The organism is Thermostichus sp. OS-CIW-20 (assembly GCF_054061455.1).
Map to the genome: position 1 here is coordinate 1 of NZ_JBSSEF010000007.1, position 55,520 is coordinate 55,520.

Genomic DNA, 55,520 nt, shown 5'->3' on the forward strand with positions numbered 1-55,520 from the left:
CGTCAGCATCGCGTAGTGACAACGGAAACGGACAGAATGCTATCGCTTCACCGCTGAGCAGTAATGCTCAGCAGTGTTCAGCGTAAATGTATCAGCTTTCCTAAAGGCAGCTTTGCAGAAGGGGTGTAACTATGGTTCAGAGCAAGGAAGCACATTCTCCGGCAATCCAGGGACTTGGTATGGGCTCCCTGGGCGAATTTCCAGCCACGGCCCCGGCGGCTGCCCCCGTGTTCTACCGTACCTACAGTCGGCGTCGCCCAGATAGCAGCCGCGAGACCTGGAGCGACGTCTGCGATCGCACCCTGGCCGATATTGCCCGCCTAGGGCGCCTTACTCCCCAAGAGCGGGAGCTGGTGGAACGTCTGCAGCGGCAGTTGAAGGCCTTGATCTCCGGTCGGGCCCTGTGGGTGATGGGCACCGACTGGATCCAGAAGCCGGAAAACTACTCCGGTGCCTACAACTGCACCAGCCTCACCGTGGTGGACTGGCGCTCTTTTGGCCTGATGATGGATTTGGCCATGATGGGCTGCGGCACGGGGGCGGTGCTGGAGCCCCAGTTCATCAACCGCTTGCCCCCCATCCTCAACCGCCTGCAGGTGCAGGTGGTGGGATCCATCGGCGCCACGCCGCGGCATTCTCGGCAGGAGCACACCCCCATCCAGCGGCAGGGATCCCGGGTGCACATCCAGGTGGGGGATAGCCGGCGGGGCTGGGTGGAGTCCTACCAGGCGCTGCTGGAGCTGGCGGCGGATCCCAGTTTTGGGGGTCAGGTGGAGGTGACGGTGGATCTCAGCCATGTGCGCCCCGCTGGGGAGCGGCTAAAAGGGTTTGGGGGCGTGGCCAACCCCATCAAGCTGCCCGGCTTGTACCAGCGCTGTGCCGCCATCCTCAACAAAGCCGTGGGCAGGCAACTGAACTCGGTGGAGTGCTGCCTGCTCATTGATGAGGCGGCCGCAACGGTGGTGGCGGGGAATATCCGCCGTAGTGCAGGTATGCGCCAGTTTGCCGCCGACGACGAGCTGGGATCTAGCGCCAAAGACAATCTCTGGCAGCAGGACGAGCAGGGCAACTGGAGAATTGACCCTGAGCGAGATGCCCTGCGCATGGCCAACCACACCCGGGTATTTCACCGCAAGCCAACGCGGGAAGAGTGCATTGCTGCCGTGCGCAAGCAGTTTTACTCCGGCGAGGGGGCTATCCAGTGGGCTGGGGAAGCTGTAGCGCGGGCCAACGCCGACCTAATCAACACCCCCGAGCTGAAGCGGGAGTTCCTCAACGTCTATGCCTCGGAGGGACCCGAGGGAGCTAGGCGCTGGATAGAGGAGCGGCAGGCAGCTAGTAGCTCTCCGTCTGTCCAACCGCCAACGTGGCATAGGGTGCAACGGTATGGGCTGAACCCCTGCGTTACCGCAGACACTTGGATCCACACGGGCGACGGCCCGCGCCAGGTGAAAGACCTTATTGGCAAGCAGCACAGCACCTACGTCAACGGCGAGCTATTCAGCACGACCCCAGAGGGGTTTTTCTACTCCGGCATCAAGCCCGTGCTCAAGCTGGTGACCCAGGAGGGATTTTCTCTTCGGCTGACGGGCAACCATCGTGTTCTCAAAGTCATTGCCCAGACTCCAAAGGCGCAATACACGGAATGGGTGCCGGCAGAAGAGCTCCGCCCGGGCAACCGCATTCTGCTGCACAACCATCGCGACCTAACCCCCTGGGATGGTGAGGGGACCTGGGAGGAAGGCTGGCTCTTGGGGAATTTGCTGGGCGACGGCAGCCTTGCCACAACCCAGTGGAATGACACGGCTGTACTGCGCTATTGGCAGGATACGCAGCAGGAGATGAGCCTCCATGCGGCTCAGTTGTTGCAGGCTGCGGTAGGGTACGAACCTCGCCGGCCAGAGACCTATTATCACCCCAAGCTGAAGTGCCGGGTTATCCATTCCACCGGCTTGGCGAAACTGGCAGCTAAGTTCGGCATGGCTCCAGGACAGAAGCAAATGACTGCGGCACTGGAAGCCACAAGCTTTGATTTCCACCGCGGCTTTTTGTGCGGCCTGTTTGACGCAGACGGCAGTGTGCAGGGCGGTCAAGAGAAGGGAGTTAGTGTGCGGCTTTCCCAAAGCAACCTGGACACCCTCAAAGCTGTGCAGCGCATGCTGGCGCGTCTAGGGATTGTCTCGGTCATCTACGAGAATCGCCGTCCCGCTGGGTATCGTCTGCTGCCTGATAGCAAGCGCCAGCCAGCCCCCTACGCCTGCCAGGTGCAGCACGAGCTGGTCATTAGCGGGGACAACCTGCACCAGTTTCAGGCAGTGGTGGGCTTTCGAGAACCGCGCAAAGCTCAGAAGCTAGGTGAACTGCTCGGCAGCTACCAGCGCCGGCTCAACCGGGAGCGGTTTACGGTTACAGTTGCAGCCCTGGAGCCTGACGGCGTGGAACCGGTCTATGACTGCACCGTGCCCGGCCCAAGCTGCTTTGATGCCAATGGGTTGGTTGTCCACAACTGCGGTGAGATCATCGGATGCGACTTCCACTGCAATCTGGCCGAGATCCACCTCAACCGGCTGGATCCCCACAACCGCCAGGAGCAAGAGGAGGCCTTTACGGCAGGGGCCCTGTCGGCTGCGGCGCTATTGCACCACCGCTTTGTTGAGCCCCGCTTCCAGCGCTCAAGGGAATGGGATCCCATCGTGGGCGTCTCGTTTACTGGTCTATTTGACTTTTGCGTCAAAGCCTTTGGGGTGGACTGGCTGCGCTGGTGGCAAGCAGGAAGGCCCGATACGCCCCTGGGGCGGGAGTTTAAGCAGCAGGAGCGGGAATACCTCAGCTTTTGGAAGGAGGTCGTCCACCGCGTGGTCTGGGACTACTGCGACCGCCACGGGTTGCGCCGTCCCAACCGCTGCACCACCGTTCAGCCCGCCGGCACCAAGTCCCTGCTCACCAACGCCTCCCCCGGCTGGCACCCGCCCAAGGCTCAGCGATACATTCGCCGCATCACCTTTGCCAAAAACGACCCCGTGGCCCTGGCCTGCCTGGACTACGGCTACTCGGTGGTGCCCGCCCAGTCTGATAAGGATGAAAACGGCAACCTGCTCAACGACCCCTTTGATCCCCGCTGCACCGAGTGGCTGGTGGAGCTGCCGGTGGAGGTGGAGTGGGCCAACTTGCCCGGCGCTGAGGAGATTGAGATTGAGCGCTTTTCTGCCCTGGCCCAGTTCGACTTCTACATGCAGGTGCAAAAGTACTACACCACCCACAACACCTCGGCCACCCTCGAGCTGCGGGAGGACGAGATCGAGGCGCTGGGATCCCGCATTTACGAGGCCATCCGCGACGACGAGGGGTACATTAGCGCAGCGCTGTTGGCGCGCTTCGACGCCCCCTTCCCCCGCTTGCCCTTTGAGAAAATTGACAAAGCCACCTATGAACGGCTGATGGCCGAGGTCAAGCAAAGGCGAAAGGTCGATAACTTCTACGAGGCGCTGGCGCGCTACGACCGGGCTGCCGCCGCGGCTCGCCCGAGTGGTACGGAAGCGGTGGGGCCGGCCGGGTGTGATGCCCTGGGCTGTCTGATGCCAGAAAACCAGGCCCGTTGAGCTGGGCTGGGAGTGAGCGCTGCTGCGCATTTGATTTGATTTGAATAGGTGGGCTGGATGCGGATACAGTTGCGGCCCCTGGAGAAAGCTCAAGGGCGGGAGATCTGGCGGCGGCTGAGGGGGCTGGTGCTGGCGCTGGTGGTGCTGCTGGGGATCGCCTGCTCTAGCCCCGAGGGCTCTGTGACCTCCCCTCCCGGACTGATCCCCCCTCCGCCCGAGCCGGGCAGCCAGTCGCTCCCCATGCCGGTGCGCACTCTGGGCAACAGCCGCTTTAGGTTGCTGGGTTTGAGGGTGGGGGTGGCCGGGAGCGAGGTTGAAGTTTTGCTAGATAGCGGCTCGGCAGGTCTGCGCATTCTGTCCTCGGCGGCGGGGCGCTTTGGCCTGGAGCGGACAGGGATCCCTTCCACGGTAACCTTCGCCGATGGCACGCAATTTCTCGGAGTGCTGGCTCGCGCTCCCTTCAGCTTGGGCGGGATCCAGAGCCGGGAGCCGGTCACGATTCAGTTGATCGACCAAATCACCTGTGTGGAGCCCCTGGTGGCTACCTGCTCCGACAACCTGTTTGGGCCAGGGCGCCCCTTTGCCGGGATCCTCGGCACCTCTTTGGACGAGCGCAGCCCCGATCGCAACTTGTTTAGTCCCCTCACCCGCCTGCCGGGCAATTTCCGCTCTGGGTACATTGTTCAGACAGGGGGGTTCGACTCTGTTCAAGGCCTTTTCACCGTCGGCCTGACCGAGGCCAACACCGCCGGCTTCAGTTTCCGGCAACTGCCCCAGGTGGGTAGCTTTCCCGATGGCACGCCCATCTGGCGGGATGAAGCTCTGCAAGTGGCCTACAGCATCGGCAATACTTCTATCCAAAATGTCCTCAGCCCCACCGTATTTGACAGCGGCGCTTCCGACATCTTCCTCAACGTTCGCCTGTTGGGAGCAGCTCCCTTTCCCACCGCTACCCTACCCCCAGGCTCGGAGTGGCGAGCTGTGCTGGGAGGAGCCTTTGACTACCGCATCCGGGTTGGCTTTCCGGTAACGCCCAGCCGGGATCGGATCTTTGTCAACGGCAACCAGAGCGTGCAACTGTTGGGCATGCCCCTGTTTTTCAACGCCGATGTTGCCTTTGATATTGAAAGGGGGCGGATCGGCTTTCGCCTGCGCTGAGGCCGATCCCCTCTTCTGAAGCCTCGAGTTAACTGCGGAGGAAAGTGATGGTTGCCCAAGGGATCCCTGCCCATCGAAGGACACGCCGCTGGCCCTGGGTCTGGGTTCTGCTGCTGTTGTGTTGGCTGGGGTTGGGTGCACCAGCCTGGCCGATTAGCTTGGGGGATCCCTTGCCGGAGTGGGCTAAGTCTATGCAAGTGGGGCGGCAGCGGCTGCGCGGCGTGGAGCACTACCAAGGCCAAGAGCAGATCCGGGCCTACGGCAACCAGGCGGGACGAGTGTTTTGGATTCAAATCGAAAGCAGTGCCGACCTGCCGCCGGACTACCGGGAGTACTTGGGCGAATACCAACAATTTCCAGTAGAAGTTGTAGCCGTGGTGCCGTTGCGGGCTCGACGGCTGCGCTTCCGTCAGGGGAATCGCAGTGCTGAGTGGCAGGTGGTGGGCATGAGCGGCCACTTTGAGGCTGAGGCGCTTAGCCACGACCTGGCTCCGCCCGAGTTGTTTCAGCTCTAACCTAGGGGGATCCCCAAGGCGCGATCGGGAAAATTAGGGCTTATTCTAGAGAGAAGCTTGAACTCAGAGTTTGCCAATGAGACTGCTTCAGCAAGAAGTTCCAGTTATCCTCAATCGCTTTCTTGTTAAGGAGCTAGCTCAGGAAGACCTCACCTTTTATGAGTACGACTGTAGGCCAAACCCACCCCCGGAGCTAGGAGAAGAGCAGAGAGCTATCGCTAGGATTTGCAATCGGCTAGATGTAATAGCTGCTCGTTTGGGAAGTCGCATTATCACGCAGGAAAGAGTTTCGCCCAGCCAGCTCAAAACACCAGAGTGGGAGTTGGAAGAGCGTGGGCTTAGGGTTCTAACCTGTGCCAATGCTCAAGAAAGAAGCGCCCTCGAAAGCTTTGAGCGCAAGAGGATAGGGTTGCGCCTTAAATCTCAGTACAAGAAAACTGAAGTCGAATGGATAGGAGGCGGCCTGCTCTGGTGGGTGACTGCTCAGAAAGGGGTAGAACTTTCCGGAGAAGGCTGGGAAATCCACAGAGGGAAAATGATAGATGTTGCCGTCGAACCAGACGGAAAGCTTTACTTAGAAGTCGATATTCATTACCGCTTCTACACGCCGTGGACTTTGCATGAATGGTTGGAAAGCTATCCGGACGTTCCAATCGAGATTGTGCGAAATACATACTTTGATGCGAACGGCAAACGTTTGACTTGGAAATATCTGGGTATTCTTTCTAACCAATCCCCACGGGAGATTCGGTTACCAGAGCAGAACATCAGTCTGGCGGAGTATCATTTGCAGAAGTACAATGCACTTGTAGAAGAAGTTGAGAGCTCTTGGGTAGTCGAAGTAGCATCAAAGGAAAGACGTTATCCCCATCTCTCCCGAAGGTTATCGCCTGCTTTAACCTTGGAGATGCTAGCCAGTCTAGAAGACAACAGAAGCCCTGGCGGAAAAGTTAGCGCCGCTGTTATCGAGTGCATCAGAAAAAGTTTGAAAGAACGATTCGAAGAGTCCGAAGAGACTGCGAGGACCATTATAAAGGAAGTCTACAAACTTTCCCCTGAGGAAATTAAGCCGCTAAAGACCCAAGGCTACATCCTGCCCAAGCCAAAGCTATTGGGATCGGGTCGCAGACCAGTTGAAAATCCTGCTCGGGTTAGATACCGGGGATGTGCGAAGGTAGGCGAGACCAAGTTTGCATGTCTAAACCTCTATGACGACAAGCGAGAGTACCCTAGCGAAGTGCTCAACTGCTTGCTTGAGGTAGCCCAAAAAAGCGGCGCGGAAATTGAAGTAGGCTTCTATGCCACTCAGCAAGACTTGCCTAAGGGCGATCTCGCCCGAAAAAGGTTCTGGCAAACCTGGGCTGAGCAAGGGATCAAAACCGTTTTGGTCGTTATGCCGTGGTCACCCAATAAGGACAAGCAAAAGATCCGTGTGGAGGCTCTCGAAGCGGGGATAGCAACTCAGTTTATGATCCCTGTGGCTGATCCCTACAAGGCTCTAAACGTCGTCCTCGGGCTTCTGTGCAAGGCAGCATGGCAGCCTGTACTCCTGGAACCCCTCGACCATCCTGAACGCCCTGAGCTGATCATCGGCTTCGATGTGGGAACCAATCGGCGGCTATACTACGGAGCCTCTGCTTTCGCTGTTCTGGCTGATGGGCAGAGCTTAGGTTGGGAGCTACCTGCTGTGCAGAGAGGAGAAACCTTCTCCGGGGACGCAATTTATCAAACTGTGTCCAAACTTGTCAATAGGTTTTATGACAAGCTTAGTCGATATCCAAGCAAGGTTCTCTTGATGAGGGATGGTTTAGTTCAAGGAGGCGAATTTAGTAGAACAATTGAGGAGCTAGAAAAAGAAAAGATTGCTGTGGATATTGTTGGCATACGCAAAAGCGGTACAGGAAGAATGGGGATAGAAGAAGGAAAAGGTAAGTACAAAGATGCCAAAATAGGCACTGTTGTTTTCGACTACTCGCGAAAGTCGTTTACTCTAATAACAAGCCAGCCCATTAGAAAAGGTGGGAACTCCCTCGGCAGTGCAAGACCTCTGCGAGCGATCCACGAGCACGGCAAGACTCCCTTGGAAGTTCTGGCTTTACAAACCTATCACCTCTCTCAACTTCATCCTGCCAGTGGCTTCCAAGCCTGTAGGCTGCCCTGGGTGCTCCATTTTGCTGACAAGAGCGGCAAGGAGTTCCAGCGCCTTGGCGATAACATCTTCAGTATCCTGCAAAACATAGATCGCCAGAAGTTAATTGCCGTCTAGCAAGGAAGGAGGCTCTCCCCTGAGGGCCCTGCTAGGATGGGGAAGGGTTTGGGATGCCGACTATGTTCACCAACAACGAGGTCTGGAAGACCTTTTTGAGCAACCCTGTTGTCTTCTGCGGGGGCTTTCTCAGCGGCCTGCTGCGTTTGGATGTAAGGCAGGATCCGCTGCGCAGTTGGCTAGAGTCGCAGGGCTTGAGGGTGGAGGATCCGCCTGCCTCCACGCAAGGCCCCCAGTCTATTGCCATTGAGTAGGCATGGAGACAGGAGAGAGCCTCCCCATTCAGCAAAGTAGGCCAAGGTGAGCTGATGCCCCCCGGACAATCTGTAAGAAGGTGGCGACGGCAGGGATCCCTCTATGGCTATCTGGGCGGGGTTGTGCTTTTGCTTGCGGGGCTAGTTGGCTTACCCTCAGCAGATTTGGCTTTGGCCCAAGCGGAGCTCATTTCCTCGAGAGGCTCTGACCAGGATCCCCAGCTTTGGCTGGAGCGCTACAACGCTGCTTTGAAGCAACTGCCCCCTTTGCCCAACTTGCAGTACCGCCAGCAGGTGCGGGTTGAGGGATCCCAGACCTTTACAGCCACCCTAGACGTGCTCCGCCGCCGCGACGGCAGTTGGCAGGCTTGGGTAGCCGAAGGGGATCGCGTTCGCCTGTTGGATTCGCGGCAACTGGAAGCGGTGAACCAATCGGACTTACTCAGGCTGTATTCGGTGTACGTGAGCCGGCCCGAAGCGCTCCTGCCCTCGGTGAACTTTCACTTAGAGGCTGATCCCACCCGCTACCGCGTCTTCTCCTCAGAACGGGCGGATCTGGCGGGATCCCCTGTCCAGCATCTGCGTTTAGAGCCTCTCCAAGAGGGCCAGGTGCGGGAGCTGTGGCTGGATCCGGAGTCGGGGCTGCCGCGGCAGGTGCTCTTGTTTTTGTCGGGGGTGTGGGGACAGGCCTATGCCCTGATAGGGTTTGCGGCAGTGCCGGATCCCCAGGCAGGGGTTAGCTACTGGCTGCCGGAGAGCACCCGCATCAATTTGGCCTACGGGTTTTGGACGCTGGAGGGCCTGACCCGCCGCCTGTTCAGGGGATCCCTTTCCATCCGGCACGACTACCAGGACTACCGCATCCTGCCGGAGGGGGTGCAGCTGCGCTTTTTGCCCTCGCAGCCGCCGGTGGATGCGCCGCCGGTGGTGGCCGGCCTGCCGGAGAGCACGCCCCCAGTGGAGCTAGGAGATGTGCAGGTTTTGGGGGTGGATGAGCAGGGAAACCAGCAATTTAGCATTGGCCTAGGCCGACGCAGCGAGGCCAAGACCCCCTTGGAAGACCGCATCGCCGCCTTTAACCTCACCCGACCGGCCAGCCGCAACGCCCTTACCCAGATCGATACCCTAGCCTTCTTGCCTTTGGGGAGCAGCCAGTTGCCTATCTACCTCTTTCAATTCGACACGGGTCGCCCTCTCTATCCCCTGCAAGGGGTGGAGCGCCCGCGGGTGGATCCCAACGGGGTTTTCGATCCCAGGCCGCCCGCCATCAAACTCTTTGGAGACTAGCTCCCCATGCTGACCGATGCCGCCTACGGCGTAATCCCGATCCTGCCCCTCCCGCCCGCCCAGGGATCCCATCTCTACCTGCTCATCCAGCATCAGAAGGGGCACTGGGCCTTTCCCAAAGGCCACAAAGATGAGGGGGAAAGCGACTTGGCGGCAGCCCAGCGGGAGTTGCGGGAAGAAACCGGCCTAACCGACTACCAGCTCCTGACCCTGCCCGGCCAGCCTGGCCCTTTGACGCTGCAAGAGGCCTACACTTTTATAGATCCCGAGGGAAACGCGGTGGCCAAGACCGTCACCTACTACGTGGCTCTGCTGCCACCCCAGTTTCCTCCCCCTGAGCTGCAGGTGCAGCCAGAAGAGGTGGCCGCCTACCGCTGGTGCTCCTACCCCGAGGCGTTGGAGCAGATCAGCTTTGAAGAAAGTCGCCAGCTCCTGCGCCGCTGCCAAGCCCATTTGGAGCAGCTTTGGCAGGCAGGAAAGTTCTAAATTTCGGGCAGCTTGAGTTTCCTTCACCGCTGGCCCGCTTGTCCTTGACCGGGGAGAAGGGGCAACTCCAGGGCCGGGTTCTCCAGGCGGGTCAGCTCCCAGCGATAACGCTTCCGCCGCTGCCAAGTCAGCCGGAAAGGCTGCTCCAGGGCGTTTACCTGATCCCGCGTCAGGTTGGCCAGAGGGCCGCCGGATCCCTCGATAATAAACCAGAGGGTGGCTTGGCCTTGATCCCCAGAGCCGAGCTGCACCTGCATCTCCTGCGGCCGGATGCGCAGGGGCAAGAACTGGCCGAAGATCTCGCGGCTGTAGGCCAGCGCCTGCTCTTTGTCCAGGCCCCAGCCGTCGCGATAAGTGTCGGCCACTAAGGTTTCTACTTGGGCCCAATCTCGCCGTTCTACGGCTTGCAGCAACCTCTCGGTGTGGGCTCGGATTTGCCGCTCCGGCTGAGCGTAGTGCCAAAAGGCGCCCCCTGCGATGCCCAGGACGACGGATCCCACTAGCCCCCAGCGCAGCCAGGGGGGAAGGGGGGCAGAGGAGGAGTGGGAGGAGGAAGACACGGGTTTAAGCAGAGCCAGAAAAGGGCCTTCTCTAGCTTAAAGAATCTGGATGTGAGAAGATCAACTTCCAGCCCTAAGCGGGCTGCCACCCCAGAAGCTGGGGCAAGCTGTCGCAGCCGCCAGATCCCAACGCGAATGCCGACCGGTATGACCAAGCCCACCGATCGCCTGCTGCTGGAGTTTGAGCAGCCTGTTGCCGCCCTCGAACAGCGCATCCAGGAAATTCGCGCCTTGGCCGAAGAAAACGACATCGACGCCTCTGAGCAGATTCGCCAACTAGAGGCCAAAGCCGAAGAGCTGCGCCGCGAGATCTTCAGCCAGCTCACCCCCGTAGAACGGCTGCAGGTGGCCCGCCATCCCCGCCGCCCCACCACCTTGGACTACGTCCAGACCATCTGCGACGACTGGTTTGAGCTGCACGGGGATCGCCACGGCCAAGACGATCCGGCCATCGTCGGCGGCCTGGCCAAACTGGGGGATCAGCCGGTGATGATCCTCGGCCACCAAAAAGGCCGCGACACCAAAGACAACATCCACCGCAACTTCGGCATGCCCAACCCCGCCGGCTACCGCAAAGCCCTGCGGCTGATGGAACATGCCCACCGCTTCGGCCTGCCCCTATTGACCTTTATCGACACGCCGGGGGCCTACCCAGGGGTTAAGGCAGAAGCCGAGGGCCAGGGGGAAGCGATCGCCACCAACCTGCAGACCCTGTTTCGGCTGGAGATCCCCATCATCTGCACCGTCATCGGCGAAGGGGGATCCGGGGGGGCTTTGGCCATTGGCATTGGGGATCGCATCTTGATGTTTGAGCACGCCGTCTATTCGGTGATCTCGCCGGAAGGCTGTGCGGCCATCCTTTGGAAAGATGCCAAGAAAGCGCCGCAAGCAGCGGCAGCCCTGCGCATTACCGCCCAAGACCTGCTGCAGCTAGAGGTCATTGACGAGATCTTGCCGGAGCCGGTTGGCGGCGCCCACCGCGCCCCCCTGGAAGCTGCCCAGACGCTGAAAGAAGCTCTCCTGCGGCATCTCAAGGAGCTATCTGCTCTGAGCGGGCGGGAGCTGCGGGAGGAGCGCTACCAGAAGTTTCGCCGCATGGGGGCCTTTCTGGAGCTGGCTCAAGAGAGCTAGACCGGATCCCTACCAGGTGACCCGATCCCGCAGTTGCTCAATCCGGGCCGGCCCGATGCCCTTGACCCGCTGTAGATCTTCCAAGGAGGAAAAGGGACGGGCCTCGATGATGCGCTGCGCCAGGGCCGGGCCAATGCCGGGCAACTGCTGCAGCTCTGCTGCGGTGGCGGTGTTTAAGTTCACGCGGGAAGCTTGCGGGGTAGCCGGCTGGGAAGGGGATCCCCTGTCAGGAGCGGAGATCACCTCGACTTCCAGCAGCTCCGGCTCTGCTTCAGATGAGGAGAGGGCGACGGGGACAGGGCTGGGGCAGAGGCGGGCTCTCTCTTCCGCCTGTTGCTGCAGGCGGCGGCTGGGGCCAAAGCGGGCCTCGGCAATGAGCCGCTCGAACTCGCGCACAAAGTGATCCACCACCCGCTCATTACGGATGATCAAAAGGTTTTCGTCGTTGATGTGGTTGGCCGCCATTGACCAGTTGTGGGATCCGGTGATCACCGTGGCCTGAGGAGTGCCGGGATCGACGATGGCGAACTTGTGGTGCAGCTTGTCTCCCGGGGCGAGGTTGGGCACGCCCACGGATGAAGCGGGCACTGTCCAAGGCAGGCGGGCCGCGTCCACCCGGCAGTTTTCGTCCGGGAGCAGCAGCCCCCACATCTCCAGGGTGCGGCTGTAGTCGCGAAAGGCAAAGCCGGGATCGAACACGCCGCGGATCAGCACGTTGCGCTCCTGGCGCAGTTGCCTGAGCTGGTTGGCAATGCCTGAGTCCGTAAAGACGAACAGGGCCAGATCCACCTGCTGCTGCGCTTGGGCCAGGGTGGCCGCGATGATGCCGTTGGAAGTGGCCTCGTAGGGCAGGGAGCGGCTGCTGGGAGAAAAATGTACCCCCACGATGGCATCGCCAAGGTAAACCGTCTCCAGGGGACGCTTGAGCTTTTGCACCCCGAAGCGGCTGTCGGGCAACCCTCCCGGCCCATCTCCCCACATGAGGTTGAACTCCTCGGTGTAGAGGCGAGCCAGCTCGGGGCTATCCAGCAGCAGCAGGTGGTTGGCGTTGCCCACACTGCCGGGGGCATCGAAATCCCCGTGGATATCGGAGAGGGTAAAATTGGCCGATCCGGTCAGCACCCGCTGCCCGTCGATAATCACAAACTTGTGGTGCATCAGGCCGCTGCCCTTGGAGCCGTCGGCGGTGTCGTCCAGCCAGGGCACCTGCCCCCCATCGAGCAGGGCATAGACATCCCGCGTGGCGATCTCTTCTGGGGAGAGGCGCCCATCCCGGTTCACATCCACCAAGTTGCGGTACTCCTCGTACTTGCGGCGGCTGCGCTCGTCCAACGCCCGCACTTGGTCAGGGGTGAGCTGGTGCCAGGCCCGCACATAGGTATTTTCGGTAATCACCCGCACCGGGATCCCGGCCTGGCGCCGCTCGGCCAGGGCCTGGGCAATCAGGGGCAGGTTCAACTCTTGCACCGCCACATCCAGCGACTGCTGGGCGGAGCGGATCTGGGAGAGGATCAGCTCCTCCAGGTTGTAGCCGTAGCGATAGACCTGGCGATAGGGATCCCGATAGGTGCTGATACATTCACGCTGAACTCTCCTGAACATAGTTCAGGAAAGAAGCGATCGCATCCTGCCTATCTCTGAGCAGGAAGGCGGTATCCCGCAAAGCCCTGAGGAATACCCCCCGAGCGCTTTCCCCCTTCACTTCCCGGCAACCGTTGCGGTGGACTCAAGGATCAGGGGGAAACTTGGTCTACTATATCCCTCTCAATGACTTTTGCCAAACCGCCTAAAGCTCAGTAAATTCAGCAAAGTTCAGGGTTTTGGGGGTTAGAGGCATGCTCTCGCGGCTTTGGTTGAACGCCACCCGGATGCGGGGGTGCTGCGGCAGAGGGGCCAGGGTGGGCAGCTCTGGCTCTTGGGGATAAGGCCGAGGTCGGGGGCCCACCCAGTAGCCAATGGCCACCAGGAGCAGCAGCAGGGCAGCCCAGGGCAGCCAACGACGCAGTTGCCGCCGCCAAGATGGGATCCCGATCCCGTTCATCCCCTTTCTCCCCTCCAGCAACCACACCCAGAATACCGAACTTTACCGTAGCCACTTCTACGCAAAAGTGACCCCTGCTCTGCTCTAGGGCCACCCGTGCGAGAACGGCTTTTGACCCTAAGACGAATGTTTTGAGTTATTAACTTTTGTTATGAATCGCAAAGCCCTCACCCTTGGACTGACGGCGGCCACCTGCTTGGCCTTGGTCGGTTGTGACAGTTCCAGCAACGATACAGCCATTGCCCTGCCGACGCCCACTCCGACTCTCTCTCCCAGCCCTACGCCGCTGCCCAATATCGTCGCCGTTGCCGCTGCTAACCCTAACTTCAGTACCTTGGTGACGGCCCTGCAGGCAGCGGGCTTGGTGGGGGCTTTGCAGCAAGAAAGCCCCTTCACGGTCTTTGCTCCCACCAATGCTGCCTTTGCCGCTTTGCCCCCTGGCACGGTGGAAGCCTTGCTGCGGCCTGAGAACCGGGCAGAGCTGGTGCGCATTCTCACCTACCACGTGGTTCCCGGCTTGGCCCCCTCCAGCGCCCTCAGATCCGGCCAGCAGGTGACGACTTTGCAGGGATCCCCTGTCACTGTCACCCTTCTTGAGGGCGGACGGATTCGCATCAACAACGCCAACGTGATCACCGCGGATATTCAAGCTGCCAACGGCATCATCCACGTCATCGACACCGTCTTGATCCCACCTCGCTAAGGCTTCAGGCATTATTAAGAAAGAAGATCACGTCCGGCAGTGATTGGGAGGCCCAGCGTGGAACGGCCCAAGTGGGTAGCCATTATGACGGGAGCTTTGGCCATTGCCCTGGGGGTGGGCTATTTGTTGTTGGTGCAGCTATTGGACTACCGGGGGGGCGAGTTTTTGCCAGCGCCGCTGGAGCCGCCGGCGGTTTTGCCAGGGATCCCTGGCCTTTTTGGCCACTTGGGCTGAGGGCGATCTCGATTGGCGTTTTCTGTCTTCAGCTTCTGGTTTTGCCGGTGGGTAGCTGTTCCTAAACAAAGCTTCTTGCAAAAACTGTATGCCCAGCTACAGCTAGCCCTATGCTAGAGAAGGGGCTGCGGAGCCCGCTTGCGCCGGGGTTGCCAGCGGAGAGGGTTCAGCCGTCCTAAATTCGCGAACGCTTCTCTCGCCTTTGCAGATCTCTAGACTAGATAGATCTTCAGGGTTTGCCTGGGGATCAGGATCTGTTCCCGATTGGGCATTTGGGCAAGCTGTGGGTTGGCATGGTGTTGTCGCGCTCCACTTGGCTGTGGTTGTTGACGGGGCTGGGCTTGGCGGCTCTCAGCCAATACCTGCAATGGGTTGAGGGCATCTACAGCTTTGTGGCTCCCTATTCGGTGCCGCTGGCGGATCTGGCGGTGGCCGGCATCCTGGGCGGAACAGTGGCGGCAGGGCTGGTGGCACGCCATTGGTGGCAACAGGTTCGCCGACCGCAACAGGATCCCACCCCAGCGGCCAAGCCGCGGCGGCGGGTTAAGTTGACGCGGGATCAGGTGCAAGCAGATCTGCAGGATGTCGATCGCCTTATCCAGAAGCTGCAGGACGACATTAGCCGTCGCGCCTTGCAGGCCAAGGCGCGGGAGATCGATCGACGGCTGGCCCAGGAAGAATTGCACCTGGTGGTGTTCGGCACCGCTTCTGCCGGCAAAACCTCTCTCATCAACGCTCTGCTGGGGCAGCCTGTGGGGGAAACCGCTCCCACCCTGGGCACCACCCAGCAGGGATCCATTCACACCTATCAACTGGAGGGCTGGAGTGGCCCCATCTCCCTCACCGATACCCCTGGCCTGCTGACCATCGGCGGCGCCGGCGAGGCGGAGGCCCGCGCCCTGGCCCAGAAGGCGGATCTGTTGATTTTGGTGGTGGCCGGGGATCTGCTGGCCTCAGAATATGCCGAGCTGCTCGAGCTGGCCCGGCTGGGGAAATCCACCATCCTGGCCCTTAACAAGACGGATCAGATGTTGCCGGAGGAGGTGGAGATCATCTTGGCCCACCTGCGCCAGCGCACCACCGGCGTCATTCCCCCTGAGCAGGTGGTGGCCATTGCCGCCGACCCGGAGCCCTTGAAGGTTCGCTACTGCTTCCCCGATGGCTCCAGACAAGAAACCTGGGAGCCGCAGCCCCCCGATACAGGCGCCCTGGTCCAGCAGATGGCCCGCCTGCTGCAGCAAAAGGGATCCCATCTGCGCCTGGCCAACGCCCTGTTGCAAACCCAAACCTTGAGCGAGGCCGTCCAACAGGCCCTGCGGGAAGAGCGCTACCACCAGGGTCGCCAGATCGTGGAGCGGATGCAGTGGGCCACCGCTGCTGCCCTGGCCGTGACCCCCCTTCCGGCTTTGGATATGCTGGCGGGGGTGGTCATCCAGGCGCGCATGATCGGGGAGCTGCATCAGGTGTTCGATCGCCGCATCACCCTGCAGCAGGCTCAACAAATGGCCCACAGCCTGGCGCAAATGATCGTGCAGCTTGGGGGACTGGAGCTGGCCACCCAGGCCCTGGGCTCTGCCCTCAAAGCCAGTCCCTGGATGCTCATGGGGATCCCGCTGCAGGCGGCCAGCGGAGCCTATCTGACGCGGGTGGCGGGGCTGAGCTACCTGGAGTGGCTGCAATCGGGGGATCCCTGGCAAGAGGAGCTCCTGCAAGAGCGGCTCAAGCAGCAGCTTCACAGCCGTTATCCGCTGGCCTTTCTCAAGCAATTGGCTCGCCAAGCCCACTCCAGCAGCTAGCCGAACAGCCCAAGCTCAGCTAGGGCCATTTCAAAAGCAAAAAACCCGTCGCTAGCCCAAAGCAACCCCCTCGGCGGCATGGCCATTCGCCGGCAACTGGTTGAGATCCAACTGCCAAAGCTGAAATTGCTGCGGCTTCCCGGCCTTGGGCACTTGCAGCCAGACCAGTCCCCTTTGCCCCACCTGCAACACCTCGGATCCGACGGGCACGGCCACCTGGGCCAAGGGATACCCCCCCTCGCTATACAGCCAGAGGGAAGAGAACTCCTCCCCCTCGCGACACAGGAGCAGCACGCCCCAAGGGGCCTTGGCCATTTGCAGGGGCCACCCCTTCAAAAACCAGCGGCGCAGCCGCAGCGGGTTGACCTGCACCGAGCAAAGGTGGGGGCAGCATCCCTGGCCTCCTCCATCCCCGCCGGCAAAAAGCAGCCGCTCCCCCAAGCTGAGCACTCTCCCCCTGGGATCCAGGGGTAGGCGATAGCGCAGCGGCTGGGAGCCCGTCTGCGGAGGCCAGGCCGCCGGATAGGGCAACACAGTCATTTCCACCCACTGCCGCCCCAATCCCGCCAACAGCACCAGATGCTCCGAGAGAGCCAGCAAGCGGAGCAGGGATCCCGTTGGCACCTGCCAAGGCCAGCGAAAGTAGCAGTGGAACTCCGGAAAAGGTTGAGCTACGGTTGGCCCAGCCGGCAGCCATTGCACTGCCCCAATTTCTTTGGCAGTGGCCCAGACCAACTCCTGCCGCTCCGCCAGCCAGGTGGCTCGCCAATCCTCCGCAAAACTCAGCAAGGTACGGACGCGCGCGGGACTCAGGTGCAAAAGGTTGCTTTTGGAAAAAGCCAAAGCCTCCGGGAAGCTCGGCAAGGGCAGCACTTGCTGCAACGGTTCGGCCAAGGAGAAACAGGCCAGAGGCGGCGCTCCTGAGGCAAGGGTCTGCAGATCCAGCCACTCCAGCCGCTGAGGGGTTACCCGCAGCAGCAGCGGGGATCGGGAGCCGCTCGGATCTTCACAGATGCAGAACTTTTGCTCAGGCAGGGACTCCATCCCGCCCTCGCCAACAAAACCCGGATCCGGCAGATCCCAGACCTGCAGGCCGGGAGGTGACCGCCTGGACAGGCGAGGGCCGACCCAACAACCGGCTGGCTCCTGCCACTCCCGGGCAAAGGTTGCCAGGGCCGAACGCATCTGGGCCGCGGTGCGAAACCGCCGCAGGGGCAACTTGCGCAACGTGATCTCCAGCAGTTCCTGCAGCGGGGCCGGGATCCCTTCCGGACAGACAAACGGCTGGTTGAGGTGGGCGTGCATCAACTGGCTGGGGGAGCCGGAAAAGGGTCGCCGGCCCGTCAACAGCTCCAGGAGGATGATCCCCACCGCGTAGAGGTCAGAAGCGGGGCTGAACTGGCCGTAGAACCGCTCTGGCGCCATGTAGGCGGGGGAGCCGGTGGCAGAGATCTCGCCGGGAGCAGGCTGGGGGTGACGAGCGATGCCAAAGTCCGTCAGCTTCAGTTGCCAACCCTGGGGCGTGGGCTTGAGCAAGATATTCTCTGGCTTGACATCGCAGTGGATTACCCCCTGTCGATGGGCATGATCCAAGCCGGCCAAGATCTGATCCACAAAGCCCAAAACCTGCTTGACCGGCAGCCACAGCCCCCGCTCCACCTGGTCGATCAGCTCCCGCAGCGTGCCCCCTTCGCAGTACTCCAACACCAAATAGCGCCCCTCACGGGCATGTTCGAGGGCGTAGCAGCGGGTGATGTTGGGGTGGTTCAATGTCAGCAGGTAGCGCAGCTCCCGCAGCAGGTTGGGGGTGGGAAAGCGCTCTGCCGGCAGCTCCTTGAGGGCCACCAGATCCCCCCCGTGGCGAGGCCGGGCACAGAACACGCGCCCATACTGCCCTTGGCCGGCCAAACCCAAAATTTGGTAGCTGTCGTGAATCGACTTGGTGGTACGGGTGCGTCGGGACACGGCCCCAGGGGAATCCATACCGGCACTTTGTATCGTTATATCCCCTGCCCGCTCTCTTCTTGTCCTAATCTCGGCACGGGAACGCTGGACACCTAGGCACCTTTGCCGACAGGGCTGCTCCCCCTGCACCCCCCAACAGAGAGCTTAGGAGCCGGTTAACTGCTTGAGCAGCTCCGCCGCGTGAGCCTCCACCTTGACCTTGGTGATGATGGCCTCGATCTTCCCCTCCGGATCGATGACAAAGGTGGTGCGGTGAATGCCGTTATAGACTTTGCCCATGAACTTTTTCGGGCCATAGACGCCGTAGGCGCTGGCCACCTTGGCCCCCTCGTCCACCAGCAGCGGAAAGGGAAGCTGCAGTTTTTGGGCAAACTTTTGGTGGGAACGGGCGTCGTCGGCGCTCACCCCCAAGACGTGGATCCCGTGCGCCTGATACTCGGCGTAGGCATCGCGAAAGCCACAGGCTTCTCGGGTGCAGCCGGGAGTGTTGTCCCGCGGGTAGAAGTAGAGCACCACCCGCCGGCTCCGGAGCTGGCTCAGGCTGACCAAATTGCCCTCGGCATCGGGCAGGGTAAACTCCGGCGCCGGATCCCCAACAGCAAGAGCCATAGACGGGATCCCTCCTCAGGTGGATTTTTTGGGGGAGAGGATCATCGTGATGTTTCGCCCTTCCTTTTGGGGGGGCTGCTGCATTTCCGCCACGCCTTCTAGGTCTTTGAACAAGCGCTGCAGCAACTCTTCCCCCAACTCGGCGTGCTGGGCCTCGCGACCGCGAAACATCACCGTGGCTTTTACCTTGTCTCCATCCCCCAAAAACTGCTGAGCGCTGCGCAGGCGGACGTGGTAGTCGTGCTCGCCGATGTTGTAGCGAAACTTCACTTCCTTGATCTCGGCGGTGTGTTGTTTTTTGCGGGCCTCCCGTTCTTTTTTCTCCTTCTCAAACTTGAACTTGCCGTAGTCCATGATGCGGCAGACGGGAGGATCCGCCTTGTCGCTGACCAAGACCAAGTCCAGATCTTTTTCTTCGGCCAGGCGCAGGGCTTCGCGCGGGCTCATGATCCCCAACTGGGTGCCATCGGTGTCGATGAGGCGAATTTTGGGGAAGCGGATGCGCTCGTTGATGGCCGGCAGCTCTGCGCGCTGCTTGCGGGGCAAGCGGTCAAGTGGACGTTCTACGGACAAGTTTTCCTCTCTGTGAACAACAACCTAGATGGTAGTACTCAGAGAATAGCAGCCTCTTTTGCGCCGTTGCTGGCCGACGGACTTGCACCCCCAAGTGGTCTATCGGCCAGGAGGGCAAGGCATGCTGCACCTATACTAGCCGGCATTTTTTGTTTTCTTCTAGGGGTTCGCCGACCCACTGGAAGGAAGAAGGATGCTGGATTGGGGCAGCAACCGCGGTAGGATAACCAAAGTGGCGCTCCTGCCGGTGAGAGGGCAGGGGGGGGCTTGTTTTCCGGTTAGCAGGGAGGGCAAAAGTGGTGCAGCTCGGTTTAACGGAACGGGAACTGAAAGAGTTGGCCCAAAAGTCGGTGCAACTGATCCTGAGCCCGCGAGAAGGAGATAGCGAGGCGCTGGCTCAGTACAAAGCCTCGGCCGAATTCCGGGCAGGAGTTCATCTGGCCTGCGCGGCCATGGTGCTCGTCTTGGCGGAAAACAACGAGCGGATTAGCCAGCAGTTGGCTGCTCTCCAGGAAAAGGGATCCCTACCTCTACAGGAACCTTCCCAAAAACCTGCCAGCTAGAGCTGTGCCATGGTTCCAGAGACAGACCCACTGCAAGTGCGCAGCGAGCGGGACGCGATGGGGGAGCGGCAACTGCCGCAGTCGGTGTACTACGGCATCCAAACCGCCCGCGCCCTGGAGAATTTTCCCATCAGCGGCCTCAAGCCGCTGCCGGAGTACGTGGAGGCCTGCGTGCTCATCAAAAAAGCGGCGGCGGAGGTCAACGGCGAGCTGGGCTGCATTCCCCCCGACGTGGCCAAGGCCATTGTCCAAGCGGCAGACGAGATCCTCCAGGGATCCCTGCGGGATCAGTTTGTGGTGGATGTGTACCAGGCCGGGGCGGGCACCTCCCACCACATGAACGTCAATGAGGTGTTGGCCAACCGCGCCCTGGAGATCCTGGGAGAGCCCAAGGGGCGCTACGAGCGGGTCAGCCCCAACGACCATGTCAACTACGGCCAATCCACCAACGACGTCATCCCCACCGCCATTCGCCTGGCGGCCCTGCTGCGGGTGCGGCGGGATCTTTTGGGCACGCTGGACAACCTGGTGGCGGCGCTGGAGCAGAAAGCACAGGAGTTCCACGGCATTCTCAAGGCGGGCCGCACCCATTTGCAGGATGCTGTCCCCATAAGGCTGGGAGATAGCTTCGGCGCCTATGCGGCCATCTTTGCCCAGCACCGCCGCTGGATCGAGGAGGCCAGCCAGGCTCTGGGCAGCTTGGGGCTGGGGGGCAGCGCCGTCGGCACCGGCCTCAATACCCATCCCCAGTACCGGCAAAAGGTGGTGCAACGGCTGGCAGAGTACACCCAGTTGCCCCTTACCCCGGCCCCCCATCCCATGGCGGCGATGCAGAGCATGGCCCCCTTTGTGCACCTGTCGGGATCCCTGCGCAACCTGGCCCAAGATGCCATCAAAATGGCCAACGACCTACGCCTGATGGATTCCGGCCCCAAGACTGGCCTCAAAGAGATCCAACTGCCGCCGGTACAGCCCGGCTCCTCCATCATGCCCGGCAAGTACAACCCGGTGATGGCCGAGATGCTGAACATGGTCTGCTTTCAGGTGATCGGCCTGGACACCGCCATTCTCCTCGCCGCCCAGGCAGGCCAATTTGAGCTCAACGCGATGATGCCGCTGATTGCCTATAACCTCCTGCATAGCTTGCAGATCCTCAACAACAGCCTGCGCGTCTTTACCGAGCGCTGCGTCCGCGGCATCACCGCCCAGGCGGATCGCTGCCGCAGCTATGCTGAGGGGACGCTGGCTTTGGTGACTGCCCTCAATCCCTACATTGGCTACCTGCAGGCGGCAGAGGTGGCTAAGATCTCCCTGGAAACCGGCAAGCCCATCCGCCAGATCGTGTTGGAGCGCAACTTGATGAGCCCGGAACAGGTGGCCAAGGCGTTGAATCTGGAGGCGATGAGCCAGATGCGCTCTTAGCCCCTCCGCGAAAAGGGCAATTAGCCCTCTCGCCTGCCCCTTCCCCCTAGACTAAGTAAGACTCTCCTTTGCCAAGGCAGGCCATGACCGGAGAACGACTGAGCTTGCGGACGAAGCTGGCCTATGGGGTGGGGGATCTGGGCACGGGCATGACGGCCAATATCCTCATCTTTTTCCTGCTGCCCTTTCTCACCAATACCGTCGGCATGGCGGCAGGCTTGGCCGGCAGCATCTACGCCATCACCCGCTTTTGGGATGCCGTCAACGATCCCATCATCGGCATCCTCAGCGACCGCACCCGCAGCCGTTGGGGCCGTCGCCGCCCCTGGCTGCTGTTTTCGGCCATCCCCTTTGGCCTGACTTTTGCAGCTCAGTGGTGGATCCCTTTTCCCGGTCAGATGGGCCCCCTTTTCGCCTACTACCTGGCGGTGTCCCTGCTGTTCAACACCTTTTATTCTGCCGCCAACATCCCCTACGCCTCCCTGACGGCGGAGCTAACCCAGGATTACGACGAGCGCACCCGGCTCAACCAATTTCGCTTTGCCTTCTCGGTGGGGGGTAGCATGGTTGCCGTGGTTACCTTTCCGCTGCTGTTTAACCTGCTGCCGGATCGGGCTGCCGGCCATCTGCTGGCGGGGGCTTGTTTTGGGGCCATCTCGGCTGTGCCCCTGCTGCTCTGCTTTTGGGGAGTACGAGAACGTTTTCAATCCCAACGGGATCCGCTGCCTCTGCTGCAGCAACTGCGGGTGGCCTTCAGCAATCGCCCCTACCTGTTTGTCAGCGGCATCTACCTGTGTTCTTGGCTGGCCTTTCAGTTCACAGCCACGATCATCCCCTATTTCATCGTCTTCTGGATGGGCCTGCCCGAGGTGTGGATTTCTCTGGTGGTGTTGGCGGTTCAGAGTGTTGCCGTGCTGACCCTGTTTGCCTGGACATGCCTGAGCGCTCGGCTGGGCAAGCGCGCCATGTACCTGATCGGGGCGGGGTTTTGGCTCATCTCGCAGGCGGGCCTATTTTTCCTGCAGGCCGGCCAGGAGCGGCTCATGATTGCACTAGCCCTGTTGGCAGGGATCGGGGTTTCCGCCACAGTGTATCTTGGCCCTTGGTCAATGCTGCCGGATGTCATCGACCTGGACGAGCTGCACACTGGGGAGCGGCGGGAAGGGATCTTCTATGCCTTCATGGTGTTCTTGCAAAAGGTGGGCCTGGCGCTAGGGCTGTTTTTCGTGGGACAAGCTCTGGATTGGGCCGGCTTTATCCCTTCGGTGGCCGGAGAGGCCCCACCCCTCCAGCCAGAATTGGCCTTGCTGGCCATCCGCCTCGCCATCGGCCCCCTGCCGGCAGTGGCTTTAATCGGTGGGATCCTGCTGGTGTGGCTGTACCCCATCACCCGGCAGCGCCACCGGCAGATCCTAAGGGAATTGGAGGCAAGACGAGCGGGAGCTGCTCCTGAGGGATCCCCTTAGACAGGGGGCCGCTTCCCGTCTGTCAGTTGAGGATGATGCGCAAGCCACTGCCGGAGGGCTGCACCGGCTCGGAGTTGGGCAGAATCCGCAGGCCGCTGCCGGAAGGCTGGATCACAGGGTTGTCAGTATTGACGAAGAAGGTGTTGGAGCGGCCATCCCGCTCGTAGACCACCACGTCGTTGGGGTTGAACTGGGAGCGGCAGATGATGGGAGAGTTGTCGGCAGCGGTGGCGGCGCTGCAGCGGTAGCCAGGGGCAGAGACCACTTGGCCCTCTGCATCGAGGGAAAAAGGAACTCCCCCAGGCGGGATCGGAGCCAAGAGCGGCTGGTCGGGGTTGAGGATGACCGAGCCACCGGTGCTGGGTTCGACCAGGATCCCGCGCCCGTCGATGACGATCCGCTGGGCTTGTGCAGGGACGACCGCCCCCAAGAGCAGAGCCAGGCTCAGGCTGAGTTGGAGGGGAATAGACAGCTTCATCGGATATCTCCTTTGGCCCAGGGCCATCCCACTTTTTGGGATCCATCGGCCATCCCCGATGGGATCCTGACTTGATCTTGGCCCAGGCAGAGGGAGCACCCCAGGGCGGAAGCCGTCACCTCGGTTGCCAGGATGGGCACTTTGGCCTCGGCTCGACTACCCCAGCCCCAAGCGGCCCAGCGCCAGCCCCACCACCAGCATGCCCAACACCAGAAAAGGCTGAGCGCTGGCCTGGTATTTGACGTCGTTGTTGAGGGGATCCCGCAGCAGGTACATGTCTTGGAAGGTGATCTGCGGGATAATCAGCAGCACCAAAATTGCGGCGTAGAGCTTTAGGCCAGCTCCCAGCAAAAACGAGGCCATGCCGAACTGAAACAGGTCGATCATCAGCGCCGCGATCCAGGCCGCCCCCATCGCCCCAAACATCACCGGCAAGGAGGCGAGGCCAAATTGTCTATCCCCCTCCATGCTTTTGAAATCGTTGACCACGGCGATCCCCAGGCCGGCCAAGCTGTAGATCAGGGTCAGAATGCAGATTGTCCAGTTCAGCTCGCCAAAGAGGGCATGTCCCGTCCACCAGGGCAGGGCGATGTAGCTGGCCCCCAGGGCGTAGTTCCCCAGCCAGCCGTTGCGCTTTAGTTTCAGGGGCGGCGCCGAGTAGATGTAGGCAATTAGGGCTCCCGCCAGGGCAATGCAGGTGATCACCGGAAAGTCGTGGCCGGTGTACCAATCCAGGGCATAGGCCAACGCCAGCCCCAGGATCAGCAGCACCCAGATTTGGATGACCACCCGCCGCAGGGAGATGGCCCCGGAAGGGATGGGGCGATAGGGCTCGTTGATGGCGTCGATGTCGCGGTCGTAGTATTCGTTCAGGGTCTGGGTGTAGCCCGTCATCAAGGGGCCGGCCAGGATCATGCCCACCAAGATGAGGGCCACGTTTTCCCAAGTCCAGGTGAAGTGGCCGGAGGAGGCCGCTCCCGGAATCAGGCCCCACACCAGCGGGATCCAGGTCACGGGCTTCATCAGTTGCAGGTGGACTTGCCAAACGGAGCGAGACTCCACCTCTGCCCCTTTCATGCCCAAGAGTTGGCGGACACGCCGGGCGGCGGATCCCTTGTCGGCTTCAGGAGCCGGGGCGGTTTCTGCGCCAGGACCCACAGCAGGGGCCATTTCGTCTGCCGTCGGCGCCCAAGATGGCTCTTGAGAGGTGCTTTCGCTCATGGTGGGGTGCGCAATCAAACTTCAACAACGGGGATACCCACCCCCATTCTGAGGCATCTTCCCACATTCCTCAAAACTTTCCTCTACACAATCTGCGCTGCCACGAATAGGGAGTGGTGCTGGGCCGGGATCCGCTCTTTCTCGGCTGCCGGGATCACCAGGGGGGGCTGTCGGGTATAGTTGACGGGATCCCGGAACCAAGGTCGGCTGTAAGTGTTGTAGAGGAGGGGCCGGGGAGCAGCAGAACGATTGGCCCGGCCCAGGTGAATCAAGCGGTAGTCGAACAGCAGGCAGGATCCCTTGGCCAGCGGCGGATCGACAAAGGGCATCTGCCGGGCCAGCTCGGTGTAGTGGGCCTCGAAAACAGCGTGGCTGCCAGGCCAGAGGCGGGTCATGCCGTTCTCTTCGTTGACCTCCACCAGCGGGATAAGCAAATTCAGGGCATAGCAGGGGACGATGGCATCTAGAATTGCGTCGCCGAAGAGGTGGGAGAGATCCCGGTGAACCTGTTGGTCGGCGGATCCCGGCAGAGAAACTACCACCCCCAGCCCGCTCAGGATCAGGCTTGATCCCAAGATTCGCTGCAAGATAGGCAGGATTAAGGGATGGGCATAGAGCAGGGGATCGTTAAAGGGCCCCTCCAGGCGCACCGTCACCATCACTCGTCGATTGCCCACCAACAGGGCGTCGGGGTGGTTTTCGTGGGTGCAGTAGCGGCTGTAGGTGGTCAGAAAGCTACTGTGTAGCTTGTCGATGAGCGCCGTGGGGAAGATCTCCGGCAGCACCAGGTAGCCCTCGGTGGAAAACAGGTGAAACGCCTGCTCTACGGTCTCTGGATCCGGCTGCCGGCGCTCCCGCTCGGCATGGCTAAAGTGCACCTGGGCTAACACGAGCCTTTACTCCTTCTGCAAGCTGGCCACTGCCATGAGCATGCCCCGCGCTTTGTTCAGGCATTCTTGGTACTCCCGCTCCGGATCCGAGTCGGCCACGATGCCCGCCCCGGCTTGGATGCTCACCTGGTCCCCCTGAACCAGCAGGGTGCGGATGGTGATGGCGGTGTTCAGTTGGCCGGCAAAGTCGTAGTAGCCATAGGCGCCGGCGTAGGGGCCGCGGCGACACCCTTCCAGCTCGTGGATAATCTGCATGGCGCGGATCTTGGGAGCGCCAGTAACCGTGCCGGCAGGAAAGGTGGCCCGCAGCAGATCCCAGGCGCTGTAGCGGGGATCCAACTGCCCCACCACATTGCTGACGATGTGCATCACGTGGCTGTAGCGCTCGATCTGCATCAGGTCGTCCACCTGCACGGATCCCAGGCGGCAGACCCGACCCAGGTCGTTGCGGGCCAAGTCCACCAGCATCACATGCTCTGCCCGCTCCTTGGGATCCGCCAACAGCTCCTGCTCCAACTGGCGGTCTTGGGCGGGGGTGGCGCCGCGGGGGCGGGTGCCGGCGATGGGACGCACGGTGGCGATGCGCTCTTCCCCTATCCGAGTGAGCTTGACCATCACTTCTGGGCTGGAGCCGACAAGGCAGAGATCGCCAAACTGGAAAAACGCCATGTAGGGGGAGGGGTTAATCAGCCGCAGGGAGCGGTAGAGCCGGAAAGGATCTCCAGCAAAAGGGGTGGTGAAGCGCTGCGAGAGCACCACCTGAAAGATCTCGCCAGCCCGGATGTAGGCTTTGGCCTGCTCCACCGCCTGGCAGTAGGCGGCGCGGCTGAGGGTGCTGGGGGGAATGGCATCGGGCAGTTGCGGCTTCCAGTCGAGGCTGAGGTGGGCAAGAGAAAGGGGGGCGCTGAGCTGTTGCACCAACTGTTCCACCCGCCGGCAGGCTTGGGCGTAGGCCTGCTCCGCCGGCTGCTGGCGTGTGTCGGCAAAGGCCACCACCCAGATCTTGCGCTTGACCTGGTCGAAGATCAGGATGCTGTCCACCTGCATGAGGATAGCGTCGGGGGGATCCCCCGGCTGCAGGGGGTGAATGGGCACCTTGGGCTCGATCCAGCGAATCAGCTCATAGCCCCAGTAGCCAAAGAGCCCGCCGATGCTGCTGGGCAACTCCGGCAGGTGCACCGGCTCATAGGGCTGCAGGCAGCGGGCCAAAACGGCAAAGGGATCCCCTTGGTGCTGCTCTCGATGCCCATCGCGGTGGATCTGCAAGGCCTGATCCCCGCGCACCTGCAAAACCCACAAAGGGTCGCAGCCGAGGAAGCTGTAGCGGGCCACCTGTTCCCCTCCCTCCACCGATTCCAGCAGAAAGTTGTAGGGCCGCCCGGCACAGACCCGGTACCAGGCAGAGACAGGCGTTTCCAAGTCCGCCACCCATTCTTGGTAGACCGGGATGAAATTGCCCTGTTGGCTGAGGGCGAGGAACTCCTTCAGAGAAGGGGAGATCATGGCCTGCACCTTCGCTTGCCCCTCTGACTTTACCTTAAGGGGGGAGCTGATACATTTACGCTGAACACTGCTGAACATCACTGTTCAACTATGCAGCGATAGCATTCTGCTTGTTTCCATTCGCGTTAGCGGGACGGAGTCCAAACAGAATGGCGGTATCCCGCAAAGCTTTGAGTAGAATACCCAAAGCGCAGTTTCCGTGTCGTCTTACTACCAATTTTCTGCTTTGCTTTGGCTACCATGTTGGCAGACTCGAAAGTAAACAGAAAGATCAACTGGTAGTAATCCGTACTGAACATATTATACATTATTTTCAGTATAGTTGAGCTTATTATTGACTAGAGTCATGCTCCAACAGCACCGCCACCGATTAAGCTGAGGGGGGCCTTTCTCTGAGCAACCTTGCCATGCACACCCCATCGCAGATCCTTCGCGAGCGCCTGCGCTTTCAAGGCCACAAGTACACCTTTGTCAGCCAGCGCTTGCGCTTTCCCAACGGCACCGAAGGGGAGCGGGAGTACCTCCTCCACCCCGGCGGCGTGGTGGCCGTGCCGGTCACTGCCGAAGGCAAGTTCGTCTGCATTCGCCAATATCGCTTTGCCGTCGCCGCCTACCTCTACGAGTTTCCCGCCGGTACCGTCGAGCCAGGGGAACATCCTGATGAAACCATTCGCCGCGAGCTGGAAGAAGAAACCGGCCTGCGCGCCCACCGCTGGGATCCCCTCGGCCAATTTTATCTGTGCCCCGGCTATTCCAGCGAGATCATGTACGCCTACCTGGCGCGGGATCTGGAAGTGCTGGATGCTCCACCGGCCAAGGATGAAGATGAAGACATTGCGGTGGTGGAGCTTTCGCCTGCCGAACTGACAGAAATGGCCCGTTTTGGCCTGGATTTCGACAGCAAATCCATCACCTGCTTTTGGCGGGCCCAGTTGTTTTTGGCAGCGGAAAATGCGGCCTTTGCGAGCAGGAACAAGCCCTAGGCATGGCCATCCTGCGCCTTGCCCAGCCCCCCTCTCCCCCTGGGAGAAGGGAGCGGGGGATCCCTGCCGCCAACAGGCTTAACCTCTACAGCAAAGTGGCGGCATAGTGGGCAGCCCCTATCAAGCCCACCTGGGCGTTCACCACCACCTGCACTGACAGTTGCTCCAGCAGAGTGCGCATCCGTCCCTTATCCAAAAAGGAGGGCAAAAACTCTCCCTCCCGCAACAGGCGCAGGAGCTTGGGCGCGATCCCGCCGGCGATGAACAGGCCCCCACGGGGCAGCAGGTGCAGGGCAAAATTGCCGACAGCGGCCCCATACAAGCTGGTAAACAGCCGCAAACACTCCACCGCCAAGGGATCCCGTCCCTCCAGGGCGGCATTGGCAATTTGGGCGGCTGGGTCGACGGGGCTGGCTCCCCTTTCCCAGGCGGCAATTTGGGCCAGCAACTGCTCCTCTCCCTGGCCCCAGCGGCTATCCCGCAGAAATTGATAGATGGCCACGATCCCCTGCCCCGAGACCACCCGCTCGGTGGAGACGCGCCCATGTCGTTGTTGCAGATACCGCAGCAGCTCCCATTCCAAAGGGGTCCGTGGAGAAAAATCCACATGCCCCCCCTCGCTGGCATGAACCTGGTAGCCGCCTTCTCCCCAGGTGAGGTAGGCCTGCCCCAGCCCTGTGCCCGCCCCGATGACGCCGATGGGCGCCTGGGGCTGCCGCTCTCCTGTCTGCAGCGTTTCCAGATCCTGATCTCGCAGGGCCAGCACCCCATAGCCTACGGCGCTGAAGTCGTTGATCAACGCTAGGCGGGGGATCCCCAGCTCCGCCGCCAACTGGCTTGAGTGCAGGCTCCAGGGCAGGTTGGTGATTTTGGCCCTCTGTCCCCCGGCTCCTGGACTGCTTTTTTCTTCCACTACGGGGCCGGCCACAGCAAAGCAGGCGGCAACCGGTTGGGGATCTCGCCCCAGCTCCTGCCGTGCCTGGGCCAGAAACTCCAGCACCACCGGGGTGAGGTTGGGATAGCTCTGGCTGGCGTAGCGGCAGTGGTAGAGGCTGTGATCGGGATCTTGGGCATTGAAGAGGCTGAGGCTGGTCTTGGTGCCCCCGATATCTCCCGCCAACAGCAACTCCATAGTGTTTTCCGGGCAGCGCGTTATTCTCACCCTGACATTTTCGGCAGTACCCTGGCAACGCCGGCCCCTCTCGGCCGGGGCGGGAAAGGGCAGGGAAGATGCTATGTTAACTGATGTAAAAGTTTCTAAGATTGCGTTTTGTTTCCTACCTCTTGTTCGCCGCCTCTCCAAGAAGAGCCTTCCCTGGCCTCCCAGGGCCCAGTCGGACGGGAGATTCCCCGTTCTTCTCTGCGAAGGCGGTTTCCCTCTCACCACGCCATCGGGGGAGCGGCGGCTGTGCTGGTGTGCCTACCCGTTTTTGTGGCAGCGCCCCTGGTGCGCTATAGCCCTTGGCTGAGCTTGGCGATGACTCTAGGCTGGCTGGGCCTTAGCTGGCGGCTCTACTCGCGGCCCCGCACCCGCATCTGGGGGGATCTGCTCTACGGCTTCACGCTGACTTGGCTGGCAGGATCCCTGTATTGGGGATGGCTGCGCTTTGAGCCTCTTTGGCACATGCCTGTGGAAGCCTTGGGGATCCCGATTGTCTGGTGGGGGACACGGCGACGGTTTGCCCGCATCGGTACCTGGTTTTATCTCGGCTCCCTGTGGGGTACGGCGGTTACAGATCTCTACATTCACTCGGTGGGGCTGCTGCCTGAGTGGCGGCAGGCGATGCAGTTTGACCGGTTGGAGCAGGCGGTTGTCCCTTTTAGGGCGGCCCTCGACAAAATGGCTACCCCCTGGGGCCTGGGTTGGGGCATCGGCTTGGGCCTTCTGTTGCTGGGTGTTGGATTGTGGAGAGTGCAGGGATCCCGTCGCTTGCACCATTGGGCCTTTGCGGGAGCAGTGCTGAATACCCTGTTGGTGGATGGGCTCTTTCTTGGGGGGGCGGCCTTGCTTCGCTGAGCCAACCACCTCTGCGGTGCTGACCCAGAAAATGGCGGCGCAAGGGACAACATTGAGGTCTGCAGAGGAGACTGCCTACCGTTGTTTGGAGTTTCTACGTAGCGCTTTGTTGTGGCCAGGTAGCCGCGAAGGATCTCTTCCTCCCCAGGGAAGGTAGCTGACTTCTCCGGTGGGAGCAGTCCTCCAGCCTAGGAAAGAGTTCTCTGGCTTACCCCTGGGCGAAAGCCAGCTATAGGGGCGGGGAGAGCGTCAAGGTCAGTCGGGTGTCGGTACGCCTGTTCGGCAGGAGGCAGCTCCGGCAGCGGTGCCGGCTGGGGGAAAAAGTCGATGACCTCCCAGCTCTTGGCATCGGGAGAGGGATGGGCCAGTAGCCACCGTTCGGGCAGGGTTTTGGGCTGCGCTCCCCCAGGGGAAGGGGAACTTTGCGCCTTCTGGTGGGCCAGGGTGAGCTGGAAGGGATCCCCCTTGCGGCGGTAGGGGCGGCGGGATCCCGGTGGCTTGACAATTACGGTATAGGTGCCGCTGAGGTGGTGGCCTTCCAGTTTCTCTCCTGAGGCCAACAGCAGGGGTTCACGGCGATCCTGACGAATTTGGACATCCTGCACTTCCAAACGGCCTGCTAAGCGGTCGCTGCCCACCAGCGAGGCAACCGGCTCAGCCGGGTGGGAGATCTGGTAGGCCAGAGCCTGCTGCACAACCGACTTGGGAGGTCGGGGGCCACAGCCCCCCAGTAACCCCAACAGCCCAATGGCCAGGAGGCTCATCAGGCAACGCAGGCTATTGCGCAGGGCCTGCCCCCTATGGCGCCGGCTTCTCTCCGGTTTTGCCATGGCCTCCTCCCTAAGCAATCTCTGTTGGCATCGTGGCCAAGCCCCTCAGACGACTGCCACGGTGGGGTGCTGCTTCAAGTACTCGGTATTGACTCCCGACTCGCGGGTGAGAGCTACCAGGCCGGTGCGGGCAATCTCCCGAATGCCGAAGCTGGTTAACATCTTGATGATGGCCACCATTTTGCCCGGATCCCCTGTCACTTCCAAAGTTAAAGACTCTTCCGCCACATCCACAATCCGGGCACGGAACATCTGCGCCACGTCCATGATGGCCGAGCGAGTTTCGATGCTGGCGTTGACCTTGACGAGCATCAGCTCCCGTTCTACACAGGGGACATGGGTAATGTCGGTTACTTTCAGCACGTCGATCAGCTTGTAGAGCTGCTTGGTCATCTGCTCCACATCGTGCTCATCCCCCTGCACCACCATGGTGATGCGGGAGATGCCAGGCCGCTCGGTGGGGCCAACGGTGAGGCTGTCGATGTTGAAGCCCCGGCGGGCAAACATGCCGGCGATGCGGGTTAAGACCCCGGGCTGATCCTGCACAAGAGCGCTGAGGGTGTGTTTCACGGCAGCCACAGAAGGAGGTGGGAAAAATCCAACTGCAGATCAGGGGAATTGAGATGGCGATAAGCAAATTTTACGCCAGTTTCGCGGCAATGTTCTGAGGGGATCCCTTCGACCTCGCTAGCCAAAGGCTCCGGGATCTCCGTCCAAATCCTGGAGCTGCCGCAAAGATCGATGCGCCTGTTCCTGCAAAACTAGGTTGTGGTGTTGGCGGCTGACCTGCAAAGCGGCTTGCCAACTGGAAATAGCCGTTGCCCTATCTCCCATATTTCCGTAAGCCAGCCCCCGACCGTACAAGCCGTACTCGTCGGTGGGATCCCCGAGGTTGCCGTCGGCTTCCAAGCGAAAGGCCTGGTCGTAATCGTCGAGGGCAGCTTTGATCTCCCCCAGCTCGTAGAGAAGATTGCCCCTGATGTAGAGAACGTGGGGTTGGCAGGGTTCTGCCTCGAGGCTGCGGCTGAGGTCGGCAATGGCCTCGTCATAGCAATCGGCCCAAGCATAGGCAACGCCCCGCCCATAGTGGTGGGCCGGACAGGGATCCCAGCGGATGGCCTGGGACCAATCGGCCACAGCCGCCTCCCATTCTCCCAGGTAGCCGTACACCGTAGCGCGGCAGGCATAGGCAGGCGCCGAGGTGGGATCCCGACAAATGGCCTCGTCCAGGTGAGCTAGAGCTGAAGGCAGGGATCCCTGTTGCCTGAGCAGGTTGGCCAAGCGGAGGTGGTGGGGGGCGCTGGGATGCCGGCGTACTACCTCGGCAAGCTCGGCTATTGCCCCCTGCAAATCCCCCTGCAACTGAAGAAGGAGGCCGCGGTAGAGATAGGACTCTGGCCGGCGCGGGGCCAACCGGGTGGCTTGGTCGAAGTCCGCCAGCGCCTGGGGAAGTTGGCCGAGTTCGAGGTAAACCTGGCCGCGCAGAAGGTGGGCGTTGGTCAGACAGGGATCCTGCTGCAGCGCCAGGTTGAGCTGCTCGACAGCCCCTATCAGATCCCGGTTCAGCCACCGTTCGCGACCCCGGTTGTAAGCCAAGATGGCGGGGCGGGTGAAGGCTGAAATGGCTGCCGCACTGGCCAGACCCATCACTGCCGAGAGGCGATCCTGCCGCCAACTGGCCAAGCCCCCCAACAGCAGGGCAGCCGCGAGCAACAGGCGCAAACCGGCCGAGTCGTGGGCTTTGAGCATGGCATCAACCCGGAGCTGGTTTCTCTGATTCTGCCTGATTGGGCAGCGAGAAACACCCATCCGCACGAATTTGGGGAGTCTCTCTTGTTCAGGCTGGATCCGCATAGGAAGGGGATCCCTGCTGTTCCCCTTCCTTCTCCCTTTTGGGTGGAACGGACATTCTAGGCCCAGAGCATCAGCCGCAGCTCATAGGGATCGTGCATGTCAGGATGAAAGGGCAGCAGGCGGATGGCCAGCCCCTGCAAGCCGCTGGCCTCGTAGCGAATCTGGCCGGAGAAGATGGCCCGATCCTCCACCGTCTCCACGTAGCGCAGGGGGGTTGCTTGGCCGTTCCGGATCTGGCCGTTGTCGTCCACCGGCCCCTGGTAGGCCTGGACGATGACATCCTGGGGTTGCAGGGATCCCAGCCGCACCTCAACGGTCACCGTGAGGGGATCGCGGGCCATCACCACTTGGTCGTTTTGCGCCGAGGGGAGGCCGGCGGCGGAAGCTTTCTTGGGGGGTTCGACCTGGACATTGACAACCCGAATGTTGTACCAGTTCTCCTGCAGATGGCTGCGCCAGCGGGTAAACTGGCGAGCCGACTCGAAGTTATCGCGGCGCATGCGGTCGAAGTAGTTGCTGAGGGGAATGTAGGCCCGCTCGGCATACTCCAGTACCATGCGCTGGGTGCTAAAGCGGGGGCAGTTGAGCTGAATGGCCTGCTTCATGCGCCGAATCCAGGCGTGGGGCAGGCCATCGCTACCGCGCTGGTAAAACAGAGGGGCAACCTCCTGTTCCAGCAGGTCGTAGAGGGCGTTGGACTCCACCTCGTCTTGGTAGGCGCGATCCTCGTATTCCTCGCCGCGGCCAATGGGCCAGCCGGTCTGGTAGTAATCGGCCTCATCCCACCAGCCATCCAAAATGCTCAGGTTCTGTCCGCCGTTGGCCGCCGCCTTCATGCCACTGGTGCCGCTGGCCTCGCGGGGGCGCAGGGGGGTGTTTAGCCACACATCCACCCCGGCTACCAGCAGGCTGGTGATGTACATGTCGTAGTCTTCGATAAACACCAGCCGCTGGCGAAACTCCGGCTGGCGCGACACTTGCACAATTTGCCGGATCAGCTCCTTGCCGGGGTTGTCGCGGGGGTGGGCTTTGCCGGCAAAGATAAACTGCATCGGGTAGCGGGGATGGTTGAGCAAGGCTTTGAGCCGTTCCAGGTTGTGAAACAAGAGGGTGGCCCGCTTGTAGGTGGCAAAGCGGCGGGCAAACCCAATGGTAAGCACCTCCGGGTTGAGGGCCTCAGAGGCCCGTTGGATCTCAGCCGCTGAGGCAGCCCGTTTCTGGAGCTGTTCCATCAAGCGCTCGCGGGTAAAGTTAATCAGGCGGGAGCGGCTGCGCTCGTGGGCCCGCCACAATTCCCCATCCGGAATCCGATCCACTTTCTGCCACAGGGGATCCGAAGGAGGAGCCTCTGCCCAATCCGGCCCCAGGTAGCGGTCGTAGAGGGCTTGGTTCTCTTCCCCCACCCAGGTGCGGGCATGCACCCCGTTGGTGATGGAGGTAATCGGCACTTCCTCCAGCGGGATCTCGGGCCAGAGGCGGCTGAACATCTTGCGGGAAACCGCCCCATGCAGCTTGCTCACACCGTTCACAAAAGAGGCCATGTTGATGGCCAGCACTGCCATGCTGAAGGGGGATTGAAAGTCGCCGGTGTTTTCGCGGCCCAGGGCCAAAAAGCGCTCCCGGCTCAGGCCCATCTGGCTGTAGTAGAAGCCGAGGTAGTAGTCGATTTTGTCGGGCGGGAACAGGTCGATCCCGGCAGGTACCGGCGTGTGGGTGGTAAACATCTGGCTGGACTTGGCCACCTGCCAGGCTTCTTCAAAGCTCAACCCCTGCTCCACCATCAACAGGCGGATGCGCTCCACCGCCAAAAAAGCCGAGTGCCCCTCGTTCATGTGGTAGACGGTGGGATGGATGCCGAGGGCGCGCAAAGCCCGCACGCCGCCGATCCCCAACATGATCTCCTGGTGGATGCGCACATCCTGGTCGCCGCCGTACAGCTCATCGGTGATGTCCTGGTCGTACTGGCTGTTGGGCTCGATGTTGGTGTCCAGCAGGTAGAGGGGCACCCGCCCCACCATCGCCTTCCAAATGCGGGCAAACACCTTGCGTTTGGGGTAGTCCACCTCGATGCGAATCTCGCGGCCCTCCGCATCTCTTTGCAGCTCCAGGGGCATATTGAAAAAATCGTTAACGGGATAGCGCTCCTGCTGCCAGCCGTCGGGGTTGAGGTACTGGCGAAAATACCCCTTCTGGTAGAGCAGGCCCACCCCCACCAGCGGCAGGCCCAGGTCGCTGGCCGCCTTGAGGTGATCCCCGGCCAAGACCCCCAGGCCTCCTGAGTAGAGGGGCAAACAATCTGCCAGACCAAACTCGGCTGAAAAATAGGCGTAGCACTCCCCTTCCACCGCTTGGGCCGAGCGATACTTGCGATACCAGGTGTCTTCCTGCAGGTAGCTCTGGAGCTGTTGGCTGGCCCGCTCCAGGTGGGCCAAAAAACCAGGATCCTCCGCCAGCTCGTCCAGCCGCTCCTGCCGAATCTGCCCCAACAAAGCCACCGGATTGTGGCCACAGGCATCCCACAGATCTGGATCCATGCGCCGAAACAGGCTGCGGGTTTCCACGTTCCAACTAAAATGCAGGTTATAGGCCAACAAGCGCAGACTTTCCAGAGCAGCCGGCAGGTAGGGAGTGACCTTGAACGTGCGTAACGGCTTCATAAGTATCCGGGACGAGCGTGAGTTGCCACTGTCAGGCTACCCCGGCCTTCACCGGGTCGCACGGCTTTTTATAGCTTTTTCCGACTTCGGGGAGGCGCGCCAATAGGCGCAAGAGACCTCTGCAGGGGATCGGGGAAAGCCGATGGGGAATCCAACAGTTGCGACAATTCAAGCCGGGCTTTGTCGAGGATGGATCTGACTGCGCCCCTGGCCGATACCATTGCTGCCATTGCCACGGCAGTGGTGCCCGAACAGGGCAGCATTGGCATTGTACGCCTCTCCGGTTCGCGGGCTTTGGCCATTGCCCAGGCTATCTTTACTCCCGCCCGCCGCAACGCAGTCTGGGAAAGCCATCGCCTCCTCTACGGCTGGATCCACGACGAGAAGGGCCGGCGGTTGGACGAGGCCCTGGCCGTCTGGATGCAGGCTCCCCGCTCCTACACCCGCGAGGACGTAGTGGAGCTGCACTGCCACGGCGGCATCATGGTGGTTCAGGCCACGCTGCAGCAGTGCCTGCGCCAGGGGGCACGGCTGGCGCAGCCGGGGGAGTTCAGCCTGCGCGCTTTCTTGAACGGCCGCATCGACCTCACCCAGGCCGAAAGCGTGGCCGATCTGGTGGCGGCCCGCTCCCCGCAGGCGGCCCAAATGGCCCTGGCGGGGCTGCAGGGCAAGTTGGGGCAGTCCATCCGCGCCCTGCGCCAGGAGCTGCTGGGTTTATTGGCCGAGATCGAAGCCCGCCTCGACTTTGAAGAGGATCTGCCCCCCCTGGACGTCCCCGCTTGGCAGGCCCGGCTGCAAGCCATCCAGGCCCAGATGCAGGCCCTGCTGGCCACCGCCGAGCGGGGGCAATTGCTGCGCACCGGGGTCAAGGTGGCCATCGTCGGGCGGCCCAATGTGGGCAAGTCCAGCCTGCTCAACGCCTGGTCAGGCCAGGATCGCGCCATCGTCACCGACCTGCCCGGCACCACCCGCGACGTGGTGGAATCCCAGTTGGTGGTCAGAGGGATGCCTGTCCAGCTTTTGGATACCGCCGGCATTCGCGCCACCGACGATCCGGTGGAACGGCTAGGGGTGGAGCGCTCCCAACGGCTGGCTCAAGCTGCCGATGTGCTGGTGCTGGTCATCGACGCCCAGGCCGGCTGGACGGATGCCGACGCCGCCATCTACGCGTCCATCCGCCACCGCCCCCTCATCCTGGTGATCAACAAAACCGACCTCGCCCCCGCCGACAAGATCCGCCTCCCGCCCGAGATCGCCTACCGCGTCCCCGCCGTCGCCGCCCAAGGCCAAGGGATCCCGGAGCTGGAAGAGGCCTTGGAGCAGCTTGTGACTCAGGGGCGGCCCCAGCCCAACCTGGAGGTGAGCCTCAACCAACGCCAGGCCGCCGCCCTCCGCCAGGCCCAAGCCAGCCTGGAACAAGTCGTTCAGGCTATGCAGGCGCAGCTCCCCCTCGATTTTTGGACCATCGACCTGCGCGGCGCCCTGCACGCCCTTGGCCAAATCACCGGCGAGGAGATCTCCGAAGCGGTGCTGGATCAGATCTTCAGCCGCTTCTGCATCGGCAAGTAAGCGCTTGCTAACTCATACTCATTCCGAGTTTGTGTTAGTATGGACTCAGTCGGGAATCAGCAGGCCCCAGAGCCGAGGCGGATCCCAGATAATGGAAACACAACTTAGGAGGTTGGCTATGGTTACCGCCGCAAAAACCCGTCTCTACCCCACCCAGATCGACTTGCCGGCGGAGGCCCGCGCGCAACTGGTGGAGCTGCTCAACCAGTCCTTGGCGGACACGCTGGATTTGAAAACTCAGGTGAAGCAGGCCCACTGGAACGTCAAAGGCATGAACTTCATCGCCCTGCACGAGATGTTCGACACCTTTGCCGGCACTCTGGAGAACTACGTGGACATGCTGGCGGAGCGGGTTACAGCTTTGGGGGGCATTGCCCGCGGCACGGCCCGCATCGTCGCCCAAACCTCAGCCTTGCCGGAGTACGACCTGACGGCTGAAGACGGCCGGGCTCACCTGCAGGCTTTGGCGGCCCGCTACGGCCAGTATGCCGCTTCGGTGCGCCGCAACATCGACCGCAGTACCGAACTGGGGGACGCCGATACCGCCGACCTGTTTACCGAGATCTCGCGCCAGATCGACAAAGATCTTTGGTTGATCGAGGCTCACCTGCAGGCGTAACGCTGGCAAGGCAAATCTGAAGAGGCAAGCGGGATAGGCAAAATGGGCGTCAACGCTCCCCTCCTGTACCTGGTGGCTTTGGCCGGTATCCTCAGCGTGGTGGGCTACTTCGTCCTGCGCGAGGTGCTGCGGATACGGGCCCAGGAAAGAGTCATCCGGCAGCTCCAGCCCCGCCTGAGCAAAGGCAAGGGATCCCCGCAGGAGCACTACGAGTTGGGCAGCGTCTATCTGCAAAAGCGCCTCTACGACCAGGCCATCGTCCAGCTTAAAAAAGCTCTAGAGGTGGCTGGGGAGAACATTCCCCCCGTCTGCAACGCCCTCGGCTTTGCCTACTTCAGCCAGGGGCAATACGACTTGGCCATCCGCTACTACAAAGACGCGGTGGCAGCGGATCCCGGCTATGTAACCGCTTGGAACAATCTGGCCCATGCCTACGAGAAGAAAAATCTCTACGGCCCTGGCCTCGAGGCCTACGAGACGGTGCTGCAACTGGATCCGAAGAATGCCATTGCCAAGCGCCGCGCCGAGTCCCTGCGCAAACGTTTGCGGCCCAGCCCCCGCGGCTGACCGTGTTTTATCTGGGTAGATGTCTGCGCAGATATGTATAAATACTTATGGCAGCTCGCCTATCGATTGGCGGTAGCTGCTCAATCCCGACTATTGGAGTTGCTTCTTTTCCCCTCACAAGAAAGGTGAAATCTTGAGAGGGAATGGAGGATTCGGTATCGTATTGCCTGGGCTGGTATTATGTCTTAAAAAACGAGAGGCCATTTCATGGATGCACAATCGGTGGCACCTGTGGTTCTGGTAATCCTGGATGGCTGGGGTTATCGCGAAGCCCCTGAGGGCAATGCGGTGCTGGCCGCCCGAACCCCTGTCGTGGACAGCCTATGGGCTACCTACCCCCATACCCTGCTGCAAGCTTCGGGGCGAGCCGTGGGCCTGCCGTCAGGGCAAATGGGCAACTCAGAAGTGGGCCACCTGACCCTGGGGGCGGGGCGGGTGGTGCCGCAGGAGTTGGTGCGTATCAGCGACGCCATCGAGACGGGATCCCTTTTTCACGAGCCCCTCTTGGTGGAGGTTTGTCATCGGCTCAAGGAGCAGGGGGGCCGTTTTCATTTCATTGGCCTCTGCTCTGAGGGGGGGGTTCACTCCCACATCGACCATCTCTACGGCTTGCTGAAGCTGGCAGCCCAGGCGGGGATCCCTGCCTATGTCCACGCCATCACCGATGGCCGCGATACCTTGCCCCGCGATGGAGCCAGGGTTCTGGCCGCTCTGGAAAAAGAGCTGCAATGGCTGGGCAGCGGCGTCATCGCCACCCTGAGCGGCCGCTACTACGCCATGGATCGGGATCGCCGTTGGGAGCGCACCCAGAAGGCCTACGAGATCCTGACGGAAGACGGCCCTGGCTGTGGCCGCAGCGCCGCCGAGGTGATGGAAGACTTTTACGCCCAGGATATTACCGACGAGTTTATTCCCCCCACTCGCTTGGCTCCGGGGGCGGTGCAGTCGGGAGATGCGGTCATCTTCTTCAATTTCCGCCCGGATCGCGCCCGCCAGCTTACCCAAGCTTTTGTCTGTCCCGACTTTTCCGGTTTTCAGCGCCGTCTGATTCCGGATCTCACCTTCATCACCATGACCCAGTACGATCCGACCTTGCCGGTGCAGGTGCTTTTTAAGCCGCAGAACCTGGATCACCTGCTGGGCCAAGTGGTGAGCGAGGCCGGCCTCAAGCAATTGCGCATTGCCGAGACGGAAAAGTACGCCCACGTCACCTACTTTTTTAACGGCGGCATTGAGCAGCCCTTTCCCGGCGAAGATCGCATCTTGGTGCAAAGCCCGCTGGTGGCCACCTACGACCAAATGCCGGAGATGTCAGCGGTGGAGGTGACCGACAAAGCCATCGAAGCTATCGCCCGCCGCGAATACAGCCTGGTGGTGCTCAACTACGCCAACCCCGACATGGTGGGCCACACCGGCAACTTCAAGGCCACGGTGCGGGCGCTGGAGACGGTGGATCGCTGCCTGAGCCGTCTGCTGGCGGCGGTGGTGGACGTGGGGGGAACCACCTTAATCGTGGCGGATCACGGCAATGCGGAGCTGATGTGGGACGAGCAGGGCAACCCTTGGACGGCCCACACCACCAACCCCGTGCCCTGCATCCTGGTGGAGGGGGAAAGGCGCAAGATCCCTGGTCGCGGTGGCGATGTCAAGCTGCGCTCTGGCGGCACCCTGGCCGATGTCGGCCCCACCCTGCTCGAGATCCTAGGCCTGCCTCAGCCCCCCGAGATGACAGGGCAATCTCTTCTGCAGCCGGCAGAATACACCATCCTGCAGCGGCAGCCGGCGCCTGTGGGGCGCTAAAACCCGCCCTCCCTTACTCGGCTACTGGGATCCCTTCTTGGATTAGCCAAGCCCTCACCTCCTCCCAGCTGCGGTAGAGAGCTAAAACCTGGGAGTGCTCAGGGTGATAAGGGGCACTAAGGCGCTCTAACTGTAAGAAGCGAGCCTGAGGAGGGATCACCGGCACCTCTGGATCGGGGGGAGTGGGCCGGCGCAGGGAGCTGCTATAGCCGCGGTAGATGAGCACCAAATCCGTTTCCCCCTCGCTTTCCACCTCTACCCGCAGCACCTCCTGGGGGTGGGCTTGGCTGTAGCGCTCTAGAGCCAGCGGCCAGGGCAGGGCGCTCATGCTGCCAACTCCCTTTTCTCGGTAGGGGGCCGCAGCCGCCAAACGAAATAGACGCTGTAGAGTAGGTAAACTACCAAGCCCCAGGCCCCTAGGCTCCCGAGCAGCTCGGGGGGTACATTGGGATGGAAGATCTCCCGAAAGCCCAGCGGCGGCTCAAACCAGGCTCGACACTGCAGCGACAAAGAAGCCTGGAAGGCGCAGGGCACAAAGGCTCCTGAAAAGAAGAACCCGACCCCCATATAGCCAGTCAGGATCCACCGCCAGAGCAAGAAAGCCCGCGCTGCCCAGCTTCTCGACTGCTCGAGGGCGGTGCTCCAATCCCGCCAGAACCACAGACCCATTGGGATCAACAGCCGCGCCATCGCCCCGCTCAAGAAACTGATGGGCAGACCGCCGATCATCAAATACACCGTCACCGCCAATAGGCTGGATACCCGCCAGTAGACGATCAAGAGCTGAATCAGAGGACGCAACCCCACCGCAAAGGCCCAAATTAGGAGAGCCAACGGCAGCACCACCGTCAGCGCTACAGCCAAGCTGTAGTCCACCCAGATCGCCTTGACCAGCCAACTCACTGGGATCATCCTCGCCCTTTCTTCTCACTGCCCCATAGTATATAGAGCAACAGAATCGGCGGGATCCACCTCAAAACAACAGGAGGTAACAGAAGATTGCAGCTTCTCAGCCACCCCAGGCAAAACTTTACATCCGCGGTCTTTCAGAAAGTTTTCCATTTTTGCCGTTGCCGATCCACGAAGGTGGTAAATTCTTAGAGGAACATCTCCGTCTGTCGAAGGGCTAGTCGTCTTTCGAGGCGATAGTTGCAAGGTTCCATCCCGCCCTGGCCTCGCCCAACTCGTTAAGTATTGTTACTTAGTCGTGTTATTTTGGGTTAAGGCCAGATCCTCAGAGGTGGTGACCTCATTCCCATGGCACGTTCTTCCCGACTCCTCTCCCACAGTCCTGCCCGTTGGAAGGCGACCCCGTGGAAGCCTAAGCCTTTGCCGCCCCTGGAGGAGGCGGCGCCTCCGCCACAGCAGGAGGCGGGTCTGGGCTGCCAGAGTGCGTTGCAGCCGTCGCTTGCCCCGGGCAAAGCGGATTTGCGGGAGAAGGCGACAACGGCTGGCAGGAGCTATGAAGCACTGCAGCTATGGTTGGTGCTGGTCACCTTGGGGGTGAGCCTGGCCATTGCGGTGGGGGTGGCTTTGGTTTACTCGCCGGCGGTGGCTGCCAATTATTTGCTGGGGGCAATCGTCGGCGTAGTCTATCTGCGCATGCTGGGCCGCGGCGTCGCGGAACTGGGCAAAAGTCGCAGCCGACTGGGGGTAACGCGTTTGGCTTTGTTTGTCGGGCTAATCGTCCTGGCCACCCAGGTGAAGTCTTTGCAGATTTTGCCCATTTTCTTGGGGTTCATGACCTACAAGGTCACCCTGCTGATTTATCTTGTTCAGACCTTGACCCGTTTATCTTCTTCTGCGTGATGCTCATGAACCTGTTCTTCTCCGCTCCTCCTCTGGTAGCAGAACTTGAGGTTGGTCATCACCTTTACTGGCACCTGGGCAAATTTACGGTTCACGGGCAAGTTTTGATTGCCAGTTGGATTGCCATCGCCCTGATCTTGACCGTGGTGCTGTTGGGGACTCGTCAACTGCAGCGGGAGCCCGCTGGTCTGCAAAACTTTATCGAGTACACCCTGGAGTTTGTCCAAAGCATTGCCCGTGCCCAGATTGGTGAGAAAAACTTCCGGCCCTGGGTGCCCTACGTTGGCACCTTGTTCCTGTTTATTTTTGTCTCCAACTGGATGGGCAATCTCTTCCCCTGGAAGTTGATTCCCCTGCCGGAAGGAGAGCTGGCCTCTCCCACCAACGACATCAACACCACCGCCGGCTTGGCGCTGCTCACCAGCGTCATGTATTTCGTGGCCGGTATCAGCAAGCGAGGGCTGTCTTACTTTAAGAAGTACATCGAGCCCACGCCAGTTCTGTTGCCCATCAACGTCCTGGAAGACTTCACCAAGCCCCTCTCCCTGAGTTTCCGTCTGTTCGGCAACATCTTGGCAGAAGAGCTGGTGATTGCGGTGTTGGTGTTGCTGGTGCCGTTGTTGATCCCGGTGCCGGTGATGATCCTATTTCTGTTTACGGGGGCCATTCAGGCTTTGATCTTCTCCACCCTCTCGGCCGCTTACATTGGAGAGGCGCTGGAAGGTCATGGGGGTGGGGATCACCACGATTGACCTGCGGAGGGAAGGTGGGGACTTCTACCCAGTTCAACGCCCCCTCTCCTTCAAAGGTCGTCGCAAGGGATCCCTTCTCTGGTAAGGTTTGTTGGGGCCGAGGGCTTGAGCCTGGAGGCCGCCGACAAAGAGGCGATCGGCTCGACTACTCCGGTCAGATCACCTCAAGCTCAAGACGCTGTTGCGTTCGTGTCAACATCTGTTTTGTAACGACAAGGAGCATCTTGCTATGGATCCGTTAACCTCTGCTGCTTCTGTGTTGTCTGCCGCTCTGGCAATTGGCCTGGGATCCCTGGGCCCGGGTCTGGGCCAGGGGAATGCTGCTGCCGCTGCCATGGAGGGGCTGGCCCGTCAGCCGGAAGCAGAAGACAAAATCCGCGGCAACCTGTTGGTTAGCCTGGCCTTCATGGAAGCCCTGACCATCTATGGCCTGGTGGTGGCGCTGGTGCTCTTGTTCGCCAACCCCTTCGCCTGATGTCTCTGGGGGCGGCCCGGATCAATAGCTCTGTTGCGCCGGTTCGCCCCCTGCCTTGTTCGATGTTGGATCCCGTTTCTGTTGGTGCGGCCCCATGATCTGTTCAACCCTGTTGGCCGTTGAAGCTGCCGAGAAAAATGGCCTCTTCGATCTCGACGCCACCTTGCCCATCATTGCCGTCCAATTTCTGTTGCTGGTGGCCGTGCTCAACTCCCTCTTCTACGAGCCGGTTACTCGGGTTATCGACAGCCGCAACGACTACATCCGCACCACCCAGGCGGAGGCCCAGGAGCGGCTGGACAAGGCGATGGCCCTGACCCGCCAGTACGAGGCTGAGATCGGCCAGGCCCGCCTCCAGGCGCAGCAGGTGATCGCCGAGGCGGAAGCGGCTGCGGCCCGTATCCGTTCGGAGAAGCTGGCGGCGGCCCAGGCGGAGATCCAAGCTAAGCTGGAGGCGGCGCGGCGGCAAATCGAGCAGGAAAAGCAGACGGCGCTCGAACAACTGCAGCAGCAAGTGGATGCCATTGCCGCCCAGATCACCGAGAAGCTGTTGGGCAGCGCCCGTTAAGTGGCCAGTTGAACATTCCTTTGGAGTAGCGCGTGATGCTGGTGTGGAGCCTTGTGCCCGCTTGGCTTTTGGCCGTTGCCGAGCCGGTGACGGAAGCCACTGAGGGTTCTGCAGAAAAGGGGATCCTGGATGCGATTCTGGAAAGCAACTTAATCAACATCGCCATCATCCTCAGCCTGCTGTACATTTTGGGCCGCCGGGTGGTGGGGGAAGCTCTGGCCAAACGGCGAGAAGGCATCCTCGAGGAGCTGCGCCAGGCGGAGCAGCGCAAGCAGGAGGCGATCGAGAGGCTGGCGGAGGAGCAGCAAAAGCTGGCGCAGGCTCAGCAGGAGGCGGAGCGCATTCGCAAACAGGCGGAGGCCAATGCGGAAGCCCGCCAGCAGGAGCTGTTGCAGCAGGCGGAGCGGGAGATCGAGCGGCTGCGCGCCAACGCCGAAAGGGATCTCTCTGCCGAACAAGAGCAAATTCTCCAGGAGCTGCGCCGCCAGATCGTGCGCCAAGCCCTGAGCAAGGTGGAGCAGGAGCTGCCGCAACACCTCAACGAGCAGGTGCACCAGCGCCTGATTGAACGGGGGATCCAGATGATTGCCCGCTAGGAGGAAAGGGGAAGTTATGATCAGCAGCACCATGGCCGCCAGAGTGGTGGATCCCTACGCCGAAGCCCTTGTTTCGCTGGCCTCTGCGCAGGGATTATTGGATACCTTTGAGGCCGATATCCGTTTCATTGCCGCGGTTGTGCAGGCCACGCCGGAGCTGGGCCAATTCCTCGCCAGTCCCCTGGTCAAGGCGGAAGCCAAGAAAAACCTGTTGCAGCAGGTGTTTGCCGACCAGATCCACCCGCTGCTGCTGAACGCGCTCAAGCTGTTGAGCGACCGTCGCCGTATTATGTTCCTCGGGGCCGTCTGCCAGCGGTTCTTGGAGCTGCAGCGGAAGCTCAAAAATATCGTCCTGGCCGAGGTGACCACAGCGGTACCTTTGACCGAGGCGCAACAGCAGTCGATCCGCGAGCGGGTGAGGGACTTCACACAAGCCAGCGGCGTGGAGCTCCAGACCAGCCAAGATCCCACGTTGCTGGGTGGAGTGATCATTAAGATTGGATCCCAGGTGATCGACCTTAGCCTGCGCGGCCAGTTGCGCCGGCTGGCGCTGCAGTTAGCCTAGATTGGCCGAGCGTTTTTCCTTAATTTTGGATCCCTTCCCATTCCCTCGAGAGGACTGCCATGCCTACAATTCGCCCAGACGAGATCAGCACCATCATCAAGCAACAGATCGAACAGTACAACCAGGAGATGCAGATCTCCAATGTCGGCACCGTCCTGCAGGTGGGGGACGGCATTGCCCGCATCTACGGCTTGGAGAAGGTGATGGCCAGCGAGCTACTGGAGTTCGAGGATGGCACGGTGGGCATTGCCCTCAACCTGGAGGAAGACAACGTCGGCGCGGTGCTGATCGGCTCCGGGCGCAACATCCAAGAAGGATCTATCGTCAAAGCCACGGGCAGAATTGCCAGCATCCCGGTGGGAGAAGCCCTGCTGGGCCGCGTGGTGGATCCCCTCTGCAATCCCATCGATGGCAAAGGGCCGATTCACTGCACCGAGACGCGCCTCATTGAGTCGCCGGCCCCTGGCATCGTCGATCGCCGCTCCGTCTACGAGCCCCTGCAGACTGGCATCACCGCCATCGATGCCCTGATCCCCATCGGGCGGGGCCAGCGGGAGCTGATCATCGGCGACCGCCAAACCGGCAAGACCACCCTTGCTGTCGACACCATCCTCAACCAAAAAGGACAGGATGTCATTTGCATCTATGTGGCCATCGGCCAGAAGCAGAGCAATATCGCCCAGGTGGTGAACATCCTGAGCGAGCGAGGGGCGATGGACTACAGCATTGTGGTGGCTGCCGGCGCCGACAGCCCGGCCCCGCTGCAGTGGCTGGCCCCCTATTGCGGCGCCACCATCGCCGAGTACTTCATGTACCAGGGCAAGCATACCCTGGTGGTCTACGACGATCTGTCCAAGCAGGCGGTGGCCTACCGGCAGATGTCGCTGCTGTTGCGGCGCCCACCTGGACGGGAAGCCTACCCAGGAGATGTGTTCTATCTGCACTCGCGCCTGCTGGAGCGGGCCGCCAAGCTGAACAGCCGGCTGGGCGAGGGATCCATGACGGCGCTGCCGATTGTGGAAACCCAGGCCAACGACGTGTCGGCCTATATTCCCACCAACGTTATCTCCATTACCGATGGGCAGATCTTCCTGGAGTCGGATCTGTTCAACGCCGGCATTCGCCCGGCCATCAACGTCGGCATCTCTGTCAGCCGCGTCGGCTCGGCAGCCCAGACCAAGGCGATGAAGAAAGTGGCCGGCTCGATCAAGGTGGAACTGGCGCAATATCGCGACCTGGAAGCCTTTGCCCAATTTGCCTCCGACCTGGACGAAGCTACCCAGAAGCAACTGGCCCGCGGCCAACGGCTGCAGGAGATCCTCAAGCAGCCGCAGTACTCGCCCCTGTCTTTGGATCAGCAGGTGGCCATCATCTACGCCGGGACGCGGGGGTATTTGGACGACATTCCGGTGGAGAAAGTCTCCAGCTTTAAGCAGGGCCTGCTGTCCTACTTGGGCACCGCCCATCCCAAGTATGGCGAGATCGTCCTCTCCACCAAGCAGCTTACCGACGAGGCGGAAGAGATCTTGAAAACCGCCATCGCGGAGTTCAAGCAAAGCTTCCTGGCCAAGGCGGCCTAGTTGCCGGGGATCCCCATCCAGTGACCACAGCAGAGAGGATCGGTTATGGCAAACCTAAAGCGGATTCGCGACCGCATCAAGGCGGTGAAGAACACCCGCAAGATTACAGAGGCCATGCGCCTGGTGGCCGCGGCGCGGGTGCGACGGGCTCAGGAGCAGGTGATGGCCACCCGTCCCTTTGCCGATCGCCTGGCCCAGGTTTTCTACCGCCTGCAGACGCGGTTGCGGCTGGAGGATGTCGACCTGCCCCTGCTGAAGCAGCGGCCCATTGAGACCGTGGGCCTATTGGTGGTGGCCGGGGATCGGGGCCTGTGCGGCGCTTACAATGCCAACGTTATCAAGCGCACCGAGGAGCGGGTGCGCGAGCTGCAGGAGACGGGGCAGCAGGTGCGGCTTTACCTGGTGGGCCGCAAGGCGGTGCAGTATTTTCAGCGCCGCTCTGCCCCCATCGCCAAGACCTACGTGAATCTGTCCCAGATCCCCACTGCCGCTGAAGCTGCTCAAATTGGGGATGAGCTGCTCTCCGCTTTCCTCTCCGAGAAGGTGGATAAGGTGGAGCTCATCTACACTCGCTTTGTCTCGCTGATTAGCTCGCGGCCAGTGGTGCAGTCGCTGCTTCCTCTGGATCCCACGCGCCTGGCTGCCCGCGACGACGAGATTTTTAACCTTCTGGTGCGCGGGGGAGAGTTCACCGTCGAGCGCAGCAAGATCGTGGCTGCTGTTTCCGCTCCGCCGCCGGACATGATCTTCGAGCAGGATCCGGTGCAGATTTTGGACGCGCTGCTGCCGCTGTACTTGAATAACCAGTTGTTGCGGGCTTTGCAGGAAGCAGCGGCCAGCGAGTTGGCGGCCCGCATGACGGCCATGAGCAACGCCAGCGACAACGCCACCGAGCTTATCCGCACACTGGGCCTTGCCTACAACAAAGCTCGGCAGGCGGCCATCACTCAGGAGATCCTGGAGGTAGTTGCCGGGGCTGAGGCCCTGTAAACTTCCCTCCAGTGACCCACTCCTGCACTCAAGCTGACGCATAGAGGGCAGCCTTCTCTAGCCCAGAAAAGCCAAGCGCCTCGCGCCGCGACCCTCACCCCCAACCCCTCTCCCTCTAGGAGAGGGGAGTAGGGAGACGTTTCATTTCATTTGAGGAGCCTAGATTGCGTCGCTGGGCTATCTGGGCGTTGAGCAGGATCACCGGCAAAATCCCCACCAGGACAATCGCCAAGGCAGGAGCGCCGGCCTCGGCCAGCCGTTCGTCGGCAGCCATGCGGTAGGTGTGGACGGCCAAGGTATCGAAGTTGAAGGGGCGTAGCACCATCGTTGCCGGCAGCTCCTTCATTACATCCACAAACACCAGCAGCATCGCCGCCAGGATCCCGCCTCCCATCAGGGGCAGGTGCACCCGTAGCAAGGTGCCCAGGGATCCCTGCCCCAAGCTGCGGGCTGCTTCATCCAGGCTGGGAGGAATGCGCGCTAGCGTCGCCTCGACCGTGGCCAGGGCAACGGCCAAAAAGCGCACCAGGTAGCCAAACACCAACGCCACAATGGTGCCGCTGATCACCAAGCCGGGCGGCTGTTGCAGTACCACCTGCCGCAAGTCGCTCAGCAGTTGATCCAGCCGCCCTAGGGGAATCAGAACCCCCACCGCGATCACCACCCCGGGCAGCGCGTAGCCCAGAGAAGACAGCCGCACCGCCAGCCGCAAGCCCCGGACAGATCTCGCCTGCTCGAACCCTTGCAGCCGCAAACCGTACAGCACCACCACCGCCACCAAGACGGCAATCACCGCCGTGATCGTCGAGAGGAGAAAACTGTTCTGGGCGTAGCTCCAAAAGCGGCGGCCCAACTCTCCCTGGCGCAGAGTCATGTTGAGCAGGATCAGGGCCGGCACGACAAAGCCCAGCCCAATCGGGATCCCACAGGCCAGCCACGCCCCCACCGCCCGCATCCCCTGCAGACGGTAGCGGGTGAGGGACGGCTTGAACCCTTGGCGATAGTAGCGCGCCCGCCGGCGGGAAAATTGCTCCAGGGCCATCAGCAGCAGCACCAACAGCAGCAGCAGCGCCGAGAGCTGGGCGGCAGCCACCGGATTGCCCAAGGCCGTCCAGGTGCGGTAGATGCCGGTGGTAAAGGTATCGACCCCAAAGTAGCTGACCGTCCCAAAGTCGTTCAAGGTCTCCATCAAAGCCAGCAGACAGCCGGCCACGATCCCCGGCCGCGCCAGCGGCAAGGCCACTCGGAAAAAGCTGGCCCACGGCCCATAGCCCAAGGAGCGGCTCACCTCCAAACAGGCCACCGACTGTTCCTGGAAGGCCAGCCGCGCCGAGAGATACACATAGGGGTAAAGAGTGAGGACGAGCAGCAGGATCGCCCCCCACAAGGAGCGAATGTTAGGGAACCAGTAGCCGCCGATGCCCCAGCCGGTGACCCGCCGCAGCCAGATCTGGAAGCCGCCGGTTACTTGCAAAAAGTCCGTGTAGGCGTAGGCCAACACATAAGTAGGAGCTGCCAGGGGCAACACCAGCATCCACTCCAGCCAGGCCCGCCCCCAAAACTCGCACATCGTCACCAGCCAGGCGGTGCCGCTGCCGACCAGGATAACGCCCACTGCCACACCCACCATCATCACCAGGGTATTGCGCACATATAGCCCCAAGACCGTGTCGGCCAGGTGCTGCCAAACCTGCCGCTCATCGGCAAAGAGGCTGAGCAGCACCGTCAGGACGGGAAGGAGGATGAGGCCGCTGAGGGTTAAAGTCAGGAGTGCCCATCCGCTGAGAGGGGGGAAGCCAACTTTTTGCAGAGATTTGCTCAACAACTTTAGCCCAGTTCCTGTGTGCATCTCAATTTTTCAGGGACACCTGCTCCGGCAAGCTCTGAGAAAAAAGGGAAATCCGTAGGGAATTTCCCCCTTTTGACAGCTAGGTTCTCTTTCAAAACAAACCCTTTGGCAACTTAACAAAATAGACAATGTTCTCGTCTAGCTTGTTGTCTAGGTAGGGCATCTTTTTCTCCTGAACCACGCCTTTTTCCGAGACAATGCCGAAGTCGTCATCGTTCACTATCGCCAGAGTATTTGCGTCGAGAATGACCAATCCCTCTGGCTTATCGTGGAGATAATTGGGGATCGACGTGATGTCAAAGACTTCTTCTTTGGCAACAGGCTTGATCCCTGCTGCGGCCTTTTCCTCTTGGGTCAACTGCTCCAGCGTTTTGCCGTCGACCAACCGGCCGTTTGGGCCAGGATCAAAGACATCGGTAGCGCCAGAGATGTCAATTTTGTAGATTTTCTTGGTTACGTCTTTGTCGGCTCCCGGAGTTTTGCCGTCCCGCTCGAGGACTAGGAAAGTCGTGTCTGTGATGGCGGCAATTTCGCTAACGGCCGTGCCTGTTCCCTCCAGAGGGTAGAGGTATTCCCTAAACTTGCCCGTGGTCAGGTCATAGAAGAGTATTCTGCAAACGGTCGCAGTCTTTTGAACGTCTTTGTTTGGGTTCAAAAGCGGCGACTGCATGATGCCAACCAGATAGTTCTGATTGGGCGTCAGCGTCAGCCCCTCCATGCCGCGATTGGGGCGCCGATGTTTGTAGACTTCTGGCAGCTTTTTGCCACCGACTCCGCTCCCAAAAGGATTTAGCCACTCGATGGCCTTGCCGTTGGCGTCGAAGTGGATCAAGTGAGGTCCATATTCGTCGGCAACCCAAAAACTGCCATCTTTGGCCACCGCAATGCCTTCTGGATCGATGCCCTTGAGATCCGGCGCTATCTGTTTGCCACTGAGATCGTAAGCTTTTTCTCCTGTTCCCCCCAAATCAGATGGATTGGGGATCCCCGTGAGATTTTTGCCGGTTTCGTCTTGCAGCAGGATGACTTTGTCTAACTTGAAGCCCTCGCCCTCCAGGGATAATCTGGCAACTTGAGGGGTAAAGTCGGGCTTAGGAAAGATCTTGTCGTTGGATTCAGCTCCGTCGATATTGGGGCCGCGATCGGTGAGAGCATAGAAGTACTGGCCATCAAAGGCAAGGCCAGAGCCAAACCCGCCATTATAGATTTTGACGCCGTTTTCCGTGGTTAAAAGCAGATCCCGCTTGGGAACGGGAGCCTTTTCGGGGAGGCTTTCAATGGCCTCTGCCGGGCTACTGCTGTAGGAAGAAGTTAAAAAAGGGAGGAGCAAAAACAAGACTGCAGTGCGCAGTTGCTTCATTGGCTGAGCCTCCAGAAACCTTGAAAAAGTATAGACAAAAGGCCCGAGCGGCCTCGAACGGAGGCAACGCCGTCCTAGAGTATCAACGTTTGGCCAAAAACTGTCAAGCTGCTTAACGTTTGCGGCTCTACCAACGGGAGGCTGCGCTCAGGGCCTGTCCTGGAGGCCTGATCTACTTCCAACCGGCCCGATCCATTACCTTTAGGGCATCAGGGGTGACGCGGCCAATGCTGGCGGCGTTGATCGTATCTTCCTTAAAGGTGCCAAAGCTGGCCACCACCGAGTCGATCTCGGCCCCTGACAGCACTGGATACTCGTTGTTGCCCTGGGCAAAAATGGCCTGCGCCTCTGGGCCGGAGAGGAACTCCAGAAACTGGACGGCCGCCTCTTTGTTGGGAGCAGTTTTCAAAATTCCGGCGCCGCTGATGTTGACGTGCGTGCCGCGATCTTCTTGGTTGGGGAAGAAGACGCCCACCTTTTCCGCTACGGCCCGATCTTCAGGATTGTCGGATTTGATCAAGCGCGCCAGGTAGTAGGTGTTGGCTAAGGCTACATCCCCCACGCCAGCAGCTACGGCTTTGATCTGATCGATGTCTCCCCCTTCCGGCGGGCGGGCAAAGTTGGCCACTAGGCCGCGGGCCCACTTTTCGGTTTCCGGGATCCCATGCGCCAAGATGATCGAGGCCGTCAGAGATTGGCTGTACACATTGCTGGAGGAGCGGGTGAGCACCTTGCCCCGCCACTTGGGGTTGGCCAGATCTTCGTAGGTGGAGAGCTCCTTGGGATCCACCTTGTCTTTGTTGTACATGATCACCCGCGCCCGCTTGGTGAGGCCAAACCAGTACCCCTCTGGATCCCGCAGAGACTCGGGAATATTTTTGGAGAGCGTCTCCGACTGGATGGGTTGAAACCAGCCCTCGTTCTGAGCGCGCCACAACCGGGCAGCATCCACCGTCATGAAGATGTCGGCGGGGCTGTTGGATCCCTCGCTGCGGATGCGCTCGATGATCTCATCGGCTTTGCCCTGCACCCAATTCACCGTAATGCCCGTTTTCTGCTTGAAGAGGTCGTACAATTTTTCGTCTGTGCCGTAGTGCCGCGAGGTGTAGAGGTTCACCTCCCGGTTGGCGCCGCGGGCCGGACGCCCCAACGAGCCTGCCGCCAAGGCTACAGAGCCCAGAGCGGCCCAGCTGACAAATTGCCGTCGCGATAAGCGCATACCCAACTCCTAAACTCAAAAACATTTCAAGAAAGGCTGCTGCATTGACCCAGTCAGCAATGCCTTTACCCGAGAAAGCACTTGAAAGTCCCTCCCCTGAAAGCAGGGGAGTTTTCCCAAATGCCGGCTTTTTGATCTTTGTCTAGGCCAAGCTTATTGAGATTTTTATTCAAGAACTTTGCTCTGGGGCAATGATAGAGGATCCTAAGTACCGAGTCAAGCTGTTGGGAGTTGTTCTCATCTTTGAACCGTTTGGCCTCAGATCCGCCAACTCTCGCTGGAAACAAGAGCCAAGGTCGCTCCTCATGCGGCTGGCCGGGCAAGGGGATCCCTTACTGGAATATTTTGGGTAGGTTGGGGTTTTAGAGCTGCCTTGGGTATAAAGGGAGCAGGGTGGATGGTGGAGTATGGTGGGCTCCCCTTCTCAAGGGCCGGATGAGCAACTGCAAGACAATGGCCGGGATCCAGGTGCTTTCCTCCTAGTCTGTGGCTACAACGACTTGGCAGCGTTGACGCTGCAGATTCTGGAAGACTTTGGACAGCGCGCGGTGGTGGTGGCTCCTGGCCCGCGGCCTTCTTTGTTAAAGGAACCGTGGCAATACGTAGAGGGGGATCCCCATCAGCCGGAGGTGCTGCGCCGGGCTGGGATCGAGCGGATCAAGGTGGCGCTGCTGCTGGAGGACAACGACCAGGCCAACTTCGAGCTGGCCCTCTTGATTCGAGATCTCAACCCGCAGGCGCGCATTGTCTCTCGTCTGTTTAACACCGGCCTTGCCCGCTACCTGGACTCGATTTTGCCGCAGCATTTTTCCCTATCGGTTGCCGGCTTAGCGGCTCCGGCCTTTGCCCTCAAGGCTGTCTCGGACGAATTTGTCGGCTACTTCGAGCTGCCCCAGTTGGAGGCTCAGCCGGCCACGCTGCCGCCGGAGCTGGCCGATCCGCTTTATTTGGGCGCCCCCCAAGAGACCACCCTCTGGAACGTGGTGGAGCTGACCATCGGCTACAACTCCCGTCTGCTGCACATGCCCCTCGCGGAACTGGAGGAAACCTTTGGGGCGCGGGTGCTGTTCCACTACCCGGTGGACGGGCTGTCCGACTTTTCCGAGTCTCGGGTTTTCGACGATTTCGACCACGAGGCAGAGCTGCTGGAGGGGGATCGCATTTTGGTGATCTGCGACCCCAGATCCTATCTGCAACTGTTGGAGCGCAACGGGCGGCGCGGCTCTTCGCGGGCCCAACGCTGGGCCAGCGGACAGGCGCAAGACAGGCGACAACAACGGCGAGGCAAGTCGTTCGGGCGGGGCCTCCTATCTTGGCTGCGCAGAAGCCTGCAGGGACTGCTGCAGGTCAAGCCCATCGTGCATACCCTCACCTTCACCTTGGGGGCGATGTTGGTGCTGGGGGTCATTAATTTCAGAATTATCGGCAAATCTGTGGTTGACGGGCTGCTGCTGACCATCGTGGTGTTGACAGGGGGGTATGGCGACATCGAGGCTTTTCAGCAGGCGGAGACGCCGCTGGGGGTGAAGGTGGTGGCGGTGGTCATGACCTTGGTGGGAGCTGCCCTGGTGGGGTTGATCTACGGGTTGGTGACCGACAAGTTGGTGAGCAGCCGCTTTGGCTTGGGCCGAGCCGCCCGTATGCCCAAAGCGGATCATGTGGTGATTGCCGGTTTGGGGCGGCTAAGCTACTTGGTGCTGCAGTTGTTGCGGCAGATGGGCTATGAGGTGGTGGTGGTGGAGCCCGACAGCGACAACCCTCTGGTGGAAGCGGCGGAACGGGAGGGGGCGGTGGTGATTCGGGGCAACTACGCTCTGGCCAGCACGCTGCAACAGGCTCGCATCCAAAGCAGCCGCTGCCTGATCTGCACGACGCCTGACGATCTCACCAACCTCGAGACCGCCCTGACCGCCCACAGCCTGCAACCGGGGATCCGCACCATCTTGCGGGTTACCGATCCCCAGGTGGCGGCGCGGATGCAGCGGCATCTGCAGACGCTGGGAACCAGCTACAGCACCACCGCCCTGGGGGCGCGCGCTTTTGCCACGGCAGCGCTGGTGGGATCCGTTTACGGCACCTTAACTTGGGAGGGGGAAACGCTGCTGGTGACGCTGCTGGAGGTCTCGCCTTCCAGCCCTTACCTGGGGCTGTCCCTGCGGCAACTGGCCCAGGATTACGACCTGGCAATTTTGCTGCATCACTCCCGACCGGGCCGGCCCTGTGTTTTCCCCAAGATCTGGCAGAAAGAGGGCGAGACGGTGTTGAAGCGGGGGGATTGCCTGTATGTGATGGGGACGGTGGGATCCCTGATTCGCCTGGCCCAGGGACGCCCTCTGCCGCCGGAGCTGTATCAAGTGCGCCTTTTGGAATGTCGCAACCCCTACTTTGAAGACGAGATCCTCTCCACCTTGGCGTTTTATGCGCGGCTGCCCAAGACGGCCCTGAAGCCGCTGTTGCGCTGTCTGCCGGCGGTGGTGAGCCCCCCTCTCCCCCGCGACAAGGCGATTAAGTTGGCCCGCCAACTGCGCAAAATGAGCACCGAGGTGCAGGTGTTTGCCCAGGTGCAGTCCGGCGAGCGGCGGATCCTTGAAGTCCTCTAGGGCTTTTCGGCCACAAGACGCACAAAGCGATTTTGCCCGTAGAGCTCCTGGGCCACGACTCTTAAACCAACCTTCTCCAACAGCCAGGCCAAGTCCTCGGCGCTGAAGCGGTTGTGCTCGTAGAAGTGGGTAAATTGATCCACCAAGGTATCTAGGGGGGTGTCCGGCTGAAACAGTTGGGCCTCGGTGGCGGCATCGAAGTAGAGGCTGAGGGGGGCGCGCACCCAGTCCACTAGCAAAAATCGTCCCCCTGGCTTGAGTAGACGCCGCACCGCTTGCAACAGGCGCACCGGCTGCACCATCTCGTGGATCACCACCACCGCCTGGGCCGCGTCAACGCTGCTATCGGGCAGGGGCAAATGGGGATCGTGGAGGTCCGCTTGCAGCAGTTGGATGCCGGGGATGTCTTTGAGGTCGGCTTTAGCCCGCTCCAACATGTAGGGCATCAGATCTACGCCGATCAACTGTCCGCCGGGGTAGCGCTGGGCCCACTGCCGGAGGACATACCCCGGCCCCGTTCCCAGATCCAGCAGGCAGGGCGCAGCAGGCAAGCAAGGCTCAACGTGCTGCTGCCAAAACCGCCAAAAGGCCTCGTTGAAGCGCCCAGGAGCCGTGGCCAGCATGCGCTCGCAAAAGCTGGGGCCACGGTGGTGCTGGTAAAGAAGCTGAAAGGTATCGAGGCCGGTTTGGGGCATGGCTGAGCATTCTCAACGAATCCTGGGAACCAGGTCAGCAGCGCAGGAAGGGCATCGAAGCAAATCAAAAAGGAATGTCGGCCTAGCGAGCGGAAGAAGCGGTGGAGAAGTTGGCGATGCCCGTCTCTAGGTCGTCAAAACAGGTCAAGACCTTTTCCATGGAGGTGAGGCTGAGGACAAGGGAGACACTTTCGGGAACGCAACAGAGGCTGAGGTTGCCGCCGGCAGCCCGGCACTTGCGCAAGGCCGAGATCAGCACTCCCAGGCCGGAGCTATCCATAAAGGTAACCGCCGACATGTCGATCAACAGGTTGTGGTAGCCAAAATCCAAAACCTGCTGCAGCAACTGCCGGACTTCAGAAGCGGCTTTGGCGTCAAAGCGACCCTCTAAGGGCACGATTGCCAGCTTTTGCCCCTGGGGGGTTTCGGCAGTACGGATGCGCAGCTTAAAATCCATCGTTTCCAGTCAAGACCTCATGCCCCACCTTAGCACCATCGGTTGCTGCTATTACCCCCTCGGCAGGAAATCCCTCTTATGCAGAAAGAGAGGGTATCCCTCTTTGCCATGGCAATTTCCAACTGGTTGAGATTGTCTGCGGGGCCCAGCGTTGAGGCAGCTACCCTCCCTTCCTCTTCAGACGGGGAGCAATCCCTCACCCCCTACCCCTCTCCCTTTGGGAGAGGGGAGCTAGCCGCTCCGCCTGCAGGCAGAGGGATCCAACCTTGGCTCCCCATCTCAGATCCTGGCCGGATCGAGCGCATAAGTCGGCTCGAGGGCGGGAAGGGACATACGCAGGCGAGGACGGTGCATGGCCAGCAACTGGGCCAGGCGCCTGCGCAGCTCGG

At 60.9% G+C, this 55,520-nt stretch carries 52 protein-coding genes (1 of these 52 running past the window's edge); 29 read left to right on the forward strand and 23 right to left on the reverse strand.

Annotated elements, in window-relative coordinates:
* Positions 1-179: 179 nt before the first annotated feature.
* From nrdJ to ACVWXC_RS04545, 7 genes are all read left to right on the forward strand, one after another.
* Positions 180-3,599 (forward strand): ribonucleoside-triphosphate reductase, adenosylcobalamin-dependent, encoded by a 3,420-nt coding sequence (nrdJ, locus tag ACVWXC_RS04515; RefSeq protein ID WP_457391420.1) that lies wholly within the window; start codon positions 180-182, stop codon positions 3,597-3,599.
* A gap of 57 nt (positions 3,600-3,656) precedes the next feature.
* Positions 3,657-4,757, forward strand: coding sequence for a hypothetical protein (locus ACVWXC_RS04520; protein ID WP_457391418.1), 1,101 nt, complete (start codon positions 3,657-3,659; stop codon positions 4,755-4,757).
* Between the two features lie 47 nt (positions 4,758-4,804).
* Positions 4,805-5,272, forward strand: coding sequence for a hypothetical protein (locus ACVWXC_RS04525; protein WP_457391416.1), 468 nt, complete (start codon positions 4,805-4,807; stop codon positions 5,270-5,272).
* Between the two features lie 256 nt (positions 5,273-5,528).
* On the forward strand, positions 5,529-7,538 hold the full coding sequence (locus tag ACVWXC_RS04530; protein ID WP_457391414.1) for an argonaute PAZ domain-containing protein: 2,010 nt from the start codon (positions 5,529-5,531) through the stop codon (positions 7,536-7,538).
* 62 nt (positions 7,539-7,600) lie between these two features.
* Complete coding sequence (locus ACVWXC_RS04535) at positions 7,601-7,792, forward strand: hypothetical protein (RefSeq protein WP_457391412.1); 192 nt, start codon at positions 7,601-7,603, stop codon at positions 7,790-7,792.
* Positions 7,793-7,846: 54 nt separating this feature from the next.
* Entirely contained in the window at positions 7,847-9,079 is a 1,233-nt protein-coding gene (locus ACVWXC_RS04540) for a hypothetical protein (protein WP_457391410.1), read from the forward strand.
* 6 nt (positions 9,080-9,085) lie between these two features.
* The gene (locus ACVWXC_RS04545) at positions 9,086-9,565 is read left to right on the forward strand and encodes a bis(5'-nucleosyl)-tetraphosphatase (protein ID WP_414346716.1); all 480 of its coding nucleotides are present in this window, start codon (positions 9,086-9,088) and stop codon (positions 9,563-9,565) included.
* A gap of 23 nt (positions 9,566-9,588) precedes the next feature.
* Here ACVWXC_RS04545 and ACVWXC_RS04550 read toward each other — a convergent pair whose 3' ends face one another.
* Positions 9,589-10,125, reverse strand: coding sequence for a hypothetical protein (locus tag ACVWXC_RS04550; protein WP_457391408.1), 537 nt, complete (start codon positions 10,123-10,125; stop codon positions 9,589-9,591).
* Between the two features lie 147 nt (positions 10,126-10,272).
* On the opposite strand from ACVWXC_RS04550, the gene ACVWXC_RS04555 reads away from it, so the two are divergent.
* Complete coding sequence (locus tag ACVWXC_RS04555) at positions 10,273-11,256, forward strand: acetyl-CoA carboxylase carboxyltransferase subunit alpha (RefSeq protein WP_414346712.1); 984 nt, start codon at positions 10,273-10,275, stop codon at positions 11,254-11,256.
* Positions 11,257-11,265: 9 nt separating this feature from the next.
* Here ACVWXC_RS04555 and ACVWXC_RS04560 read toward each other — a convergent pair whose 3' ends face one another.
* Both ACVWXC_RS04560 and ACVWXC_RS04565 read right to left on the reverse strand, forming a co-directional pair.
* Entirely contained in the window at positions 11,266-12,858 is a 1,593-nt protein-coding gene (locus ACVWXC_RS04560; protein WP_457391406.1) for a phospholipase D-like domain-containing protein, read from the reverse strand.
* Positions 12,859-13,042: 184 nt separating this feature from the next.
* Positions 13,043-13,297 (reverse strand): hypothetical protein, encoded by a 255-nt coding sequence (locus ACVWXC_RS04565; RefSeq protein WP_457391404.1) that lies wholly within the window; start codon positions 13,295-13,297, stop codon positions 13,043-13,045.
* 151 nt (positions 13,298-13,448) lie between these two features.
* Between ACVWXC_RS04565 and ACVWXC_RS04570 the strand changes: the two genes are divergently transcribed.
* The 3 genes from ACVWXC_RS04570 (at position 13,449) to ACVWXC_RS04580 (ending at position 16,030) form a co-directional block, all read left to right on the forward strand.
* A complete protein-coding gene (locus ACVWXC_RS04570) occupies positions 13,449-14,000 on the forward strand; it encodes a fasciclin domain-containing protein (RefSeq protein WP_457391402.1) in 552 nt (183 codons plus the stop codon).
* Positions 14,001-14,057: 57 nt separating this feature from the next.
* Positions 14,058-14,234 (forward strand): hypothetical protein, encoded by a 177-nt coding sequence (locus ACVWXC_RS04575; RefSeq protein WP_011430963.1) that lies wholly within the window; start codon positions 14,058-14,060, stop codon positions 14,232-14,234.
* Between the two features lie 236 nt (positions 14,235-14,470).
* Positions 14,471-16,030 carry a YcjF family protein gene (locus tag ACVWXC_RS04580; protein ID WP_457391400.1) on the forward strand — a complete coding sequence of 520 codons (1,560 nt, stop codon included), beginning with the start codon at positions 14,471-14,473 and terminating at the stop codon, positions 16,028-16,030.
* Positions 16,031-16,081: 51 nt separating this feature from the next.
* Here ACVWXC_RS04580 and ACVWXC_RS04585 read toward each other — a convergent pair whose 3' ends face one another.
* From ACVWXC_RS04585 to infC, 3 genes are all read right to left on the reverse strand, one after another.
* Positions 16,082-18,013, reverse strand: coding sequence for a serine/threonine-protein kinase (locus ACVWXC_RS04585; protein ID WP_414401724.1), 1,932 nt, complete (start codon positions 18,011-18,013; stop codon positions 16,082-16,084).
* A 126-nt stretch (positions 18,014-18,139) separates the two neighbouring features.
* Complete coding sequence (bcp, locus tag ACVWXC_RS04590) at positions 18,140-18,604, reverse strand: thioredoxin-dependent thiol peroxidase (protein ID WP_457391398.1); 465 nt, start codon at positions 18,602-18,604, stop codon at positions 18,140-18,142.
* A 15-nt stretch (positions 18,605-18,619) separates the two neighbouring features.
* Positions 18,620-19,150 (reverse strand): translation initiation factor IF-3, encoded by a 531-nt coding sequence (infC, locus tag ACVWXC_RS04595; protein ID WP_041438488.1) that lies wholly within the window; start codon positions 19,148-19,150, stop codon positions 18,620-18,622.
* Between the two features lie 323 nt (positions 19,151-19,473).
* On the opposite strand from infC, the gene ACVWXC_RS04600 reads away from it, so the two are divergent.
* The 3 genes from ACVWXC_RS04600 to ACVWXC_RS04610 all read left to right on the forward strand — a co-directional run bounded on the left by ACVWXC_RS04600 (position 19,474) and on the right by ACVWXC_RS04610 (position 22,628).
* Entirely contained in the window at positions 19,474-19,740 is a 267-nt protein-coding gene (locus ACVWXC_RS04600; RefSeq protein ID WP_011430957.1) for a hypothetical protein, read from the forward strand.
* Between the two features lie 9 nt (positions 19,741-19,749).
* Positions 19,750-21,162, forward strand: coding sequence for an aspartate ammonia-lyase (locus ACVWXC_RS04605; RefSeq protein ID WP_041438484.1), 1,413 nt, complete (start codon positions 19,750-19,752; stop codon positions 21,160-21,162).
* An 83-nt stretch (positions 21,163-21,245) separates the two neighbouring features.
* Entirely contained in the window at positions 21,246-22,628 is a 1,383-nt protein-coding gene (locus ACVWXC_RS04610; RefSeq protein WP_011430955.1) for an MFS transporter, read from the forward strand.
* Between the two features lie 22 nt (positions 22,629-22,650).
* On the opposite strand, the gene ACVWXC_RS04615 is transcribed toward ACVWXC_RS04610, so the two are convergent.
* The 4 genes from ACVWXC_RS04615 to trpE all read right to left on the reverse strand — a co-directional run bounded on the left by ACVWXC_RS04615 (position 22,651) and on the right by trpE (position 26,720).
* Complete coding sequence (locus ACVWXC_RS04615; protein ID WP_011430954.1) at positions 22,651-23,106, reverse strand: hypothetical protein; 456 nt, start codon at positions 23,104-23,106, stop codon at positions 22,651-22,653.
* A 156-nt stretch (positions 23,107-23,262) separates the two neighbouring features.
* A complete protein-coding gene (gene chlG / locus ACVWXC_RS04620) occupies positions 23,263-24,327 on the reverse strand; it encodes a chlorophyll synthase ChlG (protein ID WP_071813560.1) in 1,065 nt (354 codons plus the stop codon).
* 83 nt (positions 24,328-24,410) lie between these two features.
* Positions 24,411-25,217, reverse strand: a complete 807-nt coding sequence (locus ACVWXC_RS04625) for a phytanoyl-CoA dioxygenase family protein (protein ID WP_099812963.1) — start codon at positions 25,215-25,217, stop codon at positions 24,411-24,413.
* A 6-nt stretch (positions 25,218-25,223) separates the two neighbouring features.
* Complete coding sequence (gene trpE, locus ACVWXC_RS04630; protein WP_011430950.1) at positions 25,224-26,720, reverse strand: anthranilate synthase component I; 1,497 nt, start codon at positions 26,718-26,720, stop codon at positions 25,224-25,226.
* A gap of 407 nt (positions 26,721-27,127) precedes the next feature.
* On the opposite strand from trpE, the gene ACVWXC_RS04635 reads away from it, so the two are divergent.
* A complete protein-coding gene (locus tag ACVWXC_RS04635; protein WP_011430949.1) occupies positions 27,128-27,703 on the forward strand; it encodes an NUDIX hydrolase in 576 nt (191 codons plus the stop codon).
* An 85-nt stretch (positions 27,704-27,788) separates the two neighbouring features.
* Here ACVWXC_RS04635 and ACVWXC_RS04640 read toward each other — a convergent pair whose 3' ends face one another.
* Positions 27,789-28,835, reverse strand: coding sequence for a glucokinase (locus tag ACVWXC_RS04640; protein WP_011430947.1), 1,047 nt, complete (start codon positions 28,833-28,835; stop codon positions 27,789-27,791).
* A gap of 138 nt (positions 28,836-28,973) precedes the next feature.
* On the opposite strand from ACVWXC_RS04640, the gene ACVWXC_RS04645 reads away from it, so the two are divergent.
* Positions 28,974-29,720: a DUF3120 domain-containing protein gene (locus tag ACVWXC_RS04645; RefSeq protein ID WP_457391393.1), complete on the forward strand. Its 747-nt coding sequence runs from the start codon at positions 28,974-28,976 to the stop codon at positions 29,718-29,720.
* Positions 29,721-29,908: 188 nt separating this feature from the next.
* On the opposite strand, the gene ACVWXC_RS04650 is transcribed toward ACVWXC_RS04645, so the two are convergent.
* The 4 genes from ACVWXC_RS04650 to glgP all read right to left on the reverse strand — a co-directional run bounded on the left by ACVWXC_RS04650 (position 29,909) and on the right by glgP (position 35,061).
* Complete coding sequence (locus ACVWXC_RS04650) at positions 29,909-30,550, reverse strand: hypothetical protein (protein ID WP_414348416.1); 642 nt, start codon at positions 30,548-30,550, stop codon at positions 29,909-29,911.
* 45 nt (positions 30,551-30,595) lie between these two features.
* Entirely contained in the window at positions 30,596-31,120 is a 525-nt protein-coding gene (ilvN, locus tag ACVWXC_RS04655; protein WP_011430944.1) for an acetolactate synthase small subunit, read from the reverse strand.
* 117 nt (positions 31,121-31,237) lie between these two features.
* Positions 31,238-32,299 carry a tetratricopeptide repeat protein gene (locus ACVWXC_RS04660; RefSeq protein WP_011430942.1) on the reverse strand — a complete coding sequence of 354 codons (1,062 nt, stop codon included), beginning with the start codon at positions 32,297-32,299 and terminating at the stop codon, positions 31,238-31,240.
* 161 nt (positions 32,300-32,460) lie between these two features.
* Positions 32,461-35,061 (reverse strand): alpha-glucan family phosphorylase, encoded by a 2,601-nt coding sequence (gene glgP / locus ACVWXC_RS04665; protein WP_457391390.1) that lies wholly within the window; start codon positions 35,059-35,061, stop codon positions 32,461-32,463.
* A gap of 189 nt (positions 35,062-35,250) precedes the next feature.
* On the opposite strand from glgP, the gene mnmE reads away from it, so the two are divergent.
* The 4 genes from mnmE (at position 35,251) to gpmI (ending at position 39,616) form a co-directional block, all read left to right on the forward strand.
* Positions 35,251-36,630 (forward strand): tRNA uridine-5-carboxymethylaminomethyl(34) synthesis GTPase MnmE, encoded by a 1,380-nt coding sequence (gene mnmE, locus ACVWXC_RS04670; protein ID WP_414388963.1) that lies wholly within the window; start codon positions 35,251-35,253, stop codon positions 36,628-36,630.
* A gap of 118 nt (positions 36,631-36,748) precedes the next feature.
* The gene (gene dps, locus ACVWXC_RS04675; RefSeq protein WP_011430939.1) at positions 36,749-37,249 is read left to right on the forward strand and encodes a DNA starvation/stationary phase protection protein Dps; all 501 of its coding nucleotides are present in this window, start codon (positions 36,749-36,751) and stop codon (positions 37,247-37,249) included.
* A gap of 42 nt (positions 37,250-37,291) precedes the next feature.
* Positions 37,292-37,816 carry a tetratricopeptide repeat protein gene (locus ACVWXC_RS04680; RefSeq protein WP_011430938.1) on the forward strand — a complete coding sequence of 175 codons (525 nt, stop codon included), beginning with the start codon at positions 37,292-37,294 and terminating at the stop codon, positions 37,814-37,816.
* A 207-nt stretch (positions 37,817-38,023) separates the two neighbouring features.
* Positions 38,024-39,616: a 2,3-bisphosphoglycerate-independent phosphoglycerate mutase gene (gene gpmI, locus ACVWXC_RS04685; RefSeq protein WP_457391388.1), complete on the forward strand. Its 1,593-nt coding sequence runs from the start codon at positions 38,024-38,026 to the stop codon at positions 39,614-39,616.
* 13 nt (positions 39,617-39,629) lie between these two features.
* On the opposite strand, the gene ACVWXC_RS04690 is transcribed toward gpmI, so the two are convergent.
* Both ACVWXC_RS04690 and ACVWXC_RS04695 read right to left on the reverse strand, forming a co-directional pair.
* Positions 39,630-39,944 carry a DUF7734 family protein gene (locus tag ACVWXC_RS04690; protein WP_011430936.1) on the reverse strand — a complete coding sequence of 105 codons (315 nt, stop codon included), beginning with the start codon at positions 39,942-39,944 and terminating at the stop codon, positions 39,630-39,632.
* A complete protein-coding gene (locus tag ACVWXC_RS04695; protein ID WP_457391385.1) occupies positions 39,941-40,528 on the reverse strand; it encodes a DUF3177 family protein in 588 nt (195 codons plus the stop codon). The genes ACVWXC_RS04690 and ACVWXC_RS04695 overlap by 4 nt, the downstream gene beginning before the upstream one ends.
* Positions 40,529-40,873: 345 nt before the next feature.
* On the opposite strand from ACVWXC_RS04695, the gene ACVWXC_RS04700 reads away from it, so the two are divergent.
* The 8 genes from ACVWXC_RS04700 to ACVWXC_RS04735 all read left to right on the forward strand — a co-directional run bounded on the left by ACVWXC_RS04700 (position 40,874) and on the right by ACVWXC_RS04735 (position 46,951).
* A complete protein-coding gene (locus ACVWXC_RS04700) occupies positions 40,874-41,425 on the forward strand; it encodes an ATP synthase subunit I (RefSeq protein WP_228375272.1) in 552 nt (183 codons plus the stop codon).
* Between the two features lie 5 nt (positions 41,426-41,430).
* Complete coding sequence (gene atpB / locus ACVWXC_RS04705) at positions 41,431-42,177, forward strand: F0F1 ATP synthase subunit A (RefSeq protein WP_011430933.1); 747 nt, start codon at positions 41,431-41,433, stop codon at positions 42,175-42,177.
* A gap of 229 nt (positions 42,178-42,406) precedes the next feature.
* A complete protein-coding gene (gene atpE / locus ACVWXC_RS04710; RefSeq protein WP_011430931.1) occupies positions 42,407-42,652 on the forward strand; it encodes an ATP synthase F0 subunit C in 246 nt (81 codons plus the stop codon).
* 94 nt (positions 42,653-42,746) lie between these two features.
* A complete protein-coding gene (locus tag ACVWXC_RS04715; RefSeq protein ID WP_011430930.1) occupies positions 42,747-43,220 on the forward strand; it encodes a F0F1 ATP synthase subunit B' in 474 nt (157 codons plus the stop codon).
* A 35-nt stretch (positions 43,221-43,255) separates the two neighbouring features.
* Positions 43,256-43,816 (forward strand): F0F1 ATP synthase subunit B, encoded by a 561-nt coding sequence (locus ACVWXC_RS04720; protein ID WP_457391422.1) that lies wholly within the window; start codon positions 43,256-43,258, stop codon positions 43,814-43,816.
* Positions 43,817-43,832: 16 nt separating this feature from the next.
* On the forward strand, positions 43,833-44,381 hold the full coding sequence (gene atpH, locus ACVWXC_RS04725; RefSeq protein WP_011430928.1) for an ATP synthase F1 subunit delta: 549 nt from the start codon (positions 43,833-43,835) through the stop codon (positions 44,379-44,381).
* A 59-nt stretch (positions 44,382-44,440) separates the two neighbouring features.
* Positions 44,441-45,961 (forward strand): F0F1 ATP synthase subunit alpha, encoded by a 1,521-nt coding sequence (gene atpA / locus ACVWXC_RS04730; protein WP_011430927.1) that lies wholly within the window; start codon positions 44,441-44,443, stop codon positions 45,959-45,961.
* Positions 45,962-46,006: 45 nt separating this feature from the next.
* Entirely contained in the window at positions 46,007-46,951 is a 945-nt protein-coding gene (locus tag ACVWXC_RS04735; protein ID WP_011430926.1) for a F0F1 ATP synthase subunit gamma, read from the forward strand.
* Between the two features lie 115 nt (positions 46,952-47,066).
* On the opposite strand, the gene ACVWXC_RS04740 is transcribed toward ACVWXC_RS04735, so the two are convergent.
* From ACVWXC_RS04740 to ACVWXC_RS04750, 3 genes are all read right to left on the reverse strand, one after another.
* Positions 47,067-48,800, reverse strand: coding sequence for an ABC transporter permease (locus ACVWXC_RS04740; RefSeq protein ID WP_457391381.1), 1,734 nt, complete (start codon positions 48,798-48,800; stop codon positions 47,067-47,069).
* A gap of 91 nt (positions 48,801-48,891) precedes the next feature.
* Positions 48,892-50,160, reverse strand: coding sequence for an esterase-like activity of phytase family protein (locus tag ACVWXC_RS04745; protein WP_099812978.1), 1,269 nt, complete (start codon positions 50,158-50,160; stop codon positions 48,892-48,894).
* 172 nt (positions 50,161-50,332) lie between these two features.
* Positions 50,333-51,379, reverse strand: a complete 1,047-nt coding sequence (locus ACVWXC_RS04750) for a Fe(3+) ABC transporter substrate-binding protein (protein WP_457391379.1) — start codon at positions 51,377-51,379, stop codon at positions 50,333-50,335.
* Positions 51,380-51,786: 407 nt separating this feature from the next.
* Between ACVWXC_RS04750 and ACVWXC_RS04755 the strand changes: the two genes are divergently transcribed.
* Positions 51,787-53,979, forward strand: a complete 2,193-nt coding sequence (locus ACVWXC_RS04755; RefSeq protein WP_457391377.1) for an NAD-binding protein — start codon at positions 51,787-51,789, stop codon at positions 53,977-53,979.
* Here ACVWXC_RS04755 and ACVWXC_RS04760 read toward each other — a convergent pair.
* The 3 genes from ACVWXC_RS04760 to accD all read right to left on the reverse strand — a co-directional run.
* Positions 53,976-54,674 carry a class I SAM-dependent methyltransferase gene (locus tag ACVWXC_RS04760; protein ID WP_099812983.1) on the reverse strand — a complete coding sequence of 233 codons (699 nt, stop codon included), beginning with the start codon at positions 54,672-54,674 and terminating at the stop codon, positions 53,976-53,978. The genes ACVWXC_RS04755 and ACVWXC_RS04760 overlap by 4 nt on opposite strands.
* Before the next feature lie 82 nt (positions 54,675-54,756).
* Positions 54,757-55,131, reverse strand: a complete 375-nt coding sequence (locus tag ACVWXC_RS04765; protein ID WP_011430919.1) for an STAS domain-containing protein — start codon at positions 55,129-55,131, stop codon at positions 54,757-54,759.
* Between the two features lie 279 nt (positions 55,132-55,410).
* On the reverse strand, positions 55,411-55,520 hold the 3' portion of the coding sequence (gene accD / locus ACVWXC_RS04770; RefSeq protein WP_011430918.1) for an acetyl-CoA carboxylase, carboxyltransferase subunit beta. 835 nt of this gene lie beyond the right edge of the window; the window shows 110 of its 945 coding nt (coding positions 836-945); its start codon lies off the right edge, out of view; the stop codon is at positions 55,411-55,413.

Bases quoted from the DNA above. Each gene is read 5' to 3' on its own strand.
- ACVWXC_RS04520 (WP_457391418.1), top strand. From the start codon at position 3,657: ATGCGGATACAGTTGCGGCCCCTGGAGAAAGCTCAAGGGCGGGAGATC.
- ACVWXC_RS04700 (WP_228375272.1), top strand. From the start codon at position 40,874: ATGGCACGTTCTTCCCGACTCCTCTCCCACAGTCCTGCCCGTTGGAAG.
- atpH (WP_011430928.1), top strand. From the start codon at position 43,833: ATGATCAGCAGCACCATGGCCGCCAGAGTGGTGGATCCCTACGCCGAA.
- ACVWXC_RS04745 (WP_099812978.1), bottom strand. From the start codon at position 50,160: ATGAAGCAACTGCGCACTGCAGTCTTGTTTTTGCTCCTCCCTTTTTTA.
- ACVWXC_RS04755 (WP_457391377.1), top strand. From the start codon at position 51,787: ATGGTGGGCTCCCCTTCTCAAGGGCCGGATGAGCAACTGCAAGACAAT.
- ACVWXC_RS04545 (WP_414346716.1), top strand. From the start codon at position 9,086: ATGCTGACCGATGCCGCCTACGGCGTAATCCCGATCCTGCCCCTCCCG.
- atpE (WP_011430931.1), top strand. From the start codon at position 42,407: ATGGATCCGTTAACCTCTGCTGCTTCTGTGTTGTCTGCCGCTCTGGCA.
- ACVWXC_RS04535 (WP_457391412.1), top strand. From the start codon at position 7,601: ATGTTCACCAACAACGAGGTCTGGAAGACCTTTTTGAGCAACCCTGTT.
- ACVWXC_RS04765 (WP_011430919.1), bottom strand. From the start codon at position 55,131: ATGGATTTTAAGCTGCGCATCCGTACTGCCGAAACCCCCCAGGGGCAA.
- atpA (WP_011430927.1), top strand. From the start codon at position 44,441: ATGCCTACAATTCGCCCAGACGAGATCAGCACCATCATCAAGCAACAG.
- ACVWXC_RS04560 (WP_457391406.1), bottom strand. From the start codon at position 12,858: ATGTTCAGGAGAGTTCAGCGTGAATGTATCAGCACCTATCGGGATCCC.
- dps (WP_011430939.1), top strand. From the start codon at position 36,749: ATGGTTACCGCCGCAAAAACCCGTCTCTACCCCACCCAGATCGACTTG.
- ACVWXC_RS04605 (WP_041438484.1), top strand. From the start codon at position 19,750: ATGGTTCCAGAGACAGACCCACTGCAAGTGCGCAGCGAGCGGGACGCG.
- ACVWXC_RS04680 (WP_011430938.1), top strand. From the start codon at position 37,292: ATGGGCGTCAACGCTCCCCTCCTGTACCTGGTGGCTTTGGCCGGTATC.
- ACVWXC_RS04690 (WP_011430936.1), bottom strand. From the start codon at position 39,944: ATGAGCGCCCTGCCCTGGCCGCTGGCTCTAGAGCGCTACAGCCAAGCC.
- ACVWXC_RS04635 (WP_011430949.1), top strand. From the start codon at position 27,128: ATGCACACCCCATCGCAGATCCTTCGCGAGCGCCTGCGCTTTCAAGGC.
- gpmI (WP_457391388.1), top strand. From the start codon at position 38,024: ATGGATGCACAATCGGTGGCACCTGTGGTTCTGGTAATCCTGGATGGC.
- ACVWXC_RS04715 (WP_011430930.1), top strand. From the start codon at position 42,747: ATGATCTGTTCAACCCTGTTGGCCGTTGAAGCTGCCGAGAAAAATGGC.
- ACVWXC_RS04750 (WP_457391379.1), bottom strand. From the start codon at position 51,379: ATGCGCTTATCGCGACGGCAATTTGTCAGCTGGGCCGCTCTGGGCTCT.
- ACVWXC_RS04760 (WP_099812983.1), bottom strand. From the start codon at position 54,674: ATGCCCCAAACCGGCCTCGATACCTTTCAGCTTCTTTACCAGCACCAC.
- chlG (WP_071813560.1), bottom strand. From the start codon at position 24,327: ATGAGCGAAAGCACCTCTCAAGAGCCATCTTGGGCGCCGACGGCAGAC.
- ACVWXC_RS04695 (WP_457391385.1), bottom strand. From the start codon at position 40,528: ATGATCCCAGTGAGTTGGCTGGTCAAGGCGATCTGGGTGGACTACAGC.
- ACVWXC_RS04585 (WP_414401724.1), bottom strand. From the start codon at position 18,013: ATGGATTCCCCTGGGGCCGTGTCCCGACGCACCCGTACCACCAAGTCG.
- ACVWXC_RS04610 (WP_011430955.1), top strand. From the start codon at position 21,246: ATGACCGGAGAACGACTGAGCTTGCGGACGAAGCTGGCCTATGGGGTG.
- ACVWXC_RS04740 (WP_457391381.1), bottom strand. From the start codon at position 48,800: ATGCACACAGGAACTGGGCTAAAGTTGTTGAGCAAATCTCTGCAAAAA.
- ACVWXC_RS04735 (WP_011430926.1), top strand. From the start codon at position 46,007: ATGGCAAACCTAAAGCGGATTCGCGACCGCATCAAGGCGGTGAAGAAC.
- trpE (WP_011430950.1), bottom strand. From the start codon at position 26,720: ATGATCTCCCCTTCTCTGAAGGAGTTCCTCGCCCTCAGCCAACAGGGC.
- atpB (WP_011430933.1), top strand. From the start codon at position 41,431: ATGAACCTGTTCTTCTCCGCTCCTCCTCTGGTAGCAGAACTTGAGGTT.
- ACVWXC_RS04555 (WP_414346712.1), top strand. From the start codon at position 10,273: ATGACCAAGCCCACCGATCGCCTGCTGCTGGAGTTTGAGCAGCCTGTT.
- ACVWXC_RS04525 (WP_457391416.1), top strand. From the start codon at position 4,805: ATGGTTGCCCAAGGGATCCCTGCCCATCGAAGGACACGCCGCTGGCCC.
- ACVWXC_RS04650 (WP_414348416.1), bottom strand. From the start codon at position 30,550: ATGGCAAAACCGGAGAGAAGCCGGCGCCATAGGGGGCAGGCCCTGCGC.
- ACVWXC_RS04720 (WP_457391422.1), top strand. From the start codon at position 43,256: ATGCTGGTGTGGAGCCTTGTGCCCGCTTGGCTTTTGGCCGTTGCCGAG.
- mnmE (WP_414388963.1), top strand. From the start codon at position 35,251: ATGGATCTGACTGCGCCCCTGGCCGATACCATTGCTGCCATTGCCACG.
- ACVWXC_RS04615 (WP_011430954.1), bottom strand. From the start codon at position 23,106: ATGAAGCTGTCTATTCCCCTCCAACTCAGCCTGAGCCTGGCTCTGCTC.
- ACVWXC_RS04660 (WP_011430942.1), bottom strand. From the start codon at position 32,299: ATGCTCAAAGCCCACGACTCGGCCGGTTTGCGCCTGTTGCTCGCGGCT.
- ACVWXC_RS04640 (WP_011430947.1), bottom strand. From the start codon at position 28,835: ATGGAGTTGCTGTTGGCGGGAGATATCGGGGGCACCAAGACCAGCCTC.
- glgP (WP_457391390.1), bottom strand. From the start codon at position 35,061: ATGAAGCCGTTACGCACGTTCAAGGTCACTCCCTACCTGCCGGCTGCT.
- nrdJ (WP_457391420.1), top strand. From the start codon at position 180: ATGGGCTCCCTGGGCGAATTTCCAGCCACGGCCCCGGCGGCTGCCCCC.
- ACVWXC_RS04565 (WP_457391404.1), bottom strand. From the start codon at position 13,297: ATGAACGGGATCGGGATCCCATCTTGGCGGCGGCAACTGCGTCGTTGG.
- ACVWXC_RS04570 (WP_457391402.1), top strand. From the start codon at position 13,449: ATGAATCGCAAAGCCCTCACCCTTGGACTGACGGCGGCCACCTGCTTG.
- ACVWXC_RS04540 (WP_457391410.1), top strand. From the start codon at position 7,847: ATGCCCCCCGGACAATCTGTAAGAAGGTGGCGACGGCAGGGATCCCTC.
- bcp (WP_457391398.1), bottom strand. From the start codon at position 18,604: ATGGCTCTTGCTGTTGGGGATCCGGCGCCGGAGTTTACCCTGCCCGAT.